59 protein-coding genes, 4 tRNA genes and 1 pseudogene (1 of these 64 running past the window's edge) are annotated in these 55,295 nt (G+C 58.1%); 13 read left to right on the forward strand and 51 right to left on the reverse strand.

Going from position 1 to position 55,295, the window contains the following annotated elements:
* Positions 1-480: 480 nt before the first annotated feature.
* From MFF34_RS19940 to MFF34_RS19985, 10 genes and pseudogenes are all read right to left on the reverse strand, one after another.
* Positions 481-891, reverse strand: coding sequence for a VOC family protein (locus MFF34_RS19940; RefSeq protein WP_238216096.1), 411 nt, complete (start codon positions 889-891; stop codon positions 481-483).
* 84 nt (positions 892-975) lie between these two features.
* A pseudogene (locus MFF34_RS19945) lies at positions 976-1,336 on the reverse strand (Fic family protein); the annotation flags it as partial.
* Between the two features lie 602 nt (positions 1,337-1,938).
* Complete coding sequence (locus MFF34_RS19950) at positions 1,939-2,754, reverse strand: restriction endonuclease (protein ID WP_238216020.1); 816 nt, start codon at positions 2,752-2,754, stop codon at positions 1,939-1,941.
* Between the two features lie 510 nt (positions 2,755-3,264).
* Positions 3,265-5,142: a nuclease domain-containing protein gene (locus MFF34_RS19955; protein WP_238216021.1), complete on the reverse strand. Its 1,878-nt coding sequence runs from the start codon at positions 5,140-5,142 to the stop codon at positions 3,265-3,267.
* Positions 5,143-5,150: 8 nt separating this feature from the next.
* Positions 5,151-7,658: an AAA family ATPase gene (locus MFF34_RS19960; protein ID WP_238216023.1), complete on the reverse strand. Its 2,508-nt coding sequence runs from the start codon at positions 7,656-7,658 to the stop codon at positions 5,151-5,153.
* 164 nt (positions 7,659-7,822) lie between these two features.
* Positions 7,823-8,026, reverse strand: a complete 204-nt coding sequence (locus MFF34_RS19965; RefSeq protein WP_238216025.1) for a hypothetical protein — start codon at positions 8,024-8,026, stop codon at positions 7,823-7,825.
* A gap of 1,099 nt (positions 8,027-9,125) precedes the next feature.
* Positions 9,126-10,454, reverse strand: a complete 1,329-nt coding sequence (locus MFF34_RS19970) for an integrase arm-type DNA-binding domain-containing protein (RefSeq protein ID WP_238216026.1) — start codon at positions 10,452-10,454, stop codon at positions 9,126-9,128.
* A 325-nt stretch (positions 10,455-10,779) separates the two neighbouring features.
* Positions 10,780-13,296: a TIR domain-containing protein gene (locus MFF34_RS19975; protein ID WP_238216028.1), complete on the reverse strand. Its 2,517-nt coding sequence runs from the start codon at positions 13,294-13,296 to the stop codon at positions 10,780-10,782.
* A 322-nt stretch (positions 13,297-13,618) separates the two neighbouring features.
* On the reverse strand, positions 13,619-13,843 hold the full coding sequence (locus MFF34_RS19980) for a hypothetical protein (protein WP_238216030.1): 225 nt from the start codon (positions 13,841-13,843) through the stop codon (positions 13,619-13,621).
* A 950-nt stretch (positions 13,844-14,793) separates the two neighbouring features.
* Positions 14,794-15,156, reverse strand: a complete 363-nt coding sequence (locus MFF34_RS19985) for a hypothetical protein (protein ID WP_238216032.1) — start codon at positions 15,154-15,156, stop codon at positions 14,794-14,796.
* Between the two features lie 281 nt (positions 15,157-15,437).
* Between MFF34_RS19985 and MFF34_RS19990 the strand changes: the two genes are divergently transcribed.
* Together MFF34_RS19990 and MFF34_RS19995 are read left to right on the forward strand one after the other, a co-directional pair.
* Entirely contained in the window at positions 15,438-15,989 is a 552-nt protein-coding gene (locus MFF34_RS19990) for a hypothetical protein (protein WP_238216034.1), read from the forward strand.
* Positions 15,990-16,123: 134 nt separating this feature from the next.
* Positions 16,124-16,507: a DUF2513 domain-containing protein gene (locus MFF34_RS19995; protein WP_238216036.1), complete on the forward strand. Its 384-nt coding sequence runs from the start codon at positions 16,124-16,126 to the stop codon at positions 16,505-16,507.
* Between the two features lie 369 nt (positions 16,508-16,876).
* On the opposite strand, the gene MFF34_RS20000 is transcribed toward MFF34_RS19995, so the two are convergent.
* From MFF34_RS20000 to MFF34_RS20105, 22 genes are all read right to left on the reverse strand, one after another.
* A complete protein-coding gene (locus MFF34_RS20000) occupies positions 16,877-17,872 on the reverse strand; it encodes a DUF2971 domain-containing protein (RefSeq protein ID WP_238216038.1) in 996 nt (331 codons plus the stop codon).
* A gap of 152 nt (positions 17,873-18,024) precedes the next feature.
* A complete protein-coding gene (locus MFF34_RS20005; RefSeq protein WP_238216039.1) occupies positions 18,025-18,378 on the reverse strand; it encodes a hypothetical protein in 354 nt (117 codons plus the stop codon).
* A 59-nt stretch (positions 18,379-18,437) separates the two neighbouring features.
* Positions 18,438-18,899: a hypothetical protein gene (locus MFF34_RS20010; protein ID WP_238216041.1), complete on the reverse strand. Its 462-nt coding sequence runs from the start codon at positions 18,897-18,899 to the stop codon at positions 18,438-18,440.
* Positions 18,896-19,498, reverse strand: coding sequence for a tail assembly protein (locus tag MFF34_RS20015; protein WP_238216042.1), 603 nt, complete (start codon positions 19,496-19,498; stop codon positions 18,896-18,898). Before MFF34_RS20015 ends, MFF34_RS20010 begins: the two co-directional genes overlap by 4 nt.
* A gap of 69 nt (positions 19,499-19,567) precedes the next feature.
* Positions 19,568-20,506, reverse strand: a complete 939-nt coding sequence (locus MFF34_RS20020) for a hypothetical protein (protein WP_238216044.1) — start codon at positions 20,504-20,506, stop codon at positions 19,568-19,570.
* Between the two features lie 3 nt (positions 20,507-20,509).
* The gene (locus tag MFF34_RS20025; RefSeq protein WP_238216046.1) at positions 20,510-21,109 is read right to left on the reverse strand and encodes a hypothetical protein; all 600 of its coding nucleotides are present in this window, start codon (positions 21,107-21,109) and stop codon (positions 20,510-20,512) included.
* On the reverse strand, positions 21,106-21,408 hold the full coding sequence (locus tag MFF34_RS20030; protein ID WP_238216048.1) for a hypothetical protein: 303 nt from the start codon (positions 21,406-21,408) through the stop codon (positions 21,106-21,108). The genes MFF34_RS20025 and MFF34_RS20030 overlap by 4 nt, the downstream gene beginning before the upstream one ends.
* 336 nt (positions 21,409-21,744) lie before the next feature.
* Positions 21,745-23,544 carry a DUF927 domain-containing protein gene (locus MFF34_RS20035; RefSeq protein ID WP_238216050.1) on the reverse strand — a complete coding sequence of 600 codons (1,800 nt, stop codon included), beginning with the start codon at positions 23,542-23,544 and terminating at the stop codon, positions 21,745-21,747.
* Positions 23,531-24,421, reverse strand: coding sequence for a toprim domain-containing protein (locus tag MFF34_RS20040; protein WP_238216052.1), 891 nt, complete (start codon positions 24,419-24,421; stop codon positions 23,531-23,533). Before MFF34_RS20040 ends, MFF34_RS20035 begins: the two co-directional genes overlap by 14 nt.
* The gene (locus tag MFF34_RS20045) at positions 24,418-24,645 is read right to left on the reverse strand and encodes a hypothetical protein (RefSeq protein WP_238216054.1); all 228 of its coding nucleotides are present in this window, start codon (positions 24,643-24,645) and stop codon (positions 24,418-24,420) included. The genes MFF34_RS20040 and MFF34_RS20045 overlap by 4 nt, the downstream gene beginning before the upstream one ends.
* Positions 24,638-24,925, reverse strand: coding sequence for a hypothetical protein (locus MFF34_RS20050; RefSeq protein ID WP_238216056.1), 288 nt, complete (start codon positions 24,923-24,925; stop codon positions 24,638-24,640). Before MFF34_RS20050 ends, MFF34_RS20045 begins: the two co-directional genes overlap by 8 nt.
* A gap of 3 nt (positions 24,926-24,928) precedes the next feature.
* Entirely contained in the window at positions 24,929-25,273 is a 345-nt protein-coding gene (locus tag MFF34_RS20055; RefSeq protein WP_238216058.1) for a hypothetical protein, read from the reverse strand.
* Positions 25,270-25,485, reverse strand: coding sequence for a hypothetical protein (locus tag MFF34_RS20060; protein WP_238216059.1), 216 nt, complete (start codon positions 25,483-25,485; stop codon positions 25,270-25,272). The genes MFF34_RS20055 and MFF34_RS20060 overlap by 4 nt, the downstream gene beginning before the upstream one ends.
* Positions 25,482-25,775, reverse strand: a complete 294-nt coding sequence (locus tag MFF34_RS20065; RefSeq protein ID WP_238216062.1) for a hypothetical protein — start codon at positions 25,773-25,775, stop codon at positions 25,482-25,484. The genes MFF34_RS20060 and MFF34_RS20065 overlap by 4 nt, the downstream gene beginning before the upstream one ends.
* Positions 25,772-25,921 carry a hypothetical protein gene (locus MFF34_RS20070; protein ID WP_238216064.1) on the reverse strand — a complete coding sequence of 50 codons (150 nt, stop codon included), beginning with the start codon at positions 25,919-25,921 and terminating at the stop codon, positions 25,772-25,774. The genes MFF34_RS20065 and MFF34_RS20070 overlap by 4 nt, the downstream gene beginning before the upstream one ends.
* Positions 25,921-26,472 (reverse strand): hypothetical protein, encoded by a 552-nt coding sequence (locus MFF34_RS20075; RefSeq protein ID WP_238216067.1) that lies wholly within the window; start codon positions 26,470-26,472, stop codon positions 25,921-25,923. Before MFF34_RS20075 ends, MFF34_RS20070 begins: the two co-directional genes overlap by 1 nt.
* Entirely contained in the window at positions 26,469-26,771 is a 303-nt protein-coding gene (locus MFF34_RS20080) for a helix-turn-helix domain-containing protein (protein WP_238216069.1), read from the reverse strand. The genes MFF34_RS20075 and MFF34_RS20080 overlap by 4 nt, the downstream gene beginning before the upstream one ends.
* The gene (locus tag MFF34_RS20085) at positions 26,771-27,031 is read right to left on the reverse strand and encodes an AlpA family transcriptional regulator (protein WP_238216071.1); all 261 of its coding nucleotides are present in this window, start codon (positions 27,029-27,031) and stop codon (positions 26,771-26,773) included. The genes MFF34_RS20080 and MFF34_RS20085 overlap by 1 nt, the downstream gene beginning before the upstream one ends.
* Positions 27,032-27,123: 92 nt before the next feature.
* The gene (locus MFF34_RS20090) at positions 27,124-28,131 is read right to left on the reverse strand and encodes a hypothetical protein (protein WP_238216073.1); all 1,008 of its coding nucleotides are present in this window, start codon (positions 28,129-28,131) and stop codon (positions 27,124-27,126) included.
* 166 nt (positions 28,132-28,297) lie between these two features.
* Complete coding sequence (locus tag MFF34_RS20095) at positions 28,298-29,611, reverse strand: integrase arm-type DNA-binding domain-containing protein (RefSeq protein WP_208210614.1); 1,314 nt, start codon at positions 29,609-29,611, stop codon at positions 28,298-28,300.
* A gap of 161 nt (positions 29,612-29,772) precedes the next feature.
* Positions 29,773-29,848, reverse strand: a tRNA-Thr gene (locus MFF34_RS20100).
* Between the two features lie 70 nt (positions 29,849-29,918).
* A complete protein-coding gene (locus MFF34_RS20105) occupies positions 29,919-30,329 on the reverse strand; it encodes a pilin (protein ID WP_027594556.1) in 411 nt (136 codons plus the stop codon).
* A gap of 217 nt (positions 30,330-30,546) precedes the next feature.
* Here MFF34_RS20105 and MFF34_RS20110 point away from each other — a divergent pair, with 217 nt between their 5' ends.
* From MFF34_RS20110 to yacG, 4 genes are read left to right on the forward strand one after another with little or no spacing between them, the layout of a single operon-like run.
* Positions 30,547-31,755 (forward strand): type II secretion system F family protein, encoded by a 1,209-nt coding sequence (locus tag MFF34_RS20110; protein ID WP_238216075.1) that lies wholly within the window; start codon positions 30,547-30,549, stop codon positions 31,753-31,755.
* A gap of 2 nt (positions 31,756-31,757) precedes the next feature.
* Positions 31,758-32,624: an A24 family peptidase gene (locus tag MFF34_RS20115; protein WP_238216077.1), complete on the forward strand. Its 867-nt coding sequence runs from the start codon at positions 31,758-31,760 to the stop codon at positions 32,622-32,624.
* Positions 32,624-33,247, forward strand: coding sequence for a dephospho-CoA kinase (coaE, locus tag MFF34_RS20120; protein WP_238216079.1), 624 nt, complete (start codon positions 32,624-32,626; stop codon positions 33,245-33,247). The genes MFF34_RS20115 and coaE overlap by 1 nt, the downstream gene beginning before the upstream one ends.
* A complete protein-coding gene (gene yacG / locus MFF34_RS20125) occupies positions 33,244-33,444 on the forward strand; it encodes a DNA gyrase inhibitor YacG (protein ID WP_027594560.1) in 201 nt (66 codons plus the stop codon). Before coaE ends, yacG begins: the two co-directional genes overlap by 4 nt.
* A gap of 165 nt (positions 33,445-33,609) precedes the next feature.
* Here yacG and MFF34_RS20130 read toward each other — a convergent pair whose 3' ends face one another.
* Positions 33,610-34,290: an energy-coupling factor ABC transporter permease gene (locus MFF34_RS20130; RefSeq protein ID WP_027594561.1), complete on the reverse strand. Its 681-nt coding sequence runs from the start codon at positions 34,288-34,290 to the stop codon at positions 33,610-33,612.
* A 259-nt stretch (positions 34,291-34,549) separates the two neighbouring features.
* Between MFF34_RS20130 and MFF34_RS20135 the strand changes: the two genes are divergently transcribed.
* The 3 genes from MFF34_RS20135 to MFF34_RS20145 all read left to right on the forward strand — a co-directional run bounded on the left by MFF34_RS20135 (position 34,550) and on the right by MFF34_RS20145 (position 36,865).
* A complete protein-coding gene (locus MFF34_RS20135; RefSeq protein ID WP_013970766.1) occupies positions 34,550-35,179 on the forward strand; it encodes a DUF1780 domain-containing protein in 630 nt (209 codons plus the stop codon).
* Between the two features lie 132 nt (positions 35,180-35,311).
* Positions 35,312-35,485: a DUF3094 family protein gene (locus MFF34_RS20140; protein ID WP_013970765.1), complete on the forward strand. Its 174-nt coding sequence runs from the start codon at positions 35,312-35,314 to the stop codon at positions 35,483-35,485.
* Between the two features lie 84 nt (positions 35,486-35,569).
* Entirely contained in the window at positions 35,570-36,865 is a 1,296-nt protein-coding gene (locus tag MFF34_RS20145; protein WP_238216081.1) for an NAD(P)/FAD-dependent oxidoreductase, read from the forward strand.
* 194 nt (positions 36,866-37,059) lie between these two features.
* On the opposite strand, the gene MFF34_RS20150 is transcribed toward MFF34_RS20145, so the two are convergent.
* The 6 genes from MFF34_RS20150 to rluD form a co-directional block, all read right to left on the reverse strand.
* Positions 37,060-37,135: transfer RNA gene (locus MFF34_RS20150), tRNA-Lys, on the reverse strand.
* A gap of 6 nt (positions 37,136-37,141) precedes the next feature.
* Positions 37,142-37,218: transfer RNA gene (locus MFF34_RS20155), tRNA-Pro, on the reverse strand.
* 4 nt (positions 37,219-37,222) lie between these two features.
* Positions 37,223-37,298: transfer RNA gene (locus MFF34_RS20160), tRNA-Asn, on the reverse strand.
* Positions 37,299-37,698: 400 nt separating this feature from the next.
* The gene (gene clpB, locus MFF34_RS20165; RefSeq protein ID WP_027594563.1) at positions 37,699-40,263 is read right to left on the reverse strand and encodes an ATP-dependent chaperone ClpB; all 2,565 of its coding nucleotides are present in this window, start codon (positions 40,261-40,263) and stop codon (positions 37,699-37,701) included.
* A gap of 185 nt (positions 40,264-40,448) precedes the next feature.
* The gene (gene pgeF, locus MFF34_RS20170; protein ID WP_238216083.1) at positions 40,449-41,189 is read right to left on the reverse strand and encodes a peptidoglycan editing factor PgeF; all 741 of its coding nucleotides are present in this window, start codon (positions 41,187-41,189) and stop codon (positions 40,449-40,451) included.
* Positions 41,186-42,148 carry a 23S rRNA pseudouridine(1911/1915/1917) synthase RluD gene (gene rluD, locus MFF34_RS20175; RefSeq protein ID WP_238216085.1) on the reverse strand — a complete coding sequence of 321 codons (963 nt, stop codon included), beginning with the start codon at positions 42,146-42,148 and terminating at the stop codon, positions 41,186-41,188. The genes pgeF and rluD overlap by 4 nt, the downstream gene beginning before the upstream one ends.
* Positions 42,149-42,295: 147 nt before the next feature.
* Here rluD and MFF34_RS20180 point away from each other — a divergent pair, with 147 nt between their 5' ends.
* Both MFF34_RS20180 and MFF34_RS20185 read left to right on the forward strand, forming a co-directional pair.
* On the forward strand, positions 42,296-43,315 hold the full coding sequence (locus MFF34_RS20180) for an outer membrane protein assembly factor BamD (protein ID WP_099428275.1): 1,020 nt from the start codon (positions 42,296-42,298) through the stop codon (positions 43,313-43,315).
* A gap of 94 nt (positions 43,316-43,409) precedes the next feature.
* Positions 43,410-43,640 carry a PP0621 family protein gene (locus MFF34_RS20185; protein WP_027594567.1) on the forward strand — a complete coding sequence of 77 codons (231 nt, stop codon included), beginning with the start codon at positions 43,410-43,412 and terminating at the stop codon, positions 43,638-43,640.
* Between the two features lie 129 nt (positions 43,641-43,769).
* Here the strand turns inward: MFF34_RS20185 and thiO are convergent, their stop codons facing one another.
* From thiO to MFF34_RS20210, 5 genes are read right to left on the reverse strand one after another with little or no spacing between them, the layout of a single operon-like run.
* Positions 43,770-44,867 carry a glycine oxidase ThiO gene (gene thiO / locus MFF34_RS20190; protein ID WP_238216087.1) on the reverse strand — a complete coding sequence of 366 codons (1,098 nt, stop codon included), beginning with the start codon at positions 44,865-44,867 and terminating at the stop codon, positions 43,770-43,772.
* A 55-nt stretch (positions 44,868-44,922) separates the two neighbouring features.
* Positions 44,923-45,312, reverse strand: coding sequence for a type IV pilin protein (locus MFF34_RS20195; RefSeq protein ID WP_027594569.1), 390 nt, complete (start codon positions 45,310-45,312; stop codon positions 44,923-44,925).
* A 1-nt stretch (position 45,313) separates the two neighbouring features.
* Positions 45,314-45,778, reverse strand: coding sequence for a hypothetical protein (locus MFF34_RS20200; protein WP_238216089.1), 465 nt, complete (start codon positions 45,776-45,778; stop codon positions 45,314-45,316).
* Positions 45,775-46,422 (reverse strand): PilW family protein, encoded by a 648-nt coding sequence (locus MFF34_RS20205; protein ID WP_238216091.1) that lies wholly within the window; start codon positions 46,420-46,422, stop codon positions 45,775-45,777. The genes MFF34_RS20200 and MFF34_RS20205 overlap by 4 nt, the downstream gene beginning before the upstream one ends.
* Positions 46,419-46,625, reverse strand: a complete 207-nt coding sequence (locus MFF34_RS20210; RefSeq protein ID WP_085274286.1) for a prepilin-type N-terminal cleavage/methylation domain-containing protein — start codon at positions 46,623-46,625, stop codon at positions 46,419-46,421. The genes MFF34_RS20205 and MFF34_RS20210 overlap by 4 nt, the downstream gene beginning before the upstream one ends.
* A gap of 109 nt (positions 46,626-46,734) precedes the next feature.
* On the opposite strand from MFF34_RS20210, the gene MFF34_RS20215 reads away from it, so the two are divergent.
* A complete protein-coding gene (locus MFF34_RS20215) occupies positions 46,735-47,217 on the forward strand; it encodes a GspH/FimT family protein (protein ID WP_085274285.1) in 483 nt (160 codons plus the stop codon).
* Here MFF34_RS20215 and ispH read toward each other — a convergent pair whose 3' ends face one another.
* The 6 genes from ispH to murJ form a co-directional block, all read right to left on the reverse strand.
* Positions 47,218-48,165, reverse strand: coding sequence for a 4-hydroxy-3-methylbut-2-enyl diphosphate reductase (gene ispH / locus MFF34_RS20220; RefSeq protein ID WP_027594574.1), 948 nt, complete (start codon positions 48,163-48,165; stop codon positions 47,218-47,220). It lies immediately after the preceding gene.
* Positions 48,166-48,179: 14 nt separating this feature from the next.
* Positions 48,180-48,617, reverse strand: a complete 438-nt coding sequence (gene fkpB / locus MFF34_RS20225) for an FKBP-type peptidyl-prolyl cis-trans isomerase (protein WP_085274283.1) — start codon at positions 48,615-48,617, stop codon at positions 48,180-48,182.
* Entirely contained in the window at positions 48,610-49,125 is a 516-nt protein-coding gene (gene lspA, locus MFF34_RS20230; protein WP_027594576.1) for a signal peptidase II, read from the reverse strand. Before lspA ends, fkpB begins: the two co-directional genes overlap by 8 nt.
* Positions 49,118-51,949 (reverse strand): isoleucine--tRNA ligase, encoded by a 2,832-nt coding sequence (gene ileS / locus MFF34_RS20235; RefSeq protein WP_099452818.1) that lies wholly within the window; start codon positions 51,947-51,949, stop codon positions 49,118-49,120. Before ileS ends, lspA begins: the two co-directional genes overlap by 8 nt.
* Positions 51,946-52,896: a bifunctional riboflavin kinase/FAD synthetase gene (gene ribF / locus MFF34_RS20240; protein ID WP_027594578.1), complete on the reverse strand. Its 951-nt coding sequence runs from the start codon at positions 52,894-52,896 to the stop codon at positions 51,946-51,948. The genes ileS and ribF overlap by 4 nt, the downstream gene beginning before the upstream one ends.
* Positions 52,897-53,014: 118 nt before the next feature.
* Entirely contained in the window at positions 53,015-54,553 is a 1,539-nt protein-coding gene (gene murJ, locus MFF34_RS20245; RefSeq protein WP_027594579.1) for a murein biosynthesis integral membrane protein MurJ, read from the reverse strand.
* Positions 54,554-54,802: 249 nt separating this feature from the next.
* Here murJ and rpsT point away from each other — a divergent pair, with 249 nt between their 5' ends.
* Positions 54,803-55,081, forward strand: a complete 279-nt coding sequence (gene rpsT, locus MFF34_RS20250; protein ID WP_003247625.1) for a 30S ribosomal protein S20 — start codon at positions 54,803-54,805, stop codon at positions 55,079-55,081.
* A 206-nt stretch (positions 55,082-55,287) separates the two neighbouring features.
* Here rpsT and MFF34_RS20255 read toward each other — a convergent pair whose 3' ends face one another.
* On the reverse strand, positions 55,288-55,295 hold the 3' end of the coding sequence (locus MFF34_RS20255) for a PqiB family protein (RefSeq protein ID WP_238216094.1). It continues 2,293 nt past the right edge of the window; 8 of the gene's 2,301 nt are visible here — the last part of the coding sequence; its start codon lies beyond the right edge, outside the window; its stop codon occupies positions 55,288-55,290.

Raw genomic sequence — 55,295 nt, forward strand, 5'->3', positions numbered from 1 at the left:
GGATTGGGTGTTGAGGGGGTAGAAACGGTGGGGGGTGGCAGCCGGTGAAGGGCGGCGGCGGAGAGCGGATGCGAGGATCCTTAACTGACTTCTGGTGGTCATGCATGCGTTCCTTTCGTTATGGAACTGCCACCGCTCGCGGCCAAGCAAGTTGGGGTGGCAGCAGTACGCGGGTTGGCCGACCGGGACGAAAGGAGCCCGGCACACCCGAAGGTGTCCCGCGCACCACCGCCATAACGCGACATCGCGGGCACAAAAAAAGCGCCTGCGATGAAGACTGGGCGCTGATGCGCCTTTCGATTCCGACCGGCCAAGGTCGCGTCGCCGATGCTTCGGCGACTGGGGCAATTTATCCCTGTGAGGGGGCTATTGCAAGGTTTGGGGCTGTGTGAATGTTCGCCGATTGGCGTAGGCTTCCGACATGCCGCCTACTAGTGCTGACGCAGAATATAGGCATTCAGTAGCATTCGCGGGGGACTGTCAGTCGAAAATCTCGAGGTCGCTATAAGGGTGACGTCGGCATGCAGCCAATCGTGATTTCAAATCACCCACATGAGATTCCAATTGATGCTCATCAGGATCTAGGAAGTAGTGAGAGTCACCTTCACTCTTGTCTTGCCGCCAAAGCGGAACTTTCAGCTCACGCAGACGACGGGAGAATTCGGCGAAGTTTTTCTGATCAATCGAAAAGGCATAGTGCGTGTAATTGCGCTGCATGTCTTCGGCGCGCACAGTGTTACTAGAAAGACAAAGCCAGAGGTCGCCCAAGCTAAGATACGCCCCCGTTTTCCAACGCGCTGACAACTTGAAGCCCAGCGTTTCCGTATAAAAGGCAATGCTGCGTGGCAAGCTGCCTACGGCGAGGGTGAGATGATTGAAGCCAGTCAGCATGAGATCACCTGAGACACATGTGCGGCTCGAATGTAGATGAAGCAGGATGAATGAATCGCCCTGAATCGCCCCTGGTCTCGTAGACACCACCCGCCCATTGCCATTGCCGAATGGGTGAATCCAACCGAAGTGGTGTTGCGCCAGGGCGACCTTCATCAGGGCGTATTTAGGCGAGTCGTCACGGTTGATGAAGCTGACCAACTCTTGCATATACTGCGGCACTAACACACCGTCCGGCGGTAGATGCTCCGTCTGAGCGATCCTGACGGTGCCTTCCCGGTAGCCGCCAGGCGTTTTATCGCCTTCGCGCTGCAACCCCAGCAGGGTCATGGCGTGTAGCTCTCGAATCTTATGCTCTGTCAGGTCTTCACCGGGCTTCTTCGATGTAGTCCATTGCCTTTTCGATATTGGCAATTTCCAGCAACTGGTCGGTGCTCTCAGCTTTGCTGCAGGTCGTAGTGACAAAACTGGGGCATCTGAAAATTCTCTCTAGACGAAAAAACATTATCTAGAAAAATTCGGCCTTTCCCCCCGTAAACGTTGGTCAACACCGAATCAACAGATAACCACTATCTAGAAAGCCGTGCGACGCTAAGTGAAAAACCGCGCCCCATTAAGTCAAAAACAAGCAAATCAGCAGAGTAATAAGCAGGCACAAAAAAACCCGCACAAGGCGGGTTTCTTAGTGCGGCCAACAAGCGAAAAATCGCCACTGGCCAATCTGAATGTGGTGCCGGAGACAGACGGACGGTTGTTGGCCGTGAGGGCCCGGTTTTCGCGGGACTGGGATTTGGTGGACTCTCTGGCTTACCTCATAGAGCATCTACAAACAAATCAGCTAGCTATGGCTTCCCGTGGACTCGAATTGGGATTTTTGAAACTAGCGCCAAGGATTCCGAATAAGTACCAGAGGAAGTAGCCTCTGCTTAGAGTACGTAATATATAGGAAAAGTAAAAATAGGACACAGCTTTATGTTACTAATTACCGGCAACAATTTAAATCAGCTTCCACTTCACCCCATTTTTTCGAACCCAGACACGTAAAACCTACCACTCTTTTCGCATATAGGCTTTCCAAGGAGCATGATCAATAGAAGTTGTTAACTTTAAAATATCGCAAAATCTATCGAAGTCGTAAAGCTCATAACTTTGAACCGATCCAACCTTTATCGCTTGCTGAGCCGCCTCGATGGCGGGATCCGAAAATTTTCTTGAGGTTGAAACATATATACAACTCCTACTTTTCTTAAGAACTGCTGCCCCAAGGAATTCTCTAACACCGGAAACCCCTTCAACATGATCAAGACTTTTTCGGCGCTTAACCTGGACTACCGTAGGGCTATCTGAGTTCACAAGAATCAGATCTATACCACCATCATGTGACCGCCCGACATGTTCGACATCACATGTAAAATACTCTCGAAACACTGATTGAACAAGCCTCTCCATATTGCGATCATGTATATGTATTACATCGCCAAAATTTTCAACCAAATACTTTCTAATAGCCTCGATTGGCACATACCTGGAAGATAGATCATAGCTTTTCAATATGGCGCTTTCCATAACGAAGGACCTTGCTTCGATACCCACAGTTGTTACCTTATCGCATCTAAGTCGCCACCACCCGCAATTACCACACTGCTTTACGTCCTCTTGAATGTCAAACTCGCCTCCCTCAAGCCACTCAGGATAAGTTAACTGATAATCACAATGAACTATTTGAGTTTGAATTTTGCAGAAAGGACAAACACCATCCTTTTCTCGATCGAAAAATAAATCTTCGTTTTGATCTGGTGTCTTCCCTCTATCCTGATGACCTCTTTGAGTAACTGTCTCACTATAATCTAGTATTTTCTTCATATCGTTCAGACCTACGTCAGCAAGACAACAGAACCACTGATTAATTTAGATAAAAAACTAACATAGCCCTCTGATTTTGCAAGAAGAGATTAGCAGCGAGGCGAAACCAAAAAGAAAATGGGTTAATTACGGCTTTCATTGAAGGCTAGCTAGGAACTCACGAGACTCTCTAAAACCGTCAACTAGAAGCATGGCCATTATATCGACCACCGTACGACCGCAAATGAAAACTGCTAATTACTCACTCAAGCTAAGTATTGGTCTGCCCTACAGTACATCAGTGTTCGGGCAAGTGGCTTCAATCACTCCTAAAAACTGGGAAGATGAAGCCTTCACCTGATCGCTCACGAGCATCGTATCGGCCGACAACGCGTGGAGGTTTCTGAGGGTAGTCTAAAGCTTTGAGTTCAATGAGTAAAAAATATGGAAAAATATAGAACCCAGCTCTCCAATTATCGAAGAGCCGGGCCGTACGTGGAGCTGAGCCTTTAAACCTAGAAACTACATATTTTAGGCCACCTCTCTCTCAGTCTCTATTAGCTGGGTGCTTATAGGCGAGATCCCCTCAAGCTCCAATGTACGACAAATTAGTTTATCGAGCTGATCAAACTGTCTGTCACTCCCCAATACAATACCGCACGCCTGCAGGGAAGGGCTTACAGGCGACTCTCCAAAAACCCCCAGCGGACCGTAATGAAACCCCCTAAAGCTAGCTCTATCATCAGGATGGAGAATAGACATCGAAGAGACTAGTGGCTCATTCTGACCAAACCTATGTATACCATGTACATACTTCATGGTTAGGTCTGGCAGATAGTCAATAAAAGCTTTGTTCGCATAACTATATTTAGCATCCAGCACTATAAGCCTAACTCTTCCCTGCGAATTTTTTATCTGTATTACAATATCTGGAACTCGCTTGCTATTTGTTCCACTTTGGCTTCTATTCCTAACAGAACGAGTATCCTTATTTACTGTAAATGCCTCTCCATTTACGATATACTCCGGGTGCCGATTATGGTGATTTAACGCCCAGTACTCAGGCTCCCTTATCACTTCAATTTCATTATTATCTTTATCCGCAAAGGAAGTTCTAAGCGCACGCTCCCTGGTTTTCAGGCTATCACGGAATGAAGGATGCAAAAATTTATTAGTAGCTTCTAGGACTCGGAAATAGCAGTATGCTTCAAAGAGCATGGGGATACTCTCAATTGCAAACAGGTTTTCGTATGCGGTCCAGTCAACCTTTCCTTTCTCATGCCACTTAATTATTTCGGTGAAAAGGTCGCGATACGCCGGTTTGCATTGCGTCTTTGGAGTCATGATTGGCCGCTCATGTATAGGATGCTTAACAAAAAGCTGCCTACTCACGACGACCTTGTACTGGTTAAGTACCGATAGTATTGCTTCGACCTTATTGATCTGAGATCCTATTAATTGGGCCTTAAAGCGAGTTACTTTTTCAAAAAAAGAAATGTAGCCATTGGGAATTGCGATAAGAGATCCGTGTCTATTTAATTCTGAGTCCATTCTGTTTCCTAGACCTTGAGCCGTTCGAATCAAAAGATCTATGAATCCATGAATGACGCGATTCTCATATATATCAGTTTGCTCCTCGAGCACCGGTAGAAGTAGGCCTGATGCTTTGAAATAGTCACCATCGTAGAACACGTGGGCATCTTCGAGATGATCCGTGGGTTGGAGCACCGATAGGTTTTCAACTAGCCAGCCGATGGATGAGTCATCTAGCTCTTCACGACCGGTAAGGGCCACTAGCTTCTGCTCTGGAACCAGCCGTGTGAGAGGTGAACTTAATACGTGTGGAAGGAGCTCTTTCAGTGCTGCAATTGCATGTTCTAACCGCTCAAATGTGTAGTTTGGTGAAACTGCCCCCTCTTCGAACCCCACAGTGTGTCGTGTAGCACTAAATACTGAGTGTAAGGCTTCACTAGAAATGCTTGCCAAATATTCAAACATCTTTTCAACCTTATCAGCCGAGCTTTTCGTGGCCACGACTTGAATTGGCTGAAAGTTTACTAGCTCTGACACCTCACCATTTTCATTGCTGAACAGCAAATTAAGCTCAGCCACACCAAAATAATTCCAGAAAAGCTTGCTGGCGGTTACATTGGAGCTGCCGCTGGGCGTCCAGGAGAACTTGACAAGATCTGGATCGCCCGGAAGATACGATACAAAAGATGCGGGAATACTATGCTGATATAACTCCAATATGGAGGAATGGTAAACGCTAGAAACCATAACATCAAATTGTACTTCTTCATCCTCTAGCAGCCAGGGAATATCACCGACTTTCGCTTCAGACTTTTCCTGAAGCGTTATTACCTGCCCTTTGCGGGAGCCGGTCATTATAGTTAATATAAGCTCCATAATCCTTCCTAGAAGAATGAATAGGTGCCGCTAAAATCGTTTCCACTTGTTAGAATCCGCTCAAGGTGCTTATTAGAGCGGGGGTGGTTCTTACCAAGTGTTTCTTGGATTTTTATTATCCGATTCTTAAATTTAGAGCCATACCCTTCAATGTGCGGGAGAATATGTTGTGATACAGCAAAATCGAATGCCGTGTCTGGATCCATCAACTCATTGGTCACTGCAGCAGCGCAATAGTTAGTGATGGCCGATCGCTTACGGTGAGAGATGCTTATCGGTTGACCCAACTCAGAATCACGCCGACTTAATATGCTAACTAACGCATCAAGCATGTCCTTATGAATTGTGGATAACTCAGCTTCATCCCCCTGACATTTGAAAAATTTTTCAAATAGCGAGTAATCAATTGCTCCGTCGAGCATTAGGTCCTCGGTCTCGAATCCATAATCAATATCTACTTCATGGTCTATAGATATTACCGGAACTCGATCTATCAACCTTGATGAGAGGCGTTCAGTGGTTGAGTCGTGGTTAATTGTGGCAATGAAACGCACGTTCTTAGAAACTTGGAGGTAGCGTTTGTCAGGATCAGGTATGCCGGTATCAATTGGGCGGGCACGCCCTTCGGCATCGCACATGCCGAGGAAATCAGACCAATAATGTTCCATTGGAGAGAGGTTTGCTTCATCGAGTAAGACCATCTGGAGCGTACGCGCCCCCCCATCGTTTCGATTGAGGAAATCATACAATCCGGTTCGAGCACGTTGATATGTGCTATTTAGACTATTATAAAAACCGAGAATATCACGTCCGGATACCCACCCACGTGATACTGGCATATACAGAAAGTTCTTATGATCCTCAGGAGACCCTAGCTGCAAAGCTTTTGCCAGGCGAACTACAGTAGAGGTTTTTCCAACACCAGGAGGACCAGCAAGAACAGTGAGGAAAGACTGAGTAGTGCTAATTAGAAGATTACTTAGCTCTGCACTTGAAAATGTCTTTCCATTATCCCAATCCAGATGACTTCTGATTTTATCAACCAAGTCCGCTGCATTGGCTGGTATGCTTGAGGCAAAATCAACCGGGGCAAATTCGATATTGGGACCTTGAGTGATATTCCCCCCCTTCAATACTCTCCCTATCACATGATATTCACTAATTCTCTTAGAGAGCTCGTCTGTATTTTGCAATTGGTCTTGATAAGATTTTGCTGCAGCCTCTAGACGCTTGTTGTTTTCTTGAAGGAAGATGTCTCGACGCTCCATCTCGGCGATATTATTAGCAATTGCCAAGCGACTGCAAATTTCCTCTAACTCTATACCTTTTTGATCCAATGACTTTTCTTTTGCGCTAATCTCATCCTGAAGCGATTGCTCCCGAGCGCGCATTAATTGTTGGATTTGCTCATCAGCCTCTGCGTTTACTTCAGCAATTTTCTTTTCGGTTTCAATCTTGGCTTTTTCGACTCTACCATGGACACTTGTCAATTCATCCTGCTTAGTTTTTATCTGATTTTCAATTGTATTGAGCTTCTGCTTTAATTCCGTCTCCATCCGATCAACGTCAGCAGTTATTTTTTGAATTTGCGTCCCAAGTAGACTTTTTTGGTTTTCCTCCACATATTGAGTAAGAAAACGAGAGCCAGTTGTGGAGTCAAAGTAGTCCTTTACAATTTGATACCCAATATCGGATTCATTTAGATAACGATCAAGTATTCCCTTAAGTCGTTCAAGACGCTCATCTTTAACATGAGCTGCTCGACGGAGCCGCTCAAAGTCTGAGATCGAAGTTGACAGCTTTTCCGCTTCTTTTCTTGAAAGAGTCTTAGCATTTTTTCCGAACTGCAGCTTATTGAAGTGTCGAATTAACTTTCGATCACTCATAAAATCGTGAGTGGAATGACGGCGATTTGCCAGTTCATTAGGGGAGCTTATATATGCACAAGCTTGGTTATTTATACTTATATGAATAAGATTCTCTGAAAGTTCTCGAACATCAAATACCCCTAAGCAATCAGCCCCAAACGATAATTTGGGTGTAGCTGCAGCCTCAACAACTTGTACTGAATCACCAGGGACTGTTGATGCCTGAACAGGACCGTAAACTTTTTGCTCTGACTCATCTAGAATAAAGAAAAGGCCTGACGGGGCTTTAACTGACTCCGGAAGAATGCCCGTTTCGATTGGAGGTAGTTTGCATTGCACAATAGGTAGGAAACTATTTGCAGAGAGGGGAAGAATGTCTTTTCCCATAGCCCAATATCGATCAATCCCATGATCTTCAGTTTTTTGCTCGTCCTTGTGATATTCTTTAATTAGGAAAAGTTCGCCATCCTCATAGGATGTATCTATGGCAGAGTAGCCTTTTGATATATAAATCCCAGATGGAAACCTAAATCTATCTAAAGCTTCATAGCGACCATCTTCACTTGCAATTAGAACTGGCTTCACCACTCCACGATCGTCACCTACAACTCGATCCTTGTAGGCCACAAGACTTTCTGATTTGATCATTTAATTTTCTCATCAATATTATTTACAAGAACTCATTAATTAACCCAATAGATTTTATAGCTTTGCCTCCTTACCATCCAAACTTTAACCATTAGCATTTAAAACCACCAGCAGTCACGAGACGATCGTTAACATTGAATTAGAAAAGTCAAACCACTACATCATCAATCACTCAATGACGGATTTTTCAAACCCAGCCTATGAGCAAATAAAAATATACACTTCAGTTTAAGATTTCCGGATGAATTAAAACCTTCGCGCCGGAAAGAAATTAATAATATTGTTAAGAGATGCGTAGTTGAAAAGCGGCCTGACCAGGCTTGCACTTGCGGCATGATAGCCTCATTAATCCAGCCTACTTTCAGCATCGCTCATTCCTTGAGTTACTAGGCAGTGCCATTGTGCCATCAGTCTGCCTGATTTCTAGATATCTGAATAGAGAAGTCTCATTTCATCGCCGGCAAAATCGTCGGGTGTGCTTGAACGTAGAGACTATCCTCACAAGTCCGGCCCCAAGAGGCATTTTCGCGTAAATTTCAGCAGCGTGGCGAGAGCGGCGGCCAAGCAATGCTAAGTCAGTCATCTCATCTCCCGATCTCCAATCTTCGCCCCACGTCATCCCGCCAAGAATGTTGAGTGTTATCAGGGATCAAGGCCCCTGCGACCTGTGGGGATGTCCTATAGCGCGGGACTGGCGGCTCTTTACGACCAAGAGCAAGGGCATCTCATGATCCGGCCTCCTGAGCACCGTTACCAGTGGGCGGGTGGAGGCTGCATTGGCTGACGAGACCAGTGCCGCGAGATCCTGAGCCAGGTGCAAGCAGCAATGCGATGACCGGGGCATGCCTGACTGTCAGTCAGGTGCAGTCCATTCCTTGGTCTGCGGCACCATCATCTACAGCGCTGTTGCTGGTGACATCGGCGTTTGTCACGCCGATTGTCACGAGGGGGAATGCCGCAAAGCCTTGTGCAATCAGGGCTGCAGCAGTGGTAGAAGTGCCTGTCTCTTTCCACAGAAAGAGACGGGCACAGGTTGGCGCAATATTCGGCCAAGCGGATAGGTTGCTGCAGGGCAGCGAGGTACGGTGTGTCTGGCGCACGAGGGCCATATGTGTAAGAGCATCCATCACCTGGGAGGTGACCGGGCGAGCTGCCGGATGCGAATCACCCTTGGGGAGAACCAACGCGGGAGCGGCGTGACTTTGAAGGTTCGGGCCACCTGGGATGCTGTCATCGACAGCCTTTGCACGGCCAGTTCTACGCCTGTGGATAAACCCGGTCAAGGGCAGAAATTCAGCGCTCTTGGGGACGTGAAAAGCGGTTATCCACCGGTGGAATTCCGTGGTAAATCCCGGACAACGTCGTGGCTTTTAGCTCTTCAAAGTGAGGTCCATCCAAACAGGGCGGCTTTGCAGCCCTGTTTGGATGGACCTGCGTGAAAAAGCAGCCAGCGCCGATCTTACAGGCTCACCCGCGATTGAATGCGCCATGACCATTTGGCAAGGCTGTGACGTTGTCGCCTACCGGATGGGCAAACTCATGCGGACTGACATGGCCCGATCTGTTGGCATCGATGTAATTACTCCACCAAGCCATGATCAACCGACGCTGCTCCAGAAATTGGGCCTTATGGATGTAAGCGGCGCGTACGCGGTTACGCTCCTGATGACTCATCTGCCGCTCAATCGCCGCGTCCGTCCACAGCCCTGATTCGAGCAAGGCACTACAAGCCATGGTCCTGAATCCATGCCCGCACACGTCCTTGGTGGTGTCGTACCCCATATTGCGCAGCACCTGGTTAACCGTATTCTCCGACAAAGGTTTCCAATACCTGTGGTCACCGGGCAAAACCAGTTCAGAGAAGCGATTCAAGCTGCGAAGCCGTTCAAGGATTTCGATGATTTGAGGCGACAGCGGTACTATCTGAATGTCCCCACTCATCTTGGTCCCGCGAGTGGAATAGCGGACGCCTTCAATCGGCTTACGGGTATCGGGGATCTCCCACATCGCCCGTTGCAGGTCGAATTCATCCCATCGCGCAAAGCGCAGTTCACTGGAGCGCACGAACACATGCAGCGTCAGCAGCACTGCGAGCCGAGTCAGCTCGCGACCGGTGTAATTGTCGATTCGGCTCAACAATTCAGGAAGGCGGTTCAGCGAGAGCGCAGGACGGTGCACGGTACGTGGCGCTTGAATCGAGCCGGCCAGATCGAGCGCCGGATTCTGGGTGATCTGTCGCGCCCGCTTCGCGCCCCGCATGATCGTGGATAGGTAATTTTGCACACGCAGCGCAACATCCATCGTGCCGCGATCCTTGATCCGCTGGGTGACCTCAAGCAGATCGTGGGTGTCGAGTTCAGCGATAGGCCGCTGGCCTATCAGTGGAAACACATGGGTGCGCAACCTGCTCAGCACCGTCTTGGCGTGCCCCTCAGTCCAGCGCCGGGACATTTCGACATGCCACTCCAAGGCGACAGTTTCAAAGAGAAGACTCGCCCGCTGGGCAGCAATCTTGGCCTTCTGCTTTTCTTCCATCGGATCAAGGTTATCGAGCAACAGTGCCTTGGCCTCATCGCGCTTGGTCCTCGCAACGGCCAACGAAACGATGGGGTATTTGCCGATGATCAGCGTGCCTTCCTTGCCGCTGGGTTTGAAATACCGCAGCCGCCAAGTCTTCGAGCCACTGGGTGCGACGTACAGGTACATGCCCCCGCCGTCGAACAGTTTGTAGGCACGACCACGCGGTTTGGCCGTGCGGCATTTGAGGTCGCTGAGCGGAATGGCTAGACGAGGCATAGGGGTACGTTCTCCATTCAGGAAAGACGCTGTACCCCAAAAATACCCCCGGTTATTGGGGATTTTGTTGGTTCCCGACGGAGGGTCGTGGAAATGAAAAACCGGCCAGAAGGCCGGTTTAGAGGGCTTCCAAAGCATTCAGCGGAATGCAGTGGAGCTGGATGTGGTGCGGAGACAGGAATCGAATAAGACCCCTTCAGCCCCCAGAAAACTTGACGAACTGCTTCGCCAAGCTTCTGGTGTATACCTAAACGTATACCTAAAACACAATCTACACATATCTCAATGCACACCGATCTCCAGCAGTCCAATAATGGAAAACTGGTCAATCCATTGCATCTGTGAAAGTGGACCAATCTACTTGACCGATAGCGTTAGTTAAGTCCAGAAACTCGGCCACCAGTTTCTGATGCTCCTCCGAGCCTTCCCGCTCCTGATCAATCAAGCCTTGAACCACTTCACGCCGCAGCGCCTTAATCGCTGGTTTTTCCTTGTTATGAATCTGTCTCCAATAAGCATCCGCGTTTTCCACCTCACCACTTGCTAGTTCCCACTTGCATCGAAGTGCGAGCAAAGAGTCTCGTTGAGTTGAATTGAACCTCTGTTCAGCCTCACGAAGGTGAAGCGCTGCCGGCTCCAAATCATTGATCGCTATCTCACACTTTATACGTTGAGAAAGCATGGCGAACGGAGGCCGAGTAGTGTGCTCAACAGCCTCTCTAGCGAGCGACGTAGCTTCCACCTTACTACCAAACTTGAACTCTACAGATGACGCCCGATGCAGATAAAAACCTTTTTTATCAACCAACTCCAAGTCAGCCAACGCCTTCCTTGCAGTTTCTTCATCACCATCCGCAGTCGCAATTATAACTAAAAGATCCACAACATATCTATTTTTACGCTCACTACTACCTTGAGCAGCAATTAAATATTCTTTCGCCTTAGGAAAATTAGCAGAGTGGAAGTAACAGCTTGCCAATTCGCGATTTATCGCAACTCCTTTTCGACCACGCGCCAAGGCCTCTTCATAATTACGAATAGCCTCAGGGATGTCAGATTTAAGCCTAGCAATAAACCCGTGAAGAAAATAGAACTCTTTAATAGAACCGAGCTCTCTAACCTTCTGGGCCTTCTCTACTGCGGTTTTAAAATCTCCCATTTGCGCGTAAGCTCTAACTAGAAAGCTCAAAGCATCAACGTTATCTGGACGTAATGCGGTTGCTTGCTCACCAATTTCGATAGACCTATCGTATTCCCTCTGATGATAAAAGTCTTGGGTCAGCTTGACCAAGTCTGCCGGAAAGCTCAGTTCGTCTCCATCCGAACCTAATCGTGCCATTTGCTTCGCCCGGTACAAACTCCTTAATAGGTCTATACCTCCTCTTTCTATCCCTGCCTCCTCAACGTACGTCTGTAACGCTTTTGCGACTTTTACATGCGGTGTTTTCCATCGATCAAACAGATTCTGAGAAGACTCTACTAACGGTTCCGATACACGATAGAAGCCGTCGTCATTCACTTCCAGCACAGAGCAGTGTATGAGTTCCGCGATAGCGGCAGCTAATACAGAAGAACTTAAGCCTGTACACTCACCAATGACTGCGTAAGGGAGAGGGCTGTAGAATGCCAAAATCTCGAGCACAGAACCTTTGGGAGCTTTGTTCTCAACTCCATTTAATTGAGCCGCGAGCACCCTGGATCGAAAGTCAATCATTGGGCGTGGCTCACCGAGCAGCAGGTCCAGGCCCTCTCTAGCTGCAAGCTCCCCGGCGTAATATGCCGCAGGCGGGTAGCCCCGGACAAATTCGGCCAAGCTCTTTATCTGGGGCGCATCAAATTTTATTTGGCGCTCACTCAGAACTTTAACTAACAACCGCTCAATATCATCTGACGGCAATGCTCTAACAGATTCGCACACTACCCCGGCGTAAGCAGATTGAGGGCCCACAAGCCCTCCAGGCATACGCCTGAATATCATACCGATGTAAAGACCACGATCCTTGGACACAGCCTCTACTAGAGACCGACACACTCCCGTCGCATCTCCGTCTTCTGTAAGCAGTCCACCAGCATCTACCAATGTCAAAAACGACCTATCGCTTGAGCTCGCCAAATATTTCTCTAGCCGAGCCTCCTGCTCAGGAATTGATTCAGAGCGAATCTGATCTCCTAAAGCTTTCAAAGACGTAATATCAGCCCAAAACTCTTTCTCCTCCGCCAACTTAAAGAGCAAGTCTGATAGCTCGTCCCCACTTTCCACTTCAAGAGAGACGAAGTCCTTATATTGCAAATAACTTCTCGCAACATCCTCCAGCAGTGTCTTACGACCTATACCAGGCAGTCCCCATAGAGTCACCAATCGCGGCAACTCACTCGCAATAGGATTAAGTGCCTTACTTATGCGATCCCTTTCTGTTCCACGCCCAAAAAAATATTTGGATCGGGATGCACCAAGTCTTTTGTCTAAGATTCTGGCTATACTTCTTGAAACAGAACTGGGTGATGTGGCGCTAACCACTAATCCTTTAGTGAGCCACGGCGGTAGATCTTTATGAGTTACGTCGCCCATCAGAAAAACCAATGCATCACTCAGCAAGCCAGATATGCGTTTATCTTCAGCAATGTCAATCTCATAGGAAACCCAAGATGATTTTAGGGCATCACGGCTAGCAAATAAAACGAACGTCTCCGCCGAAGCCAGACACCTCGCAATTTCTTCCTTAAAACCCTGGCCTATTTCAAATTCATGCTTATCCAGAAAATAGTGCTGTCGCCCTAGCAACCTGCCTACTTCCTCAACAAAAGGCTTATCATTCGAAGAGTGTGATAAAAAGGCTTTCATTTCGCATCCCTGTCTGTTTTTTAGTCATAAAGCTGCTTAGCCCACCACACCATTTAGGCTGCGAGCAAGACTTGTAACGCACTATTCTGGGCTCGCCCCAGAGCCCCTCCCCGGATTCTGCCCTATACTGACGAAAGCGGGACGCCACGAGCTGCAGGTTGCCCCCAGCTTTTCCACTTGCCCTCAAAGCATACTGCTTGCGATGGTGACATTCGAGTATCCCCGCGAAATGGCTTCTGAACGCTGGTCAAGGCTGGCGTCGTTCTGGACATGCGCTCACTCGATGCTAGACGGTACCGACCCGCAAGCCCCGCCCTACAGCTCAACGTCTATATCCGACGCTCGCCGCTACCAGCTCTGCGATGCCCTGGCGCACGGCATCGATATTGTCATCCATCGTCGCCAACGCGCCGTTGACGTTACCCACTACCGCATCCGATCCCCGCTCGCCGACCCACATGGCCAGTTCCTCCACTGAAGCCCTCAACGCGTCCTGGTTGTGACTGAGGCGCTCGAGCACCTCGGCGACGGTGCGTAATTCTTTCATCCATGGCACTCCACTGGGTTGTGGAGGAACCATAGTTGATCGGCAACGGCTGGCAAATGCACAGGGCATCTCCGTCTCGGAGACACCTTTGCCGTAAGGGCGTGGTGATATCCACCATTCCCTAGCTGTGGTGGCGACCATGGCCCGCGGCGCAGGGGCGAGTCACTTTGGCCGCCCCCCTTTTCGGGCCCGGCATGTCAGGTTTTGTCAGGCTCTGGACTACCCAGTTTCCCTTGACGAGCACCCACGGAAATTCTTGACGACCTCCGCTCCCACAGATCAGCCTGACCTAGCGCCAGCCCTTGTACAGCAAGGCCTACAGCCGATCCTACTCAAACGCCAGCGGCTGAATCCGTCAGGGGTCTGTCAAGGATTCCGTCAAGGCCTGTCAATAGTTTCGCCATCCCCCGCCATTCTGGACGGGTACACGCCGGTCGACGATGGTCAGCCTCCCGCGCCCCAAGTAAATCGCCGCTCCCGCGGCATTCCATCTGCTGGCTCTGGTCCCGATCCGTCCAGAGCCTGTCCAGAATTCGAGCTTCGGCATTAGACGGGACTGTCCTCGCCAGCCCATCACGCATAGGTCCAGGCCAAGCCCGGCAAGTGATCCAGCCCAGGGGGCCACCGCTCACCGTCTAATAGGGTCTAGTGCTGGTCTAGTTTCACCAGGCGATTATGGACAAGCGTGCGGCCGGAGCAGACCACCACCAGATCGGCAGCCTAGCCATCACGCGCCATAGCGCCAGCACCATCGCGCAACACCTGCGCCGATCCGCCCTAAGCGGTACAAAATCCGTCAGGGGTCTATCAGGGGTATGAGACGGCCAGGGCCGCTTGTTTGACGGCCTCCCGCACGGGACTGGCCTCAGACGCCCACCCGGTGCTGATTCCGTATCATGCCTGTCTCACATTTCGTAAAGCCCCGGTAAAGGTACAGGTAGGGCAACTCATCAACGTTCATCAACAGGTTTGGTATCGATGACGGCAACGTTCGTCGATACCTGGAGTAGCTTTTTAACCTCGGATGCTGAATAACCTTTGGCATGGAAGGCTTTACCCTCCTCTGAGTAAATGATGATTTCTCGGCTTTTTCTCGCCTCAATCCAAGCAACAATCACCCTCGCGATAGCATTCCAAGGCATCGCATCGGAGAGAGCCGTTATTGCCTCAACAAGTCCCGAGCCTTGAGGGGCAATGGAATAAGTGTGGACCGGGCCGTGCGAAATAGCTGCCTCATCTAATGCAGCTAAGAACGACTCTGCGCTGTGCTTGAAAAGCGTTAAGCGTACCGATGCGTACTCCTGGGTGCTCATCCTATCCTCGTTCACTGATTTGAAACGACTACCGGGTCACGGCAGTGGGTGCTTGCCCGAATAGTACTCGATACGGTTCTGGCTCAAACCGAAACGGTGGAAACTTCTCTGGAAACCACTTCCTGAAAACCTCAAGATTTCTAAACAGGCATACCGCCCGGATAGCGGTCACGAGCCTGATGCTCACCCCGCCTGTGCGCACTGACGGTGCTCATGCCATAGTATGGAAAAATACAGGCTGCCATGTCGGGTAGGCTGCCCCAGGCTCGATGGAGAAAACTATGTTCGCAGGAGCTACAGCTGGTGAGGTTTATAAGAAAACCTTTGAGCTGCTGTCTGAGGAGAATGACCGAGGTGCGGTACTGCTCAGCGGAGTGATAACCGACGGAATTCTGGACGAGATGATCAGAGCGCGCCTCATAGGCTTACCCGCAACCCGAAAAGGGAAACTCAGATTCCAGTATGCAGCCAAGATCGACATGGCTTTCTCACTAGGCTTGATTTCACAGGAAATGCTGACACTGCTGCATAGCCTGCGCGATGCAAGAAATACCTTTGCACATGAGGTTGTAAACAGTCTCAACGACACTGCTATCTCTGGAGCCATTCAATCGGTCTTCGAAGCGGTGCCCAGCCTCTATGAGGGCTTCATGAGTGAGTGGATTACTAACCTGCAGAACACTCTGCGAGGCGTAGGCGTGGTAGATGAAACGGTGATAGCTAGTGTCTCTCCAGGCGCAAGGCCCAGATTCAACAACTACTTGGCATTGGTCGCGGCTCGACTTCACGACGCGTCCACAAAGGTCGAACGGCTCAGCTTGGCGGGAATTTAGCGCAATTAAATATTCCCAGCATGGTGAATCGCCCCCTGGCCACCTTGAAACCTGTGTGCAAGCTAAATGACGCCTACAAGGACCAATAGACAACCCGAGTCGTGACCCTAGCCTTCAATCCGAGGAGATATCTGATGCAACGCGATATGGACTTACTGCGCTTGCTTTTGCTCTACCTAGAGGGAGCAAGTACCAAAGCCAATTCGATTTTGGTGTTTCGCAACGGGGAGCCGGCCATCCAAGGATATACAGACGATGAGGTTCGGTACCATCTCAACCTAGCAGTACAGGCTGGCCTGATCGATCAAGGTGGCAAGGGGCCTTTGAATGGATTCCAGTTCCGTCAGCTCACTTGGTCTGGTCACGACTTTGTGGATGCCGTCCGAGATGACGAGATATGGGGCAAGACACGCCAAGGCGCCAAAGCTGCGGGCGGGTTCAGCGTCGACTTACTGAAAGATTTAGCCAAAGGTTTTATTCGGAAGAAAATTGCCGAGCACACTGGGGTAGAGATCTGACGCCAGCCGGTTATGACTGGCGCCCAGGTTCGCGCCATGGGGGTTGCGAACCGAGCGTGCGAACCACGGGTGCGAACTGCCAGGTACGCACGCCAGCATGCGTACCGTAGGCGCGTACCAGGCTGCGCACTCTGGCAGGATCGCGCACTCCGACGCGTGACGATCGCGCGTGAAGCGCTGCGCGAACCAGGCTCGGCACTGCCTGCTGGAGCTGCCCATATCGTGGATACCAGGGTGGATACCGACTGATCTGTTCCGCGCCAGCGACCCGGCCAGACGTTGACAAATGTTGACATCGCCAGCAGCCTGGCCCCGTAGTCAGAGCCCCAGCCTTCTCAGCTCTAGGCCAAGCTGGCCAACCTGTATTTATTACTCAGCGGAATTTTCTAACAGCTCCATATCATGGCCATAGTAGCGACGCACATTGACTCGTCTGCCACTGCGCAGCAGGTATGAGGTCCAGATGAACAGAGAGTCACTTGTGCCGCTCAGACCAATCCCGCCAAACTCCTCCATGTTGGGATGCTCTGCCAACGCGCTACAGGTATCGACGAAAGTTTCGTAGGGTACTGAGAGAAATCCTTCAAGCTCTGATCGATCTGGTAAGCCTTCAACCTTGAATTTGGAGTCGACCTGCTTCTCAGCCTGAGACCATGAAGTAGCGACTTGAATAGTCTGAAAGGTCATTGAGTACCCATCAATTTTTCCTTGCAAAATTTCAACAGGTCTTCCAGACAGCGTCTTGCAGATTGCGGCAACATGCCTTGGATTGGCTCGAGGCCCTACATACACTCGGCTCAACGCATCATCGAGATAATGCTTTGGCCCAACTTCTCCGGTCACGAAGCGCCATTCTGCCTCATGGCACCACTCTATACGTTTCTGCGCTAGTCGCCTCACGACTCTAGCGTCATGGTCCTTTGCAAGAACATCTGTGAGATTGATCGGAGAGGCTGGAGAGGTCACATACTGAACTTCCAGAAGGGGCTCGCCCTTTAAGTCGCCGGTGGACAGTTCTGGGGTACGGAACTCCAAGCACATCCCTGTGAAGTTACTGGCGTAGTACGCCCACATAGGGAGGTACTCATGAGTCGTTGATAATGAGATCAAGGCGAAGCGGTCAGTCATTTCCTTCAGAGGCTTGTAGAAATGCTGGACGCTCACCCCACTTGGCCTAAGAATTTCGTCAACGAACTGGTCACTAACGTTACCCGTTTCGTAAAAAGCTTCCATTGGATCATTCATCTTCCCGAATGGAGGTGCGAAGAGATAAGCCTTGTTAAGCGCATCAAGCTCCCGCTCTAAGAGGTCATCCTCAAGCGGTCGATACCGAAAAAGTACTGGAGGGATTTTCTGCTTACTCATAGCTGCGCCCGTATTCCTGCGTTTACTGATCCTGAAGGCAAATCATACGATCGATCGCTAACCGCTGAGACTGACGATATGGTCCCAGTGAGACGGTTTGGTCTGTCTCGCGCCACGATTTGGTGAGGTCGCATTTCGTGGCGCACTAAGAGTCACAGGCAGTTCTTTGTCGATTCCAACGCGGTCGCCTTGCCAGCCCCAAAATCGAGATACGAGCGCTGATAGAACTTCACATCGCTCCCCTTTGCGGTTTTGCTGACCTGCAGAACTTCATTGGTATTCATGTCGTTCCCGCTCAACAACCTGTATCCGTTCTCGGTCTCGCTCAAGGTCGCATCCGGCCTCGATTCCTGCCATTGAGGGAAAACACACAAGGCATATTGCTTGGGAGACTTGTGGGTCTGAGCAGCATAGGTGGGCCCCTTCTGGATCAGCTCACCGGGCGAATAGCACCCGGTAATCGAAAGGGTAACGGCTGCGGTCAAAGCGAGGCTGGCACAGCGCATGGGCGGTCATCCATTACGAAGAAAACTGAAAACCTACCATGCGCCTGAGCAAAGCCCAATCAGTGGCGTCGTTCGCCTAGCACCTCTCCACTGGCCGCTATGGAGAACGCTTGCCGCCAGTAGTCCACCAACTCTCCTTTTGGCCTTGGAGTCATACCGGTCAGATAGGCCACAGCAGGATGATGGCCACCCATGGTTCCGAGCAGGTCGTCTGCACACACATTGAAATCATCGCAGAACTCAGCAAAGGCCTGATTCGCCGCGGCCACTTGGTCAAGGCAATCCGTGATCCCTCCAGCGTTATTCCCCATAGCGGTACTTGCGAAGTTCAGGGCTAACCCGCGCATTTCGCATTCGAACAGCTGGGCTACACGACACAGCATCCTTGTCGTATTGAGAAACTCCAGGCTTGCAACCTCCACATGCTCAGTGGGGCAACTGTCTATCAATTGGCGGACTTGGGCGTAATCTTTCTGAGCGATGGCCTTGATTGTGAGACCGATCCTTTCTCGCACGTTCACACCTTATCCTCCGCAACAATTGATGCCGAAATGATCGCTCCGCCCCAGCGTCGATGGCCAATGCAGATCGGCACGGGGTTGCCGCTCGCCACAGTGTTTTTGGCGCCGCCGAAGGCGTAACTAGGAAGGTTTTCCGGTGCCCCGCTCTGTGATAGGCCACCGGCCTGCGGACTAAGCATCTGAATCACGCCTCCAGCGGTATTTGCAATGCCGGCCCCCATGACTGCCGTTGCGGCTGCACCTGCGGTCATGAATGAAGCTACGACGATCAACGCTACGCCTATCACTGTCTGGAGAAGACCTGCGCGCTTGCTCCCATGGACCACAGGCACGAAGCGCAGCTCCCGAGCTCCGCCCATGCCAAGTTCTTCCTCACCGATGTTTCTGCCGTTTTTGAAAACTGCGAAGCGCAACCCTCGGCTTTCAGCATCGGCAACGTCCTGGGCAAAGCCCGGATAGTTCACGTCGATCGCTTTGACTGCCTCCCTAGGGTCTCCCCGGTCCAACAGAAAACTTTGCTCCTTGAAATATTTTTTCCGCAGGAAGCCCCCAAGACGCACCGTCGTCCTAGGGGTGTAGTGAGCTGCTGTAGCTGCCATGAGTGAACTCCTTGATGCGCCGCTGGCGCTTATTGTGGGCAGGTGCCCGATGGTGATTAATCGGGCTGGTTACCCGATCAGGTTGCAAAGAATTGCCTCTGACTCCGCCATGTCGTCGCGCTGGCTGGCGATTAGGTAGCGGAACACCGTCAGCGCCTCGCTCCTGTCGCGGGGCCGGATCTGCGCCAGCAGGCCGAACACAAACCAATCCCGTGCCGTTGCCTCGGGCGGCCCGTCGCTGGCGTCCTGGTCGACGGCGTTGCGCAGCCGGTAGAGGTGGTCCCAGTAGCCCAGCTCGTACAGGCAGTCCGCCAAGGTGTGCGGCAGCAGCTCAGAGTGGGCGTTGAACCGGGCGGCTACCTGGCCTTTGTCGAAGTCCAGCAAGGGGCCGCTACGCTCCAGGCCTGCCAGCGCGCCAATGCAGAACGCCTCCGCCTCGGTGTCAGCCAGAAGGGCGTCACCGAAGCGGGCCGCGCCTTCCAGCCCCAGCCGGTGCCGCTCGACGGCGCGTGTGGCCAGCGCCTTCAGGTCAGCGAAACCGAACGACGATATGGCGGCGAATGGGTGGCCGGGGTTGGTGGCCACCAGGTGATCCCGGTACCGCTTCTCCAGCACATCGAGCGGCGTCCTGATCTTCTTAGCGCCCTCCATGGCCCGCTCAATCAGGGCGACCTGACCGGTGCTGATGATTGAGCGCAGCCACAGCACCGCATCAACCTCCTTATCCCCGGTAACCACCTCCTGCGGCGGCAACTCAGGCACGCTCGGCAGGGTCTCGGTGCTGGCGCTGATCGGCGGCAGGGTGAACATGGCGCGGTGCTGCTCGTTTTCGCGGAACGCCCCGGAGCGTGAAACCAGGGTCTTCACCGTTCCCAGCGGCAGGCCGGTGATTTCGGCCACCTCACGCAGCGAATGACGGCGGCGTAGCTCCAGCACCAGGCGGCGCTGATCGTCTGAAACCCGGTGTCTCATCTTTTCGGCTGAATCAGCCTGTTTCAGCATGACCATGGCTTACACCACCCTCAGAGTGGGCGGCAGCTTCGGCCCGAGTGGCGCCCCAGGGGCGAACGGGTCAGGCAACACTCCATCGGGGCAATCCCTGATGAAGTCCGCCATGGCCGCATGGCAGGCGTTGAACAGCGGCGCGTCATTCCAGTCTTGTTCCCGGCGCTCTACGCTGTCCTCCAGCGCATGGATAAACACCAGGTCGTTCAGACTGGTGACGCCCTCCCGCCTGGCTTGTTCGCGCTCCACGGTGTTCACGTTCAGCAGGTCGCACAGGCGCTCGAACCCCAGGACCTGGGCCAGCCCGTCATGGTCGAGCAACAGCGATTGGCCGAACCCAGCCAGCGCCACCAGCGCCTTGGCGCGCTCAACCGATCGGTGCGTCTGCGCCCGCTCCTCCAGATCCGCAATCGCCTGGCGGGTGAACGGCAGGAACGCTTTCAGCTTGCCCGCCTGCCGACGCAGAGCACGCCGCTCAGCGTGGATCGAATCCAGATTGCGGCTAATGTTGCGGCAGATGCGCCGTGTGGTGATGAGTTGCGTGCTGGCGCTGATACCGGGCTTCAAGGCGATATCGCACAGGCGCATGGTCGGTGTGGGCATCATGGGTGGGCCTCCATGGGTGTGTTGTCGTAGGTGGTGCGCAACCCGGTACCGATCAGGCAATGGCGGCCGGCAGGCGCATAGCAGCCCCGGCAGGCCATGACATGGCTGATGTACTGGTCGCGGGCCTGGCGCCATTCAGCCGTGGCATTGGCGGCGTTGGCGTAGGGACTGGATGACAATGGCGCAGGCTCGACCAGCACCAGGCGCGGACGATCCGGGGCGCGTTTCGCCATGGGTGGTTTGCCTGCGCCAGCAACGTTCGGCGGCATGTGATTGAGCAGGTCGGATAGGAGGCTCATGGCGTCACCCCACCCGGATTCCCATAACGCCCAAATGTGTCTGTGAAAAAAAATCGGGGGAACGGGGGAACGCGGGGAACACCCAGTGTTTTCGGGGTTTCCAGCGGGGGTACGTGTTCCCCATCTGAAAAATTGGGGAACAGTGATAACCAAACAGAAGAAGCACCACCGGCGCTTATATTCAAAAACATGTTTGTGTTCCCCCTGCTCCCCAACACTTCAATAAGGGGGAACGGCTACAGGCCGCGTATTTACTGGCTGTTCCCCCGTTCCCCCTGTTCCCCACGTTTTTAGGTTCCTGTGGATTCGGGCATTGGCGTTGGGTGGTGATTACGGTCATAGGCCACCGCCTTCGCTATCCATGGCGTCGGGGTCGATCACGTACAGGCGGGCAGACCCACCAGCAGGCAGGCGGTACTTCTTGGTCCTGCGGCTGTCCCGGTCGGTATCGTGCTTGGCGAGAGCACCAGCGCCTTCCAGCGCTTTCACGACCCGCGCCAGCCCGTGACCATGGGCGGCCTCGGTCAGTGCGGACTTGTTGAACAGGTACAGCCGCTTGGTGCCAACCACCTCCCAGTACCCGGCGCGGTTGAACACCTTGGTGTCCGGCGTCTGGTCTTCTACGTCCGAAAACCGGCTGCTGCCGTGCTTGTCGATGAAGTCGAGGATGCCGGCCAGGATCTGGCGGTCTTCGGCATTGCCACCGCCCACCCGACTCAGCCACTCGCCGTACAGCAACTGGCAGTCGGCCAGAGCGGTGCCCGGTGTCCAGGGCAACAGGTCGTAGGCAATGGCCATCTCCCCCGCCAGCGCGATCACCGCGAAGCGATCCGCCACCCGCCCGGCCTGAGCGTTGTCCTCGACGAACTGGGCGCGGATACCGGCGAAGTCCTCGAGCAGGCCGGGGCGGTCATCGCTGGCCAGCAGCTTCTCCACGAAGGCTGGCCCGATATGGCCATGGTTCGCTCCTACGGCCACCGTGAGCTGGCGATGGAAGTCGGCGCCCTCCAGGCCGTGCAATTCATCGAAGGCTCGGTGCGTGCGGGTACCGGCGTTCACATCCACCATGCGCAGCTCAGCGCCAGCATGGGCGGCGTTACCGCTGATAGCTGCGTGCTCGGATAGGGAGCGCTCGCCACTGGAAAGTGCCAGCAGGCGCCAGCTCAGTTTTCCGCGGGCTTCCCGGTCGCGGGTCATGGTGCCCTTGCCTTGGCCGTTGGCGAGCGAATAGGCCATTTCCTGTACGCGCTTGGGGTCGGCCCGCTTGATCTCGTCCAGGGGCAACATGGTGTCGTTGCGGCTGGACGCCTCGATCTCCAGTCCGCCCTTGGTCATGTCCCAGGACGCCGCGAAGATGCCTGGGTCGCCCCATACGGACGAGCCGATCAGTTGCGCCAGCGACTTGCCGCTGGAACTGTCGCCCACCAGGTGAACACCACCACCCAGCACGCCCACCAAGCTCAGCAGCGGGCCAGCGAGGGCGCAGCCAATGGCCAGGGTCAGTACCGGGTTGCCCTCGCACTTGGCCGCCACTTCGGTCTTCCAGCCGTCCAAGCTCCCCCGCACGCTGAACAGGTTCTGCCCCTTGGCGCTGGCCTGGTAGCGCACTTTGTCGCTGCCAATGGTGCGCCCAGGCAGCACAAAGGCACCTGACTCATGCCAGCCGGGCCGGCAGGTGGTCGAGAACACCTCTGCAGGGCGCTGGTCCAGCAGGTACTCCATGAACTGGCCGCGCTTCTTCAAGGCGATGATGACGCCCATGCCGAACAGCGTCCGCCTGGCGTCCTCCCCGCTCCCGCCGAACACTTCCATGGGAATGATCCATTCCTTGGGGCCGCTGTCGGTGAGCAGGCGCAGAAACCGGCCTTCGCTGCCGTCGTCGCTGTTGGTGGTGCGAGCGGCGACGGTCACGGGCGTGGCGATCCACTCGTCAGTGATCGGGCGGTCGGCCTTGTCGTCGTCGCTGTCATCGTCGCCGGCGCTGCGCTTGAAGCCGTGCCAGTACACGCCGGGCTTGAGCCTGCGGCCCTTCTCATTGGTTACCCAGTGCTCGTATACGCCCCAGCACGGGCGATCAGGCTCGACCTTGGGCGCTTCGGGGCGCAGGTTGATGACGTTGGTATCAGGCGGGCGCATGGCGGCACCTCCAAGCGGCGAGGTCGTTGAAGTCGGAAAGGGTCAGCGGTGCGTCGGCTGGCCACTCGGGGAAGGTCACCAGGCCGCCACATGCGGCTGCGGCGTCATGAGCGGCTGTGCGCCCCGGGTTGCCCTTGCCTTCGGCCTCGGTTTCGCGGTCGTCGTCGCCGGCGATGATGATTTCGGTGCCGGGGTGGTCGGCCCGTAGCGCCAGCGCCACCGGTTTCAGGTTCCCGGCATTCATCGCGCAGGCGACCGTGTAGCCGCTTTCGTGAAGCGTTGCGCCCGTCGCCCAGCCTTCGCAGATGCACAGCGGCCTGCCCGGCGTAATGCGCCCCAGTGGCGAATAGGCGCCCTTGATGCGCCCGCCATACAGGAAGCGCTTGTCGCCGTCCGGGGCGATCCGTTGCAGGTTCACCAGCACACCACCGGCGTACAGCGGGATCAGCAGGTCGTCACCACGCTGGCGCAGGCCGTGGGCACGAATGCCCTTGGCGACCAGGTAAGCGTGGGCCGGATCAGCACGACGAGCATCACGCCACCAGCGCTGCGCAATGCCGGCCGCTCTGAGCTGACGCCGCTGAAGTTCTGCCTCCCGCTGGCGCCGGGCCTGCTCGACGCGCTGACGCACCTGCTCGGCCTCGCGGGCGTCGACCGGCTCACGGCTACACCAAGTGCTGGTGCCGCCTGTCTTCCAGCTCCCGAACGCTCCCGAAGCAATGCCATCAGCAAACAGGCAGTACCAACCATTGAGCGTGCCAGGCTTGTCGCCGGGAACGTGGAAGCGGTGAATTTCGCCATCATCCATGGGGAGCCAGTCGAGCAGCCCGTAGGCCGACTGGAGCGCACCACGGAAAAGGATCGTCGCGTCGGTCATGCTGCCCCGTGTGTTGGCGTGAAGCGCTTGGCCAGCCGTTCCAGTTGATTGGTCAGGCGCTCCAACTTGGGGCAGTGAATCCCAGTGTCACCCTCGGCAATGCGCAGTTCCAGGAACCCCACCAGGATCTCCGCCAGCAGCGCATAGCTGGCGCTGTCGATGTGGGCGCCAGCAGCAGGCGGACCACCGGCGCCCTTACGGCGAATGGGCGTGACCTTACTCATTGGCCACCCCCACCCGATCAGCGCCAGCGAAGGCCCGGCAGACGTGACCGTTGTTGACCGCGTGCCAATAGGTCAGCTCGTCCAGCGATTCGACGAGGCAGGCCGTCACCATCGCCTCAGCACTACGCAAAACTACGCGCCCGCACTCGGCGTCGGCCTGGCTCAAGAACGGCCCCAGCAAGGTCCGTTCGGCCTTCGGATGGCTGACGTAAAACAGCTCGGTAGCTTTCTTCGGGCAAGCCGATCCCGTCAGCGCTTGCGCACTGTTTTGATTGTGCATGGGTTACTCCCCGTCGAAGTCGATAGGCGTGAAGCGTTCGGCGCCGTTACGCATTGCTCGCAGACCGAGGGCGGCGGCCTTAGCCACGGCGTCTGCAAAGCCCAGCTCTAGGTTGGTGGTACGACCGCCCATGTCGGCAATGGCAAATCTGATGGCTTCATACGCTGCGGTTTCACTGGTGGCCGACAGCTCGACAATTTCACAATCGAAAAAGGCGATGCCCTTTCCCCAGTCAGCCGCCACGCCAGGCTTATTGCGTGGCCAGTTGACCATCCGCCCACAATCGTCGCGGCTAGTGAAAGTGAGATCGTCCCGGCAAGTAATGGCCGCTTTGTTTACGGCACTCATAGCTCACCCCTTTGCTCAGCAATCACGCCGTCCAGCATTTCAGCCCAGGCCATGGCGGTGTGCTGCGCCATCACGGCGGTGACACGGGCGACAATGAGGGGCGTGGTCGGTGCGGCGATCACCGCCAAGGCCATGCTCAGCAGCACCAGCACGCCTTGTACTTCGCGCAGATCGTCTTGGGTGTGGTCAGGCATGTGGATGATGGAGGTCATACGATCACCTCGTCATCCATGCCTGCCCGCTCGCCTACAACGCCATACGAGGCTCCTAGGTGGCGATGAGCCCAGCAGAAATTACGGCTGAAGATTCGGACCTGCTCTAGATGCCGTGCAATGTCGCACATCGGCCCTTCCGTATGGCTCGAGCACATGGGGTAGAGCAGTTCGTAAAGCTTGTTGAATTCATCCCTGGCAAAGTTCATCGAGCACATGGCGCGTGCGTCGAGCACCGCCTCTGATAGCACCTCGCCTTCAAGGGTCACGACGCTTGGGAAGTGGTTCATTGGGCACCACCTTGCGCTTCTAGGGCGCGGGCTTTCGCCATGGCGGCGTTGTAGCGATTGAGGCGCGTGGCAAGGCTGGAATCGGCGCGAAGTGCGGCCAGGGCCAAGCGGCAGTGGGCGTATGCGCGAAGGCTGAAGTTCTTCATCACTGGGGACCACCCTTCAGCCAGAAGCTGCGGTAGACCTCATAGCTCGCATCATTGAGACCGGGGACGAAGCGAGTCGCCAAAGTCTTCGCCACCTCACCTTCAAGGGTGGCAGTGATGCGGGAAAGCTCAGATGGGGTGGAGTAGCGCAGGAGAGTCTTCAGCAGCTTTGAACAGTAGGCGCGCTGGTGCTCGCGGGATATTTCGGACGGATTGAGGGTGTGCATAGGTGGAGCTCCCGTATCAGATTGAGAGCTGCCACGTTCGCGACCAAACGAATGGGTGGCAGCTGTGTACAGGTTGGTCGACCGGAGATACAGGAACCCGGCACACCCGAAGGTGTCCTGCACACAGCCACCATAAAGCGTGACTACGGGCACAAAAAAAGCGCCTGCAATCGTACATGGGGCGCTGTTGCGCCTGTATCTGCTCGGGCGACCAAACCCGACCACGGGATTTACCGTGGATTTGGGCGAACCATACCGAGCATCACGATTGCCTGCAACCAGAAATATCGACCGTTCATCAAGGATCTTGAGCGCCAGCCTCATGCTGCCACCTTCTGCGCCGGACCGGCGCTCAGGAAATAGGTGGCCACTTTCTGATGCTCTCGACCTTGATCATCCTTCAGCGTACCCAGGTGAGTGACGATGTTATGGCCCTGATCTCGAAGTTCTGAAATCCGTGCCCCAGGACGCAGAATGTTCAATAGCGTGATCGCTTGGAAGGTGTTGATCGAACCATGCTGGCGCAGGTGCGCAAGAAGACGGGTGCGTTGCGCGCTGCCGCTGGTATCATTGATGTGCATATCTTTGGGGCTGGCCTGTTGGTCGGCCTTTCTTTTGCTCATTAGGCAGCCACCTCGCGCAACGCGATGCGCTGGCGTACCCAGGCCTGAATCTCAGCCAGAACAAACCCCACGGGCGAGCCCCGCGACTTGCTGTTGCTCAGCGATACAGGTCGGGGAAAGGTCGGATCATCCTTGAGGCGCTTGTAGACGGTGGCGCGAGCCAAGCCGGTGATGGCCTCCACCTCAGGGAAGCGGATGATGGTGTTGGCAGGGTCGAACTGAGGGGCTGTACCTACGTTAATCGAGCGGATGCTGCTCATGTCTGTATCCCGTTGTTGATGACGACGGGAGACAGGATGCTAATTGCGCTATGACTTGTGTCCTATTGGGGTTGAGCAAAACCCCAATGGGATTAGCGCTTAGTCAGATGATGAGCGGCCAGCTTGAGGTACTTCACAACAGTTTCCGGGCTACCTGGTAATTCAATACCGTGTGAGGCGGCCAGCGCTCTAAGGGTTTCGTCAGCGGCATATGGCGCTGACAAATCGAGGTCTGATGCTGCGGCAAGAGCCGCGATGATCTGCGACACGCTTCTCCGCTCTGTTGGGTGCATTGGTTTCTCTGGTTCAGCATCAGGCTCAAGAAGCTTGCGCTCGAGTTCCCTTAAAGCAGCGCTTCGCACCACAAGCGCATGCCCCTTCGGTAAACCCGCGGCTGGATACCATACCGTCTCATAGTCCCAATCAAACTCGTGCTCTGGACTGACCTCACCGGATGAGGGACCGAGGATCTGATTCATCCGGTTGATCGCTTGCCTGCCCTCCTTGGATAGAGCAGGCCTACCCGTGATTGCATTCTTGTTAGGGCGCACATCGCGTTTGTAGCTATCCAGAAGCTGAAAGCAATGACTCTTGTCTGGACTTGCCACCAGGGGGCCACCCAAGCAAACCAATTCAACCGGGACACCGCCAGTCAGATGCTGATAAGCGTGCTCGACATCCAACGCTTCGGCTCCGAGCATTAACAGATCCCAAACACCCTCCAACGTGACCGGACGCTGCCCATCACCCTCGTATATCAGCACCCTCTCCCCGTCAGGCAGCAGATCACCGCGGTACAGCCTGACAAAATTCTGGAAATCAGCCAGTTGTTCTTCCGAACTCTGGAACTGCGGATTCTCTCTGAGGAAATCCTGCAAGTGTTCATTGATTTTGGAGCTGCTTGCCTCGCTGTCGAGAGATTCGATTTTTACGGGTCGACCTTGTGCGTGGTTCACAAAATGAACGGACAACGTCAGATGACCATCAAGGGCAAGTCTCAGCAAGTCCGCTTCCGACACGTCCTCGCGGCAGCTGATCGACAAGCGTCTTGCCGCCTCCTCGACGGTCAGCCACTCTCTGAGCTTCAGAATTTTGCTCACGCTTCGCCCTCCCAGGCTCTCTAATCCTAAATAGGTAGGCCAGCCAAGCGGGTGCAAGTCCGCTGTTCACTCTGCCCCGTTAGATAAAGACGCCGCTTGCTCGAAACTGGTTATCCAACCAGTACTTCAGTCTATATCTGTCTATGCGGGAATTGGAAGGTCCACATCAGGCCCTCTTGATCGGGACCACATTGGCGTTCTGCTCAGCACGATGCGCATAGTCGTATGGGGTGACGGGCCTCTCGCGGTTCGCATCGAGGTAGTCCGCCCACCACTGAACCATCAGCCGGCGCTCCTCGATGTACTCGGCCTTGTGGATGTAGGCGGCTCGCACGCTGTTGCGCTCCTGGTGGCTCATTTGACGCTCCACCGCGTCCTTGCTCCACAGCCCCGACTCGACCAGCGCGGAACAGGCCATGGCCCTGAACCCGTGCCCGCACACCTCGGTTTTGGTGTCGTAGCCCATGCGCCGAAGAGCCTTGTTCACGGTATTTTCGCTCATGGGCTTCCAATGGTTGCTGTCGCCAGCAAACACCAGGTCGAAGCGCCCGGTGAGCTGGCGCACCTGCTCAAGCGTGGCCAGGGCCTGGCGACTCAGCGGCACCAGGTGGGGCGTGCTCATCTTGGAGCCACGATGCGAGTTCTTCACGCCTTCGATCTGCTGACGCTCGCCCGGGATCTCCCACATGGAGCGGCCGGCGTCGATCTCTGGCCAGCGAGCAAACCGCAGCTCGCTGGACCGGATAAAGACCAGCAGGGTGAGTTGGGTGGCCAATCGCGTCAGCGGCCGGCCGGTGTCGCTGTCGATTCTTTGCAGCAGCTCAGGCAGACGATCCAGCGCCAGCGCAGGCCGGTGAACGGTCTTACGGGTGGCGGTTGCGCCCTGTAAGTCCACTGCTGGGTTGGTGTCGATGTGCCCATGCTGTACGGCCATACGCATGATTCCGGTCATGTACTGCCGTAGCCGTCCAGCAGTATCCAGAACTTCGCGCTTCTCCACCGCCTTGAGCGGCGCCAGCAGATCGCGGGTCTTCAGGCCGGCCACCGGGCGCTGCCCCAAGGCCGGTAGCAGGTAAGTTTCGATCCTGCGCCACACCGTCGCGGCATGACCTGGTGACCATTTCTTGGAACAGGCCTCATGCCAGTCCTTGGCCAGCACGCCGAAGGTGTTGGCCCTCGCATTCGCCGCGTCGACCTTCCCCTGCCTGGCGCTCTCGATCGGGTCTTTGCCATGCGCCAACAACTCCAGCGCTTCGGCCCGGCGCTCACGGGCGGCTTTGAGCGTCAATGCGGGGTAGTTGCCGAAGGTGGCCAGCCCCTCCCTGCCATCCGGGCGCTTGAACTTCATGCGCCAGATCTTGCTGCCGTTCTTCTTGACCAGCAGAAACAGGCCCTGGCCGTCGAACAGGGTGTAGTCCTTGTCCCGCGGCTTGGCAGCCTCGCATTTGGGGTCTGACAGGGGCGTAACGGTGCGTGCCATAGGTATACGTTTTCTCGTCGAACCGGCGTATACCCTAACGTATACCTAAAATCGGTATATGCCTAGAGATAGAACGAGACAGGCAGAAACAAGAAAGCCCGCACTTGGAGGGCTTTTCAGGGGATTCCGTGTACAAGGAGAGACGTATCGGAACAGCTGGATGGTGCCGGAGACAGGAATCGAACCTGCGACCTTCGCGTTACGAGTGCGCTGCTCTACCGACTGAGCTACACCGGCGTGTAGCGCAACGTACCACTGCCGCAGCCGTTACGCAAACCCCTGTTTCCCTTCGTTTATTGCCCTACCCTCACGCCCCTTTGCAACCCTTCGGCGCCAGGTCTGCCTCGATGTTGGTGGTGCAGGTCCATCCGGTCGCGGAGCGGGTCAGGGTGATGGCCTTGCCAACCACGGTGGCCGGGGCATCGACCAGGGTGCATTCGATGATCCCGGTGCCGTCAGCAGCCTTGCCTTCAGCTTTGATCGCGCAATGCGCCGTCGCTGGCTGGCCGCCTAGCGACCCTACATCCAGCACGTCCTTGCCTTCGTTCAAGCGCAGGTCCATGGGGGGCTTGAGTGAGGTGATCTCCAACAGCCCGGCCGCCGCCTTGGCGCGGGACTGGTGGTTGGTGTACATCGGGATGGCGATGGTCGCCAGAATGCCGATGATCGCGACGACGATCATCAGTTCGATCAGGGTGATACCGCGTTGCCCTTTCATGAACGTTTTCCTTGTTTATACGCATACACATTTGGGGTCACTCTCGACCCCAGGCCGGCAGCGGCGCAGTAGGCCTGAACAGACACCTTTTGTCACCCCTGCCCGCCTGGGCGTCACCTTCGCTGAACTACTCTAGTGAGCATCAGGGAAGCACGCCCTCTCATGGACACGGCAAGCTGTTTCCAAGCTTGTCGCTCGGGCAAAAAAGGACCTTTGCATGAACCATTCGATACGCCTCTACGCCTGGCAGGGCAGCGACGCCAATGGCCTGGCCGTCAGCGGGCAAACACCTGGGCGCAGCCCGGCTTATGTGCGCGCGGGGTTGCTGCGCCAGGGCATTCTGGTGGCCAGTTTGCGGCCGGCCGCTGGGCTGGCGTGGCGGTGGCCGAAGCGGCCGGAAAAAGCTGACCCGGCGGGATTCAGCCGGCAGCTGGCGACCTTGCTGAAAGCCGGGGTGCCGCTGCTGCAGGCGTTCGAGGTGATGGGGCGCAGTGGGTGTGATGCGGCGCAGGCGGCGTTGCTGGTGCGATTGAAACAGGATGTGGCGTCGGGGCTGGGGCTGGCGGATGCGCTGCAGCGCCACCCGGGGTGGTTCGATACGTTGTACTGCAACCTGGTGCGGGTGGGTGAGCAATCTGGCACGCTGGACCGGCAGCTCGAGCAACTGGCGGGCATGCTGGAACAGCGCCTGGCCCTGCACAAGAAGGTGCGCAAGGCGATGATTTACCCGCTGTTGCTGCTGCTGACGGGGTTGGGGGTGTCGGCGGTTTTGTTGCTGGAAGTGATCCCGCAGTTTCAGAGCCTGTTCGCGGGGTTTGATACTGCGCTGCCGGCTTTTACGCAGTGGGTGATCGACTTGTCCACAGGGCTGGGGCGTTATGCGCCGCTGTTGCTAATCGGAATGGCGATGTTGGGTTTGGCTGGGCGCCAGGTTTACCGGCAGCATGCGCCGGCGCGCCTGTGGATATCTCAGCGGGTGCTGGGCCTGCCGGTGTTCGGCGCACTGCTGAGGCAGGCGGCGATGGCGCGCTTTGCGCGTAGCTTGGCAACGTCGTACGCCGCTGGGGTGCCGCTGCTGGATGCCATGGGGACGGTGGCCAAGGTGAGTGGTGGTGAGTTGCATGAACATGCGATTTTGCGGTTACGCCAGGGCATGGCCAATGGGCAGGGGCTGAACCAGGCGATGGCCACCGAGCCGCTGTTCCCGCCCCTGCTGGTGCAGTTGGTGGCCATTGGTGAATCCAGTGGCACGCTGGACACGATGCTGGAAAAAGCCGCCAGCCACTACGAGGAACAGGTCAGCCAGGCGCTGGAGCAGTTGACCAGCCTGCTGGAGCCCGCCATCGTGCTGGTCCTGGGCCTGCTGGTTGGCGGCCTGGTGGTGGCGATGTACTTGCCGATCTTCCAGCTGGGTAGCTTGATCTGAACATGACTTTATGGACCTTCCTGGCTTTGCAGCCGGCTTACTTCATCATCTTGGCGACCGTGCTGGGGCTGTTGGTGGGCAGTTTTATCAATGTGGTGGTGTACCGCCTGCCGATCATGCTGGACCGCCAATGGCAGCGTGAAGCACAGGAGGTGCTGGGGTTGCCGGTGGCCGAGCATGCGCGTTTCGACCTGTGCCTCCCGGCCTCGCAGTGCACCCAGTGTGGGCATCGGATTCGGGCGTGGGAAAACGTCCCCATCCTCAGTTACCTGGCGTTGCGTGGGCGTTGCTCTGCCTGCAAGCAGCGCATCAGCGTGCGTTATCCGTTGGTCGAGCTGGGCTGTGCGCTGCTGTCGATGGCGGTGGCCTGGCGCTGCGGGGCCAGTGTCGAGGCACTGGCGCTTCTGCCGCTGACGTGGGGTTTACTGGCCCTGAGCTTGATCGACCATGACCAACAATTGCTGCCTGACGCCATCGTGCTGCCGGGGCTGTGGCTTGGGTTGATCGTTAATTACTTCGGCGTATTGGTGCCCTTGCCCGATGCGGTGTGCGGTGCCGTGGCCGGGTACCTCACCCTGTGGACGGTGTACTGGCTGTTCAAACTGGTGACCGGCAAGGAAGGCATGGGCTATGGCGACTTCAAGCTGCTGGCACTGATCGGTGCCTGGGGTGGGTGGCAGGTGCTGCCGCTGACCTTGCTGCTGTCGTCGGTGGTGGGGGCGTTGGTGGGCGTGTTCCTGCTGCGGATGCGCAAGCATTCCATCGGCATGGCCATGCCGTTTGGCCCCTATCTGGCAATTGCGGGGTGGATTGCTGTGCTCTGGGGTGATGAAATATACGCCTCTTACCTGCAACTGCTTGGATTCTGATGACCACTGCAGCTTTCACCCCCTGGATTCTCGGACTGACCGGTGGCATCGGCAGCGGCAAGAGTGCCGCCGCCGAGCGCTTCATCGAGCTTGGCGTGCACCTGGTCGATGCCGATCAGGCCGCGCGCTGGGTGGTTGAGCCTGGCCGCCCGGCGCTGGCCAGTATCGTCGAGCGCTTCGGCCCAGGCGTGCTGCTGGACGACGGCCAGCTCGACCGCGGCGCCTTGCGCCAGCTGATTTTCGCCGACCCGGCCCAGCGCCAATGGCTGGAAGCCCTGCTGCACCCGCTGATCGGGCAGGAGATTTTCAGCTACCTGGCCAAGGCGCAGTCGCCGTATGCGGTGTATGTGTCACCCTTGCTGATCGAGTCTGGCCAACATCGCAAGACCCAACGCGTGTTGGTGATCGATGCCCCGCAGGCGTTGCAGGTGCAACGCACCCTGCAGCGGGACAACACCAACCCTGAGCAGGTGCAGGCCATTTTGCAGGCCCAGCTGGCCCGCGAAGAGCGCCTGCGCCATGCCGACGATGTGGTGGTCAATGACCGCGACCTCGCGGCGCTGCACGAGCAGATCGACCGTCTGCACCACTTTTACCTGACTTTACGAGGAGGCCAGCCATGAGCCAGCCATTGACCGTCGATTGCCCGACCTGTGGCGCACCTGTGGAATGGAACGAGAAAAGCGCGTTCCGGCCGTTTTGCTCTGACCGTTGCAAGCTGATCGACCTGGGGGCTTGGGCGGCTGAGGAGCACAAGATCGCGGGTTCGGAAGAGTCCGAAGATGAGCTGTATTCCGGGGACCTGGAGCCGCGGCACTAAGCTCATCCCTGGGTTGCTGTGAGGCCCTTTCGCGGGCAAGCCCGCTCCCACATGATTTGCGCAGACTCAAAAGTTAGCGCCACACCAGTGGGAGCTGGCTTGCCGGCGATGAGGCCGGAACAAGCAACAGAAAGCCAGTTACTGCCACAGGGGGCCCACCACCACTCACTGGTCATCCTTCCACGGCGCCTGCAGGTACCGCGTGCGGTTGAACGTTTCCAGCCACTCCGGGCAAAACACCACCAGCGCACTGATCACCATCCCGTTGATGAACGCCTCGGGGAACATCATCAGCCACAGGTAGCCCACAAAGTCACTGAGCCACTCCGGCATGGCAAAACGCCCGTCCAGCCACAAGATACCCAGCCCGGCCAACAGGCACACCAGCACCGTCAGCGCCGCCGGAAAGAACCCTGAACAAAAGATATACACAAACAGGTTACGCGGTTGCGCGCGTTCGACCGCGATGGCGCACAGCTCGGTAATCAGCACCGGCAAGCCAATCAACAGCAGGCCGTTGACGCCGAGTGCCGCCAGGTCCTGACGCCCCAGCGCCAGCAACCCCAACTGAGCCATAAAGCCCCCCAGCACAGCCAGCGGCCAGTCCAGCAGCAGGGTCACAGCCGTCATGCCAATGAAGTGATACGACACGCCCGTATCGAAATCGCGCCTGACCAGCCACAGGGCAAACAGGCAGAACACCGTGCCAAACAGCAGGTGCTGGCGGCGCCGGTCGGTGAACAGCTCCACCCAGCGGGCGCGGCTGGCGGCCCAGAGCAACAGTGGCACGTAACCCAGCCAGCCCAACGTGAGGCTGGTGCCCGACAACACCTGTGCACTGATCACCAGACGAATACCCCTCTCTCCCTTGTGGATAAAGGTGAGTCTACACCCATTCTCCGTTTCTTCCGGCTGCTGTAGGCGGGCGCCTCCCCGCGCTTAACCTGGCCTGATCTGGCGGCCGCCCTTTCTGCATGCGGATGCTTCTGCCTGGGGTTTGGCGTGGTGCATCTGCTAGGTATCGTGCAGCAGTGGCCGGTGCTGAGCTGATTTCTACGCACAAACAGCATCTTACCGTCATCGATTAGCGACTAAGCTTGTCTGCATGGATGACTCAGACTACCTGCGCCTGCTTACCATCCAGGCCGAACAAGCCAATGCCTTTCTCTCCAATGCACGCAAATGGGAGCGTGAGCGTTGGGTATGCCAACGCCTGCTGCAAGGGTTGAACATTCCCTACCGCAGCGAGGACTTCACCCCAGCCGGCCAGGAGCCGCCAGACGTGCTGTTCCGCGATGCGGCATTCGAGGTGTTTTTCGTGCTGGACGAAGGCCGCCGCCTCAACGATGAGTGGCGCGAAGAACTGCAACGCCGGCGCAGTGCGTTTTCCCTGGCGCAACTGGTGCGCCGTGAAGCACGCCCCCGGCGTATCAGCGCCACCGAACTGCTGGGGCGCCTGGCCCCGACCTTGCGCAAGAAGGCGCACAACTACCGTGAACGTGGGCTGGAGCTGAACGAGCTGGACATCATCGCCTTCGCCAGCCTCAAGCGCGAAGTGCTCGACCTCAACACCCACTTCCCGCCGCCCACCGAATACCTGCGCCAGGGTTGGCGCTCGCTGTCGCTAGTCGGGCCGACGTTCGCCCGGGTGTTGTTCGCCCACCCGGATGCGCCAGACTTCTTGCGCGGCAACCTGGGGCGCAGCATTGTGTTCGATGTGGGGATCAGTCTTTGATCCAGTGCCGAGAGTCTTTGCGATGGCGTACACTCGGCGCCAGAGATAGAAAGCATTATCATTTGTTTCAAGCGCTTGCCTGAACGCTGTAGCGTTTGCGCAGTCACAAACGTCTATCTGACGAGGCCCACCATGACCAGCCGCCTGAATCCAGAAGATCAGCGTCGTGTCGATGAGTATCTACGCGCCCCCCAGCACCAAGTCGAGCGCAGGCCCTTCCGGCCGTGGCTGCTCCTTGTACTGGTGGTGGCCGTGACCATTGGTCTGGGCCTCATAAGCCGCCTGTTGAGTGGACTGGTGCTATGAGCTGCCTCGCGCTCGCCCTCCCCTCGTGCAGTTTGCGGCCGGCCCCCCGGGCCACGAATTCCGTAAACCTTATGAGATATCCCCATGACTCATCGCATCGTGATTGTCGGCGGCGGCGCCGGCGGCCTGGAACTGGCGACCCGCCTGGGTAAAAGCCTGGGCAAGCGCAAGCAAGCCGACATCACCCTGGTCGACGCCAACCTGACGCACATCTGGAAGCCGCTGCTGCACGAAGTGGCAGCCGGCTCGCTGAACTCCTCGGAAGATGAACTGAACTACGTGGCCCAGGCCAAGTGGAACCACTTCAACTTCCAGCTGGGGCGCATGAGCGGCCTGGACCGTGAAGGCAAGCAGATCCAACTGGCCGCCACCCTCGATGAAGAGGGCCGCGAGCTGGTGCCTGCGCGCACGCTGAGCTACGACACGCTGGTCATCGCCGTGGGCAGCAACACCAACGACTTCGGCACCTTGGGCGCGGCGCAGCACTGCCTGTTCCTGGACACCCGCAAGCAGGCCGAGCGTTTCCACCAGCAACTGCTCAACCACTACCTGCGCGCCCATGCCGGTGATGTGGCCAGCGAACAAATCAGCGTGGCCATCGTCGGTGCCGGTGCCACTGGCGTAGAGCTGGCGGCCGAGCTGCACCACGCGGCGCACGAGCTGGCAGCCTATGGCCTGGACCGCATCCAGCCCAAGGACATGCACATCACCCTGATTGAAGCTGGCCCACGGGTTTTGCCTGCGTTGCCCGAGCGCATCAGTGTGCCGGTGCACAAGACCCTGGAAAAACTGGGGGTGAAGGTGATGACCAATGCCGCGGTCAGCGAAGTGACCGCGGATGGCCTGAAAACCAAGGACGGCGAAGTGATCCAGGCCAGCCTCAAGGTGTGGGCGGCGGGTATCCGTGCGCCGGGGTTCCTCAAGGACATCGATGGGCTGGAAACCAACCGCATCAACCAGCTGGTGGTGCGCCCTACCCTGCAGACCACGCGTGATGACAACATCTTCGCCTTCGGTGACTGCGCCGCGTGCCCACAACCGGGCAGCGACCGCAATGTGCCGCCACGGGCCCAGGCCGCACACCAGCAGGCTTCGATGCTGGCGCAAAGCCTGAAGGCGCGATTGGAGAACAAGGCGCTGCCGACTTATGAGTACAAGGACTACGGTTCGTTGGTATCGCTGTCGCGCTTCTCGGCGGTGGGTAACCTGATGGGCAACCTGATGGGCAGCGTGAAGCTGGAGGGCTGGCTGGCGCGGATGTTCTATGTGTCGCTGTACCGCATGCACCAGATGGCGCTGTATGGGTTCTTCCGCACGGCGATGATGATGTTGGGTAGCAAGATTGGGCGTGGGACAGAGCCGCGGTTGAAGCTGCACTGAAGAATGCTGGGGGGCGCCATGCGCCCCTTTCGCGACACAAGGCCGCTCCCACAGGAACGGCATAGCATCTGAAATGGTGGGCTCTTGTGGGAGCGGCCTTGTGTCGCGAAAGGCCTGCGCAGCAGGCCCAATGATCTGAGATAAAAACCGAGGCAAAAGAAAAAGGGCATCTCAGTCGAGATGCCCTTTTTACATGGTGGGTCGTGTAGGATTCGAACCTACGACCAATTGGTTAAAAGCCAACTGCTCTACCAACTGAGCTAACGACCCTGAAAATGGTCGGGGTGAGGGGATTCGAACTCCTGACATCCTGCTCCCAAAGCAGGCGCGCTACCGGACTGCGCTACACCCCGAGATTGGCTCCGCGACCTGGACTCGAACCAGGGACCCAATGATTAACAGTCATTTGCTCTACCGACTGAGCTATCGCGGAACTGAACTTCGGTACATCTTTACTACTTCGAGGTCTGTGTTAGCTTCGATCTCTTCAGCTTCTCTGCTTTCGCTTTGTCGCTGCTGAGGCCGGCTATTCTACATTCTTCGTTTTTCTTGTCAACCACTTTTTTTCATTCAACTTACTGATTTCTAAGTTGTTTTGCTAACACCGATGTTCCTGGTGATTCGCTTAGTGCCTGACAACGCGGCGTATATTAGGGGCACTCGATTTTAGATGCAAGCAGAAATTTCAAAATTTTCAGCAAGTTATCAAAAAAAGCTGCGAGGCCCCGATTTTACGGTGTTTGCCGGGCCTCTTCGCGGGCAAGCCCGCGCCTGCAGTGGCATCAGGGGCATAAAAAAGCCCCGCAGGTGCGGGGCTATTTTTTTCAGCTGGATCAGGCAAAGACGATTTCGTCGCCTTCCACCTTGGCGGTAATCGCCGACCCCGGCAGGAATTTGCCAGAGAGGATCAACTGCGCCAGCGGGTTTTCGATCCAGCGCTGGATCGCACGCTTCAGTGGCCGTGCGCCATACACCGGGTCGTAACCCACTGCGATCAGCTTGTCCAACGCCTCAGGGCTCAGGCTGAGCGACAGTTCACGTTCCAGCAGACGGCTGCGCAGGCGGCCCAGCTGGATTTCGGTGATGCCGGCGATCTGGTCGCGGCCCAGGGGCTCGAATACCACCACTTCGTCGATCCGGTTGATGAACTCCGGACGGAAGTGCGAACCCACCGCATCCATCACCGCAGCACGCTGCGCCTCACGGTCACCGACCAGTTCCTGGATCTGTGCAGAGCCCAGGTTGGAGGTCATCACGATCACGGTGTTGCGGAAGTCCACGGTACGGCCGTGGCTGTCCGTCAGCCGGCCATCCTCAAGCACCTGCAGCAACACGTTGAACACATCCGGGTGCGCCTTCTCTACCTCGTCGAGCAGCACCACCGAATAAGGCTTGCGCCGTACCGCTTCGGTCAGGTAACCGCCCTCCTCGTACCCTACATAGCCTGGTGGAGCGCCGATCAGGCGAGCCACGGAATGTTTCTCCATGAACTCGGACATGTCGATACGCACCATCGCCTCTTCCGTGTCGAACAGGAACTCGGCCAGGGCCTTGCACAGCTCGGTCTTACCCACACCGGTCGGGCCGAGGAACATGAACGACCCACTTGGCCGGTTCGGGTCGGACAACCCGGCGCGGGAGCGGCGTACTGCGTTGGCCACGGCGGTAACGGCTTCGTGCTGACCGATCACGCGCTGGTGCAGCAGTTCTTCCATCTTCAGCAGCTTTTCGCGCTCGCCTTCGAGCATCTTGGCAACCGGGATGCCGGTCCACTTGGACACCACTTCTGCAATTTCTTCCTCGGTGACCTTGTTACGCAGCAGCTGGTTTTCCGACTTGCCATGCTGGTCGACCATCTGCAGGCTGCGCTCCAGGTCCGGGATCACCCCGTACTGCAGCTCGGCCATGCGGCTCAGGTCGCCTTTACGACGGGCGCTTTCGAGCTCTTGGCGGGCCTGCTCGATCTTTTGCTGGATCTGCGCCGAACCCTGCACCTCAGCTTTCTCGGAGGCCCAGATCTCTTCGAGGTCGGAATACTCACGCTCCAGCCGCTCGATTTCCTCGTGCAGTTTTTCCAGACGTTTTTTCGCGGCCTCGTCTTCTTCTTTCTTCAGCGCCTGGGATTCCACCTTCAGCTGAATCAGACGACGGTCCAAACGGTCGAGCACTTCAGGCTTGGAGTCGATCTCCATGCGAATACGGCTGGCCGCTTCGTCAATCAGGTCGATGGCTTTGTCCGGCAGCTGGCGGTCAGTGATGTAGCGATGGCTGAGCTTGGCCGCCGCAATGATCGCGCCGTCGGTGATGGCCACCTTGTGGTGCACTTCGTAGCGTTCTTTCAGGCCGCGCAGGATGGCAATGGTGTCTTCCTCGCTCGGCTCTTCTACCAGTACCTTCTGGAAGCGACGCTCCAGGGCGGCGTCCTTTTCGATGAACTGGCGGTACTCGTTGAGCGTGGTGGCGCCAACGCAGTGCAGTTCGCCACGGGCCAGGGCCGGTTTGAGCATGTTGCCCGCGTCCATGGCGCCCTCGCCTTTACCGGCGCCGACCATGGTGTGCAGTTCGTCGATGAACAGGATGATCTGGCCTTCCTGTTTGGACAGCTCGTTAAGCAGCGACTTCAGGCGCTCTTCGAACTCGCCGCGGTACTTGGCACCGGCGATCAGCGCCCCCATGTCCAGCGCCAGCAGGCGCTTGCCTTTGAGGCCATCGGGCACTTCGCCGTTGATGATGCGCTGGGCCAGGCCTTCGGCGATGGCGGTTTTACCCACGCCAGGCTCACCGATCAGCACCGGGTTGTTCTTGGTACGCCGTTGCAGCACCTGCACGGTACGGCGGATTTCGTCGTCGCGGCCGATCACCGGGTCCAGCTTGCCCTCTTCGGCACGCTTGGTCAGGTCGACCGTGTACTTGTCCAGGGCCTGGCGCGACTCTTCGGCGTTGGCGTCGTTGACTGCCGCACCGCCACGCAGGTTATTGATGGCGTTTTCCAGGGCCTTCTTGGTCACGCCCTGGCTCAACAGCAGCTTGCCGAGCTTGCTGTTCTCGTCCATGGCGGCCAACAGCACCAGCTCGCTGGAGATGAACTGGTCGCCCTTCTGCTGGGCCAGGCGGTCGGCCTGGTTGAGCAGGCGCGCCAGGTCCTGGGACATGTTCACGTCGCCCGTGGGGTTCTGGATTTTCGGCAGTTGGTCGAGTTCTTTCACCAGTGCCTGACGCAGGCTGTTGATGTCGAAGCCGACTTGCATCAGCAGCGGCTTGATCGACCCGCCCTGCTGTTCGATCAGGGCCTGCACCAAGTGCAGAGGCTCGATGGCAGGGTGGTCCATGCCTACGGCGAGGGACTGAGCGTCGGATATTGCTAATTGAAGCTTGCTGGTCAAACGGTCTATTCGCATGGGAGTACCTTCCTGTTAGGGCAGGTCGGAGCGATGGACAGCGCCTTTAATGAAGAAACCTGCCAGAGATGACCAATAGATATGGGTGATTCTGGAAGATTCAAGCGTAGCGGGGTTGACCGAGGTCAACCTGATGGATTAGTGGTGGCTGCGTTTCGGGCTTGCCCGAGTAGAGGCGTGATACGTCAGCGAGGGGCTAGCCAGACCAACGAGGCAAACCGCCCACCTTGGGGCGTGCGGCGATACGAGAAGAACCGTGAGTCGCTGACCGTGCAGAAACCACCGCCATACACCGCCGTCACGCCACGCGCCGCCAGGCGAATACGCGCCAGCGCATAGATGTCGGCCATCAGCTTGCCCGGCCGCTCACCGTCGACAAAGGCCTTGGCAGCCTCCGGGTGCACAGCAGTAAAGGCATCACGCACTTCCAGCCCCACTTCGAACGCCTGCGGGCCAATGGCCGGGCCCAGCCACACCAGCACGTCTTCAGGCGGCAGGGCCAAACGGTCGAGGGTCGCTTCCAGTACCCCGCCCGCCAACCCGCGCCAGCCAGCATGGGCTGCAGCCACGCGGGTACCCGCACGGTCACAGAACAGTGCGGGCAGGCAATCGGCAGTCATTACGGTGCAGGCGATACCGGGCTGATCAGTCCAGCTGGCGTCGGCCTCGGACACCACGGCCGGGTCGGCATCCGCCACCACCAAGCCATGCACTTGCTTGAGCCAGGCAGGCTGGATAGCAAATTCATCGCTCAGACGGCGGCGGTTTTCGGCGACTGCGACAGGGTCATCACCCACGTGATCACCCAGGTTGAACGCTTCATAGGGCGGCAGGCTGACGCCGCCCTGACGCGTAGTGACACAAGCGCGAACCGAGGCCGGGGCCGGCCAGTCAGGAAACAGCAGCGCCTGCGTCAGACCGTTCATCCGATAAAGCTCTCGCGGTCTTCGTTCAGCAGTGTCAGCAACCAGAGGAAATCATCCGGCAACGGCGATTCCCACTTCATGATTTCACCGGTAATCGGGTGGGCCAGCGCGAGGAAACGCGCATGCAGCGCCTGACGCGGGAAGGTCTTGACCGCCTCGACCATGGTTGGGCTGGCAGCCGGCGGAATGCGGAAGCGCCCACCGTACGTCTGGTCGCCGACCAGTGGGAAGCCCACATGGGCCATGTGCACACGGATCTGGTGGGTACGGCCGGTTTCCAGCTTGACCCGCACGTGAGTGTGGGAGCGGAAGCGCTTGAGCACACGGTAGTGGCTGACCGCCGGCTTGCCACCGTCGGTTACCGCCATGCGCTGGCGCATGCCGCCGTGGCGACCAATGGGGGCGTCGATCTTGCCGCCGGAGGTCACCACACCAATCACGATGCACTCATAGATGCGGCTGACCTTGCGGCTTTGCATTTGCTCGACCAGCCGGGTCTGCGCCTGCAGGGTCTTGGCCACCACCATCAGACCGGTGGTGTCCTTGTCCAGACGGTGGACGATACCGGCGCGCGGCACGTTGATGATGTCTGGCACGTGGTGCAGCAAGGCATTGAGCAGGGTACCGCTGGCATGGCCCGCGGCCGGGTGCACAACCAGCCCGGCAGGCTTGTTGATCACCATGATATGGTCGTCTTCGTAGACGATATCCAGCTCGATGTCTTCGGCGATCCACTCGCCCTGGGCCTCTTGTTCGGCCTCCAGGACAAGCACAGAGCCACCATAGACGGTGTCTCGAGGGCGCACGACGGCACCATCGACCGTCAGGCGGCCCTCTTTGATCCACGTAGTAAGCCGCGAACGCGAGTACTCGGCGAACAATTGGGCGGCGACCTGGTCGAGGCGTTGACCGCCCAGATCGGACGGTACCTCTGCGCTAAGTTGAATGATCTCGGACATGCTCGATTCGGCGGGCGCACAGCCTTTGGTTTCGGCTGCGAGCTTGTGGTTAAATACGGCTTCTTTTGTCCCGGGGTTGGCCGGGGCGCTCATCATAACAGGACGGCACCGCCCAAGACAGCGGCCGTCAAAGGGACGCAAGCCGCCATGCAAGTGAAACACCTGCTGCTGATCGCCATCCTCGGGCTTACCGCGGCCTGTTCCTCTAACAAGGAAGTCATTGACGAGAACCTCAGCGAAGCCGAGCTGTACCAGCAGGCCCAGGCTGACCTGGACAATTCCAGCTACACCAGCGCCGTGAACAAGCTCAAGGCCCTGGAGTCGCGTTACCCGTTCGGCCGTTATGCCGACCAGGCGCAGCTCGAACTGATCTACGCCAACTACAAGAACACCGAGCCGGAGGCCGCCAAGTCTGCCGCCGAGCGTTTCATCCGCCTGCACCCGCAGCACCCGAACGTCGACTACGCCTACTACCTCAAGGGCCTGACGTCGTTCGACCAGGACCGTGGCCTGCTGGCGCGCTTCCTGCCGCTGGACATGACCAAGCGTGACCCGGGTGCCGCCCGTGACTCGTACAACGAGTTCGCCCAGTTGACCAGCCGCTTCCCGAACAGCCGCTACGCGCCGGACGCCAAGCAGCGCATGATCTACCTGCGCAACCTGCTGGCCTCCTACGAGATCCACGTGGCCGACTACTACCTGGGCCGCCAGGCGTATGTGGCTGCCGCCAACCGTGGCCGCTACGTGGTCGAGAACTTCCAGGAAACGCCATCGGTCGGTGACGGCCTAGCAATCATGGTCGAGGCGTACCAGAAGATGCACCTGGACGAGCTGGCTGCCACCAGCCTGGAAACCCTCAAGCTCAACTACCCTGACCACCCGAGCCTGGTCGATGGCGAGTTCCAGCCCAAGCAGACCGAGTCTGACGGCCGTGGCTGGCTGTCCAAGGCGACCCTGGGCCTGATCGAAACCGACGCCCCGCTGCCACCGGGTGAAACCCGCGCCAACCAGGACGTGGTCAAGCAGTTCCAGGACGCGCGCTCCGAGATGCCGCAAGAGCTGCTGCCGAAAGACGAAAACGGCGACGTGATTCTGCCGCCAGGCCCGAAAGAAGCCGAGCAGGACCGCTCGTGGTTCAGCTACATGACCTTTGGTCTGTTCGACTGATTGATCGCAACACAAGAAAGGGAGGCCTTGGGCCTCCCTTTTTTATTGGCTGCGTCCTAGACTGTCGGCTTCTTCATTCGACAAGCTGGACACCATGGTTCGCCTACTTTTCTGGATCGCCCTGATCGCCGCCGCGTTCTGGCTGTGGCGCAAGTTCAAGATCAGCCAGCAATCCCACCCTGAGCCCAAACTCGACGACCCGCTGAAGATGGTGCGCTGCGCCCATTGTGGCGTGCACCTGCCTAATGACCGGGCGCTGCAGCTGGGCAAGGAGTGGTATTGCAGCCAGGCGCACCTTGAGCAGGGGCCTGGGCGGCAGGGATAAGCCTCAAACCCCATAGGCCCCATCGCCGGCAAGCCGGCTCCCACAGGGACTGCGCAGCGCTCAAGGCCAACGCGGTACCTGTGGGAGCTGGCTTGCCAGCGAAAGGCCCGCAAAGCAGGCCCGGCTTTCTCAGCCCAAGCGCCCTGCCGGCGCATACGGCGCCGGGTCGATGATCGGCTCAGCCCCGGTCAGCAAATCGACGAACAGCTGGCAAGACGCGGGCGCCAGCACCAGCCCATTGCGGTAATGCCCGCAATTGAGCCACAGCCCATCATGCCCAGGCACCGGCCCAATATACGGGATACCTTCCGGCGACCCCGGCCGCAGCCCTGCCCAATGCCCCACCACCGTGGCCTCTGCCAGTTCCGGCAGCAACTCGACCGCCGAAGCCTTGAGGCTTTCCAGCGCCTGCTCGGTCGGGGTCTTGTCGTATCCAGCATGCTCCAGCGTACTGCCCACCAGAATATGCCCGTCACGGCGCGGAATGGCGTAGCGCCCCTTGGCCAGCACCATGCTCGGCAAAAAGTCCTCGGCACACTTGAACAGGATCATCTGGCCCTTCACCGGCTCCACCGGCAGTTCCAGGCCCAGCGTGCGCAGCAGGTCGCCGCTCCACGCGCCTGCGCTCAGTACCACTTCATCGGCATCGATCACGCCGTCCGCCGTCTGCACACCGGTAACGCGCTCACCCTCATGCCGGAAGCCTGTCACCTGGCAGTGCTCACGCAAGCTCACGTTCGGTAGCGCCAGCAATGCTGCCTTGAGCGACTTCACCAAGCGTGGATTACGCACGTTGGCCACACCCGCCATGTAGATGGCGCGTTTGAAGCCAGGGCCCAGCACCGGTACGGCGTCATAGGCCGCCGAGATATCCACAGCACTGAGCGGGCGTCGCTCGCGCTCGGCCCAGGCCAATGCCTCGGGTTCATCATCCAGGTCCAGCCAATACAACCCGGTGGTATGCACCTGAGGATCAATGCCCGTGGTAGCGAACAGGTGCTCGCCCAGTTGTGGATAAAAATCCTGGGACCAATGCGCCAAAGCGGTTACCGCCGGGCTGTAGCGCCATGGGTACAACGGCGAGACGATACCGCCGCCGGCCCAGGACGACTCGCGGCCGACCTCCCCCTGATCGCAGACCACGACCTGCCCGACGCTCGCCGCCAGGTTGAATGCCGTCAGCAGGCCGATAACCCCGCCACCGACCACCACTACTTGCTTGCTCATCTGTCGATCCAAACACCTGAAGTAAAACCGCGATGCGCCGGGCATCATTCATTCTTCAGCTTCCCCAGCATCGCTCGCGGCCTTCCAGGCTGCCCGGGTTGCTCTGCACGCCGCTTTGGTCGAGCTGAAAATCACCACAGCGGTCATCGGCCATCAGGCCATTCGGCAGCCGCCTTGCGCTCAGCGTAAAGGTATCGCTGCTGCGTTGGGCCTGCAGGCTGTAATGACGGTTGGCAGTGGGCAAGGCCAGCTCGCCTTCGGCGTATTGGCCCGTGCGCACGCGGTGGCGCTCCAGGCGCAAGGCAGCGTCATGCAGCAGGCCAACCACTTCGCTGCGTGCGGCTCGCCGAAGCTGGTCGCTGTAACTGGGGTAGGCAATGGCTGCCAGAATGCCGGTCACGGCCACGACAATCAACAATTCGATCAGGGTCAGGCCTTGCTGCATGTCAAGGTTCCCCCAATCGTTGTCGCCAGAGGATGCGCCGCACCTCATCACCTGACAGGGCATACACCGCTTCAAGTACATGGCGCGACTCGACCTGTCGGCTGACGGCAGTCACCCTGAACAAGGTGGCCTGTTGGCCCTCGGGCAAGTGTGCGACGCGGTCGCTTGTGCCAAGGTTTTGCACCTGAAAATAGCCGCTTTGGATGCCCTGCCAGCTGCCTTGCAAGTCGTGCGGGCGTTGTGGCGGCTGGCAGGGCTTGCACAGCGGTGGCGTAACCAGCTTTAGCTGGTCAACAGCCAGCAGCAGTGTCTGTTCGGCTTCCTCAAGTGCCTTGAGCCCATCACGCCAGTAGCCGGCCATGCGTGTTTCAACCAGCGCATCTCGCAGCGCCGAGGCCGCGATCAGACCAAGCAGCAAGCTCAGCACCAGCGCCAACAGCAACACCACACCGCGTTGGCGCTTCACGGTTCGGGCACCGGGTTACGCAGCGCCACACTCAGCGCATGCTGCTGTTCGATGCGCAGGGTGGGCTCGTACAGGGTCAGGTGCACATCTACCCGCCCGCCCTGCGGTGTTTCGACGAACGCCACGCGCATCTCGCGCACATGGTCGACCAGCGGTTGCGGTGTACCTCGTCGCCGGAACTTCAGCGTACCGTCTTCCAGCGCATACACGTGCCGGCTGATAGGGAACGCCAACAGCTGACCGCTGCTTTCAGCTCGCCCCTTGTACACGTGGGCCTCGTCGGTGCAGTTGGTCAGCAATGTCCAACCGGGAGCACCGCTATGCCCTGGCAGCTCGGCGACCACCAGGCTCAAGCTGGTGGGGCTCACATGCAGCGGTCGGGCGAAGGCCTGAAGTGCTTCAGGGTCGTTGAAATCACCGGGCTGCAAGCGCAGGCAACCGAACATGCCGGCCATGCGAATATCCTGGGCCATGCGCTGCAAGGCCAGCCGGGCATCATCCTGCAGGCGTGCGGCCACACCTTGCAGCCGCCAGGTTTCATGGGCAGACACAAACAGCTGGCTAGCCGCCGCCAGCAGCCCCAAACCGATGACGAGCGCCAGCACCCCTTCAAGCAGGCTGAAGCCGCCTTGTGCGCGCTTCACCGCTGTACCTTCCGCGCGTCAGCTGCCCTGCTCCGCTCTAGCTGCGTGTGTTTCAACAAGGCGGCCTGCGCGTCGTGCCGTGCGCTGTCGGTTGCCTGCAGTGCGCGCACCTGCAGCGCAGCAGCGGCAAACAGGCCCACTGCCACGACCACCATGGCCAGCAGTACCTCGAGAAGCGTCATGCCCCCTTCCATCGTTCGCATCCCTGCGCCCCCTGTGACTTTTCCTGCAGCTGTTTACTCGCTGGGCGACTGGATCAATTGCCCTGCGACGTTGAAGCTGAAGCGAAGCACGTCCAGGGAGAAATGCACGGTGCGGCAACAGGGTGCAACACTGATACAAATGATGTTGGCGCTGGCCATGGCGGCCGTTCTGACACAGCTAGGGATGCCGGCCTACACCGGGCTTTCAGATGACTTACACAGCGCAGCCGCAGCGCGGGACCTGGCGCAGGCACTGCGCAGCGCGCGCAGCCACGCCTTGCTGCAAGGCCAGACAGTGCGGGTGCAGCCGATGGAAAGCGATTGGGGTAAGGGTTGGCGTGTGGTGCTTGAACACAATCAGCAGGTGCTGCGTGAACACCGCTTGTCGCGGCCGCTGAGAATTGCCCACAACACCCCGGGGCAGGTGAGGTTCAGTGCAGTAGGTGTTCCGCTGGGGCGTAGCAATTCAACACTGGAGATCTGCGAGCGCGCCTCCCCCACCGGCCAGCATCACGTCGTGCTGTCGACCAGCGGCAGAATCAGCGTGCGCACAGGTGAGCCCGAGCGGGGATCACTGTGCGCACGCTCTTGATCAGATCAGCGAACGAACCCGCAGCTCTTTGGGCATCGAGAACGTGATGTTCTCTTCACGCCCATCGAGCTCTTCGGCGCCAGAAGCGCCCCACGCCTTGAGCTGCTCGATCACACCACGCACCAGCACCTCTGGGGCAGAAGCACCCGCCGTGATGCCGATGCGGGCGGCGTCGCCAAACCAGCTGCGCTGCAGGTCCTCGGCACCATCGATCAGGTAGGCCGGGGTGCCCATCCGCTCGGCCAGCTCACGCAGGCGGTTGGAGTTGGAGCTGTTCGGGCTGCCGACCACCAGGACCACGTCACATTCGTCGGCCAGTTGCTTGACTGCATCCTGGCGGTTCTGGGTGGCGTAGCAGATGTCATCCTTGCGCGGGCCACCGATGTTCGGGAAGCGCGCACGCAGGGCATCGATGACACGGCTGGTGTCATCCATCGACAGCGTGGTCTGGGTCACGAAGGCCAGGTGGTCCGGGTCGCGCACCTGCAGCTTGGCAACATCCTCCTCGTCTTCGACGAGGTAGATGGCGCCGCCGTTGCTGGCGTCATACTGCCCCATGGTGCCTTCCACTTCCGGGTGCCCGGCGTGGCCGATGAGAATGCACTCACGGCCATCGCGGCTGTACTTGGCCACCTCGATGTGCACCTTGGTGACCAGGGGGCACGTGGCATCGAACACCTTCAGGCCACGCCCGGCCGCTTCCTGGCGCACGGCCTGGGAAACGCCATGGGCGCTGAAGATGACGATGACGTCGTCAGGCACCTGCTCCAGCTCTTCGACGAAGATGGCACCGCGGTTGCGCAGGTCTTCGACCACGAACTTGTTGTGCACCACTTCGTGGCGTACGTAAATCGGCGGGCCGAAGACTTCCAGGGCACGGTTGACGATCTCGATCGCCCGGTCGACCCCCGCGCAAAAGCCGCGAGGGTTGGCGAGTTTGATTTGCATGCTCGGCTCCAGGCTTACAAGGCCTTCACATCGAGGATCTCCACCTCGAAGCTCAGGGTCTTGCCAGCCAGTGGGTGATTGAAGTCGATGGTCACCTGCGCGTCATCGAAGGCTTTGACCACGCCCGGCAGCTCGGCGTTGGCGGCGTCGTTGAAGATCACCAGCAGGCCTTCGGACAACTCCATGTCGGTGAACTGTGACCGCGGCATCACTTGCACATTCTGCGGGTTCGGTTGGCCGAAGGCGTTCTCCGGGGCCACGGTGACGGTGCGCTTGTCGCCGGCCTTGAAGCCGAACAGCGCGGCTTCGAAACCGGGCAGCAGGTTACCGTCACCGACCTTGAACATGGCGGGCGACTTGTCAAATGTGCTGTCGACCGTGTCGCCGTTTTCAAGGTGCAGGGCGAAGTGCAAGGTGACTTCGGTGTTCTGGCCAATACGGGTGTCAGTCATGGACAGGCTCCTCGGACTTCTTGCTCTTGAACATATCCAGCGCCAGCATCACCGCACCAACGGTAATGGCACTGTCGGCCAGGTTGAAGGCCGGGAAATAATGGCGGTTCTGCCAGTGCACCAGGATGAAGTCGACCACGTGGCCAAGCACGATGCGGTCGTACAGGTTACCCAGCGCACCACCCAGCACCAATGCCAAGGCGACGGCCAGCCAGGTCTCGCTGCGCCCCAGGCGCTTGAGCCAAACCACCAGCACCGCACTGACCACCAGGGCGATCAGGGCGAACAGCCAACGCTGCCAGCCGGAGCTGTCGGCGAGGAAGCTGAACGCCGCGCCGGTGTTGTAGGCCAAGGTCCAGCTGAAGTAGTCAGGAATGACCACGATCTGCTGGTACAGGCTCAACTTGCCTTCGAAATAGACCTTGGTGACCTGGTCAAGGACCAGGACCACCAGGCTCAGCCAGAGCCAGGCAAGGCGCCCGAAGCGCCCCGCAACAGGGTTAGGCATAGTGGCGCACCTCGCCCGAACCGCTCAGGTTGTCGACGCAACGGCTGCAGATTTCCGGGTGCTCCGGGTGGCTGCCAACGTCGGCGCGGAAGTGCCAGCAGCGGCCGCACTTGGCGTGGCCAGACTTGACCACTTTCAGCTTGAGGCCTTCGACTTCGGTCGCCACGGCATCCGCCGGTGCCTGCACGAACGGCACCACACTGGCAGCCGAGGTGATCAGCACGAAGCGCAGCTCGTCGCCCAGCTTGCTCAGGTCGGCGCTCAGGCCTTCATCGGCGTACAGGGTAACTTCGGCTTGCAGGTTGCCACCAATGACCTTGGCAGTACGCTGGTTTTCCAGCTCCTTGTTGACCGATGCCTTGACCGCCATGACGCGGTCCCAGTAGGCACGGTCCAGTTCGGTGCCTTCCGGCAGCTCGCTCAGGCCCTGGTACCAGCCGTTAAGCATCACCGACTCGTTGCGCTCGCCCGGCAGGTACTGCCAGATTTCGTCGGCGGTGAAGGCCAGGATCGGCGCGATCCAGCGCACCAGCGCTTCGCTGATGTGGTACAGCGCAGACTGGCACGAACGGCGCGCGACACTGTTGGCGCCGGTGGTGTACTGGCGGTCCTTGATGATGTCGAGGTAGAAGCCACCCAGCTCCTGCACGCAGAAGTTGTGGATCTTCGAGTAGACGTTCCAGAAGCGGTACTCGCTGTAGTGCTCTTCCAGCTCGCGCTGCAGCAGCAGCGTGCGGTCCACTGCCCAACGGTCCAGGGCCAGCATGTCCTCTGGGGCCAGCAGGTCGCGGGACGGGTCGAAGCCCGACAGGTTGGACAGCAGGAAGCGCGCGGTGTTGCGGATACGGCGGTAGGCGTCGGCGCTACGCTGCAGGATCTGCTCGGAAACCGCCATCTCACCGGAGTAGTCGGTGGCCGAAACCCACAGGCGCAGGATGTCGGCACCCAGGGTGTTGTTGACCTTTTCCGGCTCGATGGTGTTGCCCAGCGACTTGGACATCTTGCGGCCGTTCTCGTCCACGGTGAAGCCGTGGGTCAGCAACTCGCGGTACGGCGCGTGGTTGTCGATGGCGCAACCGGTCAGCAAGGACGAGTGGAACCAGCCGCGGTGCTGGTCGGAGCCTTCCAGGTACAGGTCGGCGACCGGGCCGGTAGCGTGGCCGATGTCGTGCGAGCCACGCAGCACGTGCCAGTGGGTGGTGCCAGAGTCGAACCACACGTCCAGGGTGTCGGTGATCTTGTCGTACTGGCCGGCTTCGTCACCGAGCAGTTCGGCGGCGTCCAGCTTGAACCAGGCCTCGATGCCTTCTTGCTCGACGCGCTTGGCCACGGCTTCCATCAGCTCGACGGTACGCGGGTGCAGCTCGCCGGTCTGCTTGTGCAGGAAGAACGGGATCGGCACACCCCAGTTGCGCTGACGCGAGATGCACCAGTCCGGGCGGTTGGCGATCATCGAGTGCAGGCGCGCCTGGCCCCAGGCCGGGACGAACTTGGTTTCTTCGATGGCCTTGAGCGCGCGCTCACGCAGCGGCTCGCCGGTGGTTGGCTGCTTGTCCATGCCGACGAACCACTGCGCGGTGGCGCGGTAGATCAGCGGGGTTTTGTGGCGCCAGCAGTGCATGTAGCTGTGGCTGATGGTTTCGGAGTGCATCAGCGCGCCGACTTCGCCCAGCTTCTCGACGATGGCCGGGTTGGCCTTCCAGATGAACTGGCCGCCAAAGAACTCCAGCGACTCGACATACACGCCGTTGCTTTGCACCGGCGTGAGGATGTCGTCGTTGACCATGCCATAGCGCTTGCAGGTGACGAAGTCGTCTTCACCGTAGGCAGGTGCGGAGTGGACCACACCAGTACCGGCGCCCAGCTCGACGTAGTCAGCCAGGTAGAGTGGCGACAGGCGGTCGTAGAACGGGTGGCGGAAGTTGATCAGCTCCAGGGCCGAGCCTTGGGCAGTCGCAACCACCGAGCCTTCCAGGTTGTAACGCTTGAGGCACGACTCCACCAGCTCTTCAGCCAGCACCAGCAGGCGCTCGCCAGTGTCGACCAGGGCGTACTTGAACTCCGGGTGGATGTTCAGCGCCTGGTTGGCAGGGATGGTCCACGGGGTGGTGGTCCAGATCACGATGGCGGCAGGCTTGGCCAGCGAGGCCAGGCCAAAGGCGGCGGCCAGCTTGTCGGCGTCGGCGACCGGGAAGGCCACGTCGATGGTCTGCGACTTCTTGTCGGCGTATTCGACTTCGGCTTCGGCCAGTGCCGAACCGCAATCGAAGCACCAGTTCACAGGCTTGAGGCCCTTGAACACGAAACCTTGCTTGACCATCTCGGCCAGGGCACGGATTTCACCGGCCTCGTTGGCGAAGTTCATGGTCTTGTAAGGGTTGTCCCAGTCGCCCAGCACACCCAGGCGGATGAACTCGGTCTTCTGCCCTTCGATCTGCTCGGCGGCGTACTCGCGGCACAGCTCGCGGGTGCGGTCGGCGGACAGGTGCTTACCGTGGGTGACTTCGACCTTGTGTTCGATCGGCAGGCCATGGCAGTCCCAGCCCGGCACGTAGGGCGCGTCAAAGCCCGCCAGGGTCTTGGAACGGACGATCATGTCCTTGAGGATCTTGTTCAGCGCATGACCGATGTGGATCTTGCCGTTGGCATAGGGCGGGCCGTCGTGCAGGACGAACTTCGGACGATCCTTGCCAATTTCGCGCAGCTTCTGGTACAGGCCAATGCTGTCCCAGCGCTGCAGAATCTGCGGTTCGCGCTGAGGCAGGCCGGCCTTCATCGGGAAGGCGGTGTCCGGAAGGTTTAGCGTGGCTTTGTAGTCGGTCATTTCAGGCTCTTCGTTAGCGGTTGAGCGTGCCAATGTGCACGTGCGGCGGCGATGTCCGCGTCGATCGCCGACTTCAGCGCCTCAAGGGAGGCGAATCGCTGCTCTTCACGCAGCTTGTGGTGGAACTCCACCGTCAGACGCCGGCCATACAGGTCGCCGGCATAATCCAGAAGATGAATCTCCAGGTGCGGGCGCCCATCACCGGCAACGGTGGGGCGCACGCCGATATTGCCGACACCCGGCCAGGCCTTGCCGTCGATTTCGATGCTGGCCAGGTAAACCCCGGACAGCGGCACGCGGCGGCGCTTGAGCTGGATGTTGGCGGTGGGCGTGCCAAGTTGGCGCGCGAGTTTTTGGCCGTGCAAGACCCGGCCAGTGATGCGGTACGGGCGGCCCAGCAGGTGCTCGGCCAGTTCGAAGTCGCCTTCGGACAACGCCTTGCGCACTTCGGTGCTGCTGACCCGCAAACCATCCTGGATAACCGTGTTGGCGGCTTCGACGGTGAACCCGTACTTGTCGCCGGCCTCGACCAAGAAGGCAAAATCGCCTGCGCGGTCGCAGCCAAAGCGGAAGTCGTCGCCCACTTCAAGGTGACGCACGCCCAGGCCGTCGACCAGGATGGCCTTGACAAACTCATCGGCGCTGAGCTTGCTCAGGCGCTGGTTGAATGCCAGGCACAGCACGCGGTCGATGCCTTCGGCGGCCAGCAGCTCGACCTTGTCGCGCAGCCGAGCCAGACGCGCCGGGGCGGTATCGGGGGCAAAGTATTCGCGCGGCTGTGGCTCGAAGATCACCACGCAGGTCGGCAGGCCAAGTGCTTGGCCGCGCTCGCGCAGACGCGCCAGGATTGCCTGGTGGCCGCGGTGAACCCCGTCGAAGTTGCCAATGGTGGCGACACAGCCCCGGTGCTCGGGGCGCAGGTTGTGAAGACCTCGAACCAGCTGCATAACGCGCTTCTTGCTCATAAAGTGGCCGATTATAACCACACCCGGGCGCCGGTGACAGGCAGCAGCGCCCAGGGGTGGCGTGGAATGCGAAAAACCGACGCCTGACGTGCGCTAGGCCTCAGTGCAGGGCCTTGCGGGCAAAATGCCGTGGCCGGAAGCCGCACAGGTACAGGCAGCCGAAATACGTCACGACGCCCGCCAGGATCAGCGCCCCGAGACGCACGAAGCGCTCGAGCATGCCGCCCTGCTCCCAGGCCGGCATGACGTGCATGCCCGCCAGCAAAACCGCCGACATCAATGTAACGGCCAATACCAGCTTGAACAGGAAGCGTACCCAGCCCGCTTGCGGCTCGAACAGCCCTTGGCTGCGCAGCTTCCAGAACAGCAGGCCAGCATTGAGGCAGGCACCCAGGCTGATCGCCAGGGCCAGGCCAGCATGCGCAAGCGGGCCGACCAGGACCAGGTTCAACAGCTGAGTACAGACCAGCGTGAACACCGCGATCTTCACGGGTGTCCGGATATTCTGCTGCGCATAGAAGCCTGGTGCCAGTACCTTGACCAGAATGATCGCCAACAGGCCCACAGAATAGGCCATCAACGCACGCTGGGTCATGGCCGCATCGAACGCGCTGAACTTGCCGTACTGGAACAGCGCCACCGTCAGCGGCTCGGCGAGAATGGCCATGGCCAGTGTGCAAGGCAACACCAGCAGGAAGCACAGGCGCAGGCCCCAGTCGAGGATGCGCGAGTATTCTTCGCGGTCCTTGTTGGCGTAGGTCTTGGCCAACGTCGGCAGCAGGATGGTGCCCAGGGCCACGCCGAGCACGCCGGACGGCAGCTCCATCAGGCGATCGGCGTAATACATCCACGACACCGAGCCGGCCACCAGGAACGAGGCGAAGATGGTGTTGATGATCAGCGATATCTGGCTGACCGAAACGCCGAGGATCGCCGGCAGCATCTGCTTGAGCACGCGCCATACACCGGTGTCGCGCAGGTTCAGGCGTGGCAGTACGAGCATGCCGATCTTCTTCAGTGCCGGCAGCTGGTACAGCAGTTGCGCCAGGCCGCCGGCCAGTACACCCCAGGCCAACGCCATGATGGGCGGGTCGAAATACGGCGTGAGCACCACGGCGAAGAAGATCATCGCCACGTTCAGCAGGGTCGGGGTAAATGCGGGGACCGAGAATCGGTTCCAGGTATTGAGGATCGCCCCCGCCAGCGACGACAGCGAAATCAGCAATATATAAGGAAAGGTCACCCGCAACAGGTCGGTGGTGAGCGCGTATTTTTCGGCACTGTCGACGAACCCAGGCGCTGTCGCCCACACCACCCAGGGCGCCGCGAGGATGCCAACGGCCGTGACCAGGGCCAGGACCAGGGTCAACAGGCCGCTGACATAGGCAATAAAGGTACGGGTCGCTTCCTCGCCCTGCTGGGTCTTGTATTCGGCCAGAATCGGCACGAACGCTTGCGAAAACGCCCCCTCGGCAAAAATCCGCCGCAGCAGGTTGGGCAGCTTGAACGCGATGAAAAAGGCATCAGTGGCGATGCCGGCACCAAATACACGCGCCAGGATGGTGTCGCGCACAAAGCCCAACACCCTGGAAATCATGGTGATTGAGCTGACTGCGGCCAGGGATTTGAGCAGATTCATCGAAAAGATTCACGTCAGAGACAGAGGACGCTGCAGACAGCGTTCGAATGTGCGATACTCCCGCGCCTTCGCAGGGGAGCCAAAAATTCCCGAGTTTACAGGTCGCGCAGCAGAAAGGAATCTTTCCCTCTTGTTGGCGCACCGCTCGGCGGAACCTTGCAGGTGGCCTTGACATCCGTTCGACTGATCGGCATGATTCGCGGCCTATTTTGTTTGCTATTTACCTAAAGTCTTTCGAGGAGCTCGACGGTGGCCAACACACCTTCCGCCAAGAAACGTGCAAAACAGGCTGAGAAGCGTCGCAGCCACAACGCCAGCCTGCGTTCCATGGTCCGCACCTACATCAAGAATGTAGTTAAAGCCATCGACGCAAAAGACGCTGAAAAAGCGCAAGCCGCTTACGTTCTGGCTGTGCCTGTAATCGACCGTATGGCCGATAAAGGCATCATCCACAAGAACAAAGCTGCTCGCCACAAAGGCCGTCTGAATGGCCACATCAAGGCGCTGAAAGAAGCTGCAGCTGCCTAAGCGACATGCTTGTCAAAAAACCGACCCTAGGGTCGGTTTTTTGTTGCCTGCGATTTTTCATTACACGGGCTTTGTGTAGGAGCAGCCTTGTGCTGCGAAGAGGCCGGTGCAAGCACCTGACATCAAGGGTGCCTGCACCGGCTTCTTCGCAGCACAAGGCTACTCCTACACAAAGCCAGGGCCGCATTAGGCGGCCCTGGCATCCATCACTTGG

It is taken from the genome of Pseudomonas sp. PAGU 2196, from assembly GCF_022179005.1.
In the GTDB taxonomy this organism is placed as follows: Bacteria; Pseudomonadota; Gammaproteobacteria; order Pseudomonadales; family Pseudomonadaceae; genus Aquipseudomonas; species Aquipseudomonas kermanshahensis.

Excerpts from the sequence above, each read along its gene's own strand:
- MFF34_RS20080 (WP_238216069.1), bottom strand. The coding sequence starts at position 26,771 with ATGAGCAAAAGAAAGGCCGACCAACAGGCCAGCCCCAAAGATATGCAC.
- MFF34_RS19975 (WP_238216028.1), bottom strand. The coding sequence starts at position 13,296 with ATGAAAGCCTTTTTATCACACTCTTCGAATGATAAGCCTTTTGTTGAG.
- MFF34_RS20020 (WP_238216044.1), bottom strand. The coding sequence starts at position 20,506 with ATGGTCATGCTGAAACAGGCTGATTCAGCCGAAAAGATGAGACACCGG.
- MFF34_RS20030 (WP_238216048.1), bottom strand. The coding sequence starts at position 21,408 with ATGAGCCTCCTATCCGACCTGCTCAATCACATGCCGCCGAACGTTGCT.
- fkpB (WP_085274283.1), bottom strand. The coding sequence starts at position 48,617 with ATGACTGACACCCGTATTGGCCAGAACACCGAAGTCACCTTGCACTTC.
- MFF34_RS20050 (WP_238216056.1), bottom strand. The coding sequence starts at position 24,925 with ATGCACAATCAAAACAGTGCGCAAGCGCTGACGGGATCGGCTTGCCCG.
- MFF34_RS19960 (WP_238216023.1), bottom strand. The coding sequence starts at position 7,658 with ATGATCAAATCAGAAAGTCTTGTGGCCTACAAGGATCGAGTTGTAGGT.
- MFF34_RS20035 (WP_238216050.1), bottom strand. The coding sequence starts at position 23,544 with ATGCGCCCGCCTGATACCAACGTCATCAACCTGCGCCCCGAAGCGCCC.
- ileS (WP_099452818.1), bottom strand. The coding sequence starts at position 51,949 with ATGACCGACTACAAAGCCACGCTAAACCTTCCGGACACCGCCTTCCCG.
- MFF34_RS20065 (WP_238216062.1), bottom strand. The coding sequence starts at position 25,775 with ATGAACCACTTCCCAAGCGTCGTGACCCTTGAAGGCGAGGTGCTATCA.
- MFF34_RS20040 (WP_238216052.1), bottom strand. The coding sequence starts at position 24,421 with ATGACCGACGCGACGATCCTTTTCCGTGGTGCGCTCCAGTCGGCCTAC.
- MFF34_RS19955 (WP_238216021.1), bottom strand. The coding sequence starts at position 5,142 with ATGGAGCTTATATTAACTATAATGACCGGCTCCCGCAAAGGGCAGGTA.
- MFF34_RS19990 (WP_238216034.1), top strand. The coding sequence starts at position 15,438 with ATGTTCGCAGGAGCTACAGCTGGTGAGGTTTATAAGAAAACCTTTGAG.
- MFF34_RS20115 (WP_238216077.1), top strand. The coding sequence starts at position 31,758 with ATGACTTTATGGACCTTCCTGGCTTTGCAGCCGGCTTACTTCATCATC.
- MFF34_RS19940 (WP_238216096.1), bottom strand. The coding sequence starts at position 891 with ATGCTGACTGGCTTCAATCATCTCACCCTCGCCGTAGGCAGCTTGCCA.
- MFF34_RS19950 (WP_238216020.1), bottom strand. The coding sequence starts at position 2,754 with ATGAAGAAAATACTAGATTATAGTGAGACAGTTACTCAAAGAGGTCAT.
- MFF34_RS19985 (WP_238216032.1), bottom strand. The coding sequence starts at position 15,156 with ATGAGCACCCAGGAGTACGCATCGGTACGCTTAACGCTTTTCAAGCAC.
- MFF34_RS20045 (WP_238216054.1), bottom strand. The coding sequence starts at position 24,645 with ATGAGTAAGGTCACGCCCATTCGCCGTAAGGGCGCCGGTGGTCCGCCT.
- MFF34_RS19980 (WP_238216030.1), bottom strand. The coding sequence starts at position 13,843 with ATGAAAGAATTACGCACCGTCGCCGAGGTGCTCGAGCGCCTCAGTCAC.
- ribF (WP_027594578.1), bottom strand. The coding sequence starts at position 52,896 with ATGCAGCTGGTTCGAGGTCTTCACAACCTGCGCCCCGAGCACCGGGGC.
- MFF34_RS20005 (WP_238216039.1), bottom strand. The coding sequence starts at position 18,378 with ATGCGCTGTGCCAGCCTCGCTTTGACCGCAGCCGTTACCCTTTCGATT.
- MFF34_RS20015 (WP_238216042.1), bottom strand. The coding sequence starts at position 19,498 with ATGGCAGCTACAGCAGCTCACTACACCCCTAGGACGACGGTGCGTCTT.
- MFF34_RS20140 (WP_013970765.1), top strand. The coding sequence starts at position 35,312 with ATGACCAGCCGCCTGAATCCAGAAGATCAGCGTCGTGTCGATGAGTAT.
- MFF34_RS20000 (WP_238216038.1), bottom strand. The coding sequence starts at position 17,872 with ATGAGTAAGCAGAAAATCCCTCCAGTACTTTTTCGGTATCGACCGCTT.
- MFF34_RS20105 (WP_027594556.1), bottom strand. The coding sequence starts at position 30,329 with ATGAAAGGGCAACGCGGTATCACCCTGATCGAACTGATGATCGTCGTC.
- MFF34_RS20135 (WP_013970766.1), top strand. The coding sequence starts at position 34,550 with ATGGATGACTCAGACTACCTGCGCCTGCTTACCATCCAGGCCGAACAA.
- MFF34_RS20095 (WP_208210614.1), bottom strand. The coding sequence starts at position 29,611 with ATGGCACGCACCGTTACGCCCCTGTCAGACCCCAAATGCGAGGCTGCC.
- MFF34_RS20145 (WP_238216081.1), top strand. The coding sequence starts at position 35,570 with ATGACTCATCGCATCGTGATTGTCGGCGGCGGCGCCGGCGGCCTGGAA.
- thiO (WP_238216087.1), bottom strand. The coding sequence starts at position 44,867 with ATGAGCAAGCAAGTAGTGGTGGTCGGTGGCGGGGTTATCGGCCTGCTG.
- MFF34_RS20070 (WP_238216064.1), bottom strand. The coding sequence starts at position 25,921 with ATGAAGAACTTCAGCCTTCGCGCATACGCCCACTGCCGCTTGGCCCTG.
- MFF34_RS20110 (WP_238216075.1), top strand. The coding sequence starts at position 30,547 with ATGAACCATTCGATACGCCTCTACGCCTGGCAGGGCAGCGACGCCAAT.
- rluD (WP_238216085.1), bottom strand. The coding sequence starts at position 42,148 with ATGTCCGAGATCATTCAACTTAGCGCAGAGGTACCGTCCGATCTGGGC.
- MFF34_RS20210 (WP_085274286.1), bottom strand. The coding sequence starts at position 46,625 with ATGCGAACGATGGAAGGGGGCATGACGCTTCTCGAGGTACTGCTGGCC.
- MFF34_RS20025 (WP_238216046.1), bottom strand. The coding sequence starts at position 21,109 with ATGATGCCCACACCGACCATGCGCCTGTGCGATATCGCCTTGAAGCCC.
- MFF34_RS20180 (WP_099428275.1), top strand. The coding sequence starts at position 42,296 with ATGCAAGTGAAACACCTGCTGCTGATCGCCATCCTCGGGCTTACCGCG.
- coaE (WP_238216079.1), top strand. The coding sequence starts at position 32,624 with ATGACCACTGCAGCTTTCACCCCCTGGATTCTCGGACTGACCGGTGGC.
- MFF34_RS20085 (WP_238216071.1), bottom strand. The coding sequence starts at position 27,031 with ATGAGCAGCATCCGCTCGATTAACGTAGGTACAGCCCCTCAGTTCGAC.
- MFF34_RS20185 (WP_027594567.1), top strand. The coding sequence starts at position 43,410 with ATGGTTCGCCTACTTTTCTGGATCGCCCTGATCGCCGCCGCGTTCTGG.
- MFF34_RS20055 (WP_238216058.1), bottom strand. The coding sequence starts at position 25,273 with ATGAGTGCCGTAAACAAAGCGGCCATTACTTGCCGGGACGATCTCACT.
- ispH (WP_027594574.1), bottom strand. The coding sequence starts at position 48,165 with ATGCAAATCAAACTCGCCAACCCTCGCGGCTTTTGCGCGGGGGTCGAC.
- MFF34_RS20195 (WP_027594569.1), bottom strand. The coding sequence starts at position 45,312 with ATGCAGCAAGGCCTGACCCTGATCGAATTGTTGATTGTCGTGGCCGTG.
- MFF34_RS20060 (WP_238216059.1), bottom strand. The coding sequence starts at position 25,485 with ATGACCTCCATCATCCACATGCCTGACCACACCCAAGACGATCTGCGC.
- lspA (WP_027594576.1), bottom strand. The coding sequence starts at position 49,125 with ATGCCTAACCCTGTTGCGGGGCGCTTCGGGCGCCTTGCCTGGCTCTGG.
- clpB (WP_027594563.1), bottom strand. The coding sequence starts at position 40,263 with ATGCGAATAGACCGTTTGACCAGCAAGCTTCAATTAGCAATATCCGAC.
- MFF34_RS19965 (WP_238216025.1), bottom strand. The coding sequence starts at position 8,026 with ATGCTGAAAGTAGGCTGGATTAATGAGGCTATCATGCCGCAAGTGCAA.
- MFF34_RS19995 (WP_238216036.1), top strand. The coding sequence starts at position 16,124 with ATGCAACGCGATATGGACTTACTGCGCTTGCTTTTGCTCTACCTAGAG.
- MFF34_RS20075 (WP_238216067.1), bottom strand. The coding sequence starts at position 26,472 with ATGAGGCTGGCGCTCAAGATCCTTGATGAACGGTCGATATTTCTGGTT.
- MFF34_RS19970 (WP_238216026.1), bottom strand. The coding sequence starts at position 10,454 with ATGCCTCGTCTAGCCATTCCGCTCAGCGACCTCAAATGCCGCACGGCC.
- yacG (WP_027594560.1), top strand. The coding sequence starts at position 33,244 with ATGAGCCAGCCATTGACCGTCGATTGCCCGACCTGTGGCGCACCTGTG.
- pgeF (WP_238216083.1), bottom strand. The coding sequence starts at position 41,189 with ATGAACGGTCTGACGCAGGCGCTGCTGTTTCCTGACTGGCCGGCCCCG.
- murJ (WP_027594579.1), bottom strand. The coding sequence starts at position 54,553 with ATGAATCTGCTCAAATCCCTGGCCGCAGTCAGCTCAATCACCATGATT.